The organism is Hyphomonadaceae bacterium ML37, assembly GCA_027627685.1.
GTDB lineage: Bacteria > Pseudomonadota > Alphaproteobacteria > Caulobacterales > Maricaulaceae > Oceanicaulis.
The window spans coordinates 1,351,291-1,407,543 of record CP091241.1 but is presented as its reverse complement, the minus strand read 5'-3'; the positions used below and the strand labels follow the sequence as shown (position 1 = coordinate 1,407,543).

Here is a 56,253-nt window from a genome sequence, read left to right as displayed (position 1 = left end):
CGGCCGCCAGCGCTGCCGCAAATCCCGCCAGCAGGCCGGCCGCCGCCATGGCGAAATCGCGCACGCGCCGGTCGGACGGGCGGCGGTCCTCGGCGGCGGCGAACACCACCGGGCCCTGGGCCTCGATCAGCACGGCGCGCACATGCAGGCGCAAGGGTTCAAGATTGGGTCCGCGGGTCTCGCCGATGATCGTGGCGCCCGGCTGGTCCAGCGCGGCGCGCACCAGCGGTCCGGCGGTGTCGAGGCGTTCATTGGCGAGCGAATCAGATCGCAGGACAGCCGGCTCCGCCTCGATGCCGGGCGTGAAGACCTGCCAGTAACGTCCTGACAGCGCTTGAAAATACCCCGGGTCAAGCGGGCGTTGGTCGAGCTCCAGCCCGCCCCCGGCGGCCGGCTCCACATGCGCCACCATGGAATCCACCACGCCGGCCAGCCGGTCGTCGAGATCGCGCAAGACGGTGGATTGAAACAGCAGAGTCAGCGCGCCCGCGCCGAACACGAGCAAAACCACCGCCCAGCCCAGGGCCGCCAGCACCAGCCGGCGCACCATGGAACCCTGTTCGATAAGGTCCGGTCGCCCGGTCTGGTCGTGTGTTTCGCTCACCCGGTCCTTGCGTCCATGCGGCCCGTGTCTGGATCGACCAGACGATAGCCCAGTCCGCGCACGGTTTCGATCCGGTCATTGCCGATTTTCTTGCGCAGCCGCCCGACAAACACCTCGATCGTATTGGAATCGCGGTCGAAATCCTGATCGTAGATATGCTCCACCAGCTCGGTGCGCGAGATGACGCGCTCCTTGTGGTGCATGAGATAGCTCAGGAGGCGGAATTCATGGCTGGTGAGTTTCACCAGCTGATCGCCCAGAAAGACCCGCGCGCCGCGCGTATCCAGCGTCAGCGTGCCGCTTTCCAGCATGGCGCTGGCGTGACCGGCGGCCCGGCGGGTCAGGGCGCGCAGGCGCGCCAGCAATTCTTCCGGGTGGAAGGGCTTGGTCAGGTAATCATCAGCGCCGGCGTCAAACCCGGCCACCTTCTCGCTCCAGCGGTCGCGGGCGGTCAGGATCAGGACGGGCGTGGTCACACCCGCCTTGCGCCAGCGCTCCAGCACGGACACGCCGTCCATCTTGGGCAGGCCGAGATCGAGCACGATGGCGTCATAGGGCTCGGTCTCGCCCAGATGCCATCCATCCTCGCCATCGGCGGCGGAATCCACTGCATATCCGGCATGCTGCAGCGTATCGGACAGCTGGCGGTTCAGATCGGCGTCGTCTTCCACGATGAGCGCGCGCATGGGCGTAGCTCCTTCCCTGTTAACCGATGACCCGGCCGGTGCGCGCGTCCACGCGCACGTCGCGGCGCTGACCCTCGCGGGTCACAATGCGGATGATGTAAAGCGGCTGCGCCCCGCTTTCGAAGCGGCCGGTGACGTATTGCGAGCCGGGATAGGCGCGCAGCGCCGCATCGATCGCCACACGCATCGGCACGACATCCGCCTGCGCGGACGTCTCATAGACGGCCGGCAGATCGGCGGCGCGCGCGGCTGCGCCCGGCAAAGAACCGGTCGCCGCGATCGCGGCCAGAGCGAGGAGAGAGACGAGGAGCGTTTTCATGCGGCCTGTTCTGACAAGTTGGGGCTGAACGCGCTGTGAACATGCATGAAGAGGGCCATTCATCTGCGCGGTCATGTGCAGCGGTGTCTGCAGGACGCGTATCACCCGCCGCGCCGCCGACGCGGATCATAACCTGCCGGCGGGGTCCACGTCTCCAGAAAGGCTTCCAACGCCGGATCGGCGGGCGGCACGTCGATGATCAGGCGGATGATCTGGTCGCCGCGCTTGCCGTCCGGCCCCGGCGCGCCCTTGCCGCGCAGGCGCAAGAGCGCCCCCGAAGTGGACCCTGCCGGCACGCGCACTTCCACCACGCCGTCCACCGTGGGCGCGCGCACAGCGCCGCCGAGGACCGCTTCCTTCAGGCTGATGGGCAGGTCAACGCGGATGTCGCGCCCCTCGCGCTGGAACATCGCGTGGGGGCGGATGCGCACCGTGATCAGGGCGTCGCCCGCTGGTCCGCCCTGGGGCGACGGCGCGCCCTGCCCGCGCAGGCGCAGCACCTGGCCGTCCTCCACGCCCGCAGGCACGCTGATCTCGATGGCGCGCCCGCCCTGAAAGCTCACGCGCTTCTTGGCGCCCAGCACCGATTCTTCAAAGCTGACATTGATCTCGCCGCGCATGTCCGGACCCGGACCGCCACGCCGCGCGCCGCCGGGGCCTGCGGCCGCCGTGCGGGCGCGCTCGGCGAACAAATCAGAGAACAGGTCGGAAATGTCTTCAAACCGGCCCGAGGGCCCGCGCTGTCCGGGGGGCGCATCGGGGTTGGAGCGGTAGTGGAAGGGCGCGCGCTCGCGGCCCTCGGCATCGATCTCGCCCCGGTCGAACTTGGCGCGGGTCTCGGCGTTGGACAGAAGCTTGAAGGCGCGCGTGACCTCCTTGAAGCGCTCTTCCGATTTGGCGTCATCGGGACGCGCATCCGGGTGCAGCTCCTTGGCCAGCGTGCGATAGGCGCGCCGGATTTCGTCGGCCGAAGCCGATTTGGGCACACCAAGAATCGCATAGGGGTCACGCATCACGGTTCAGCCTGTAGCAGGACTGCACTGTCCTTGCGAGCAGAGTGCACGGCAATTGGGCACGCCGCGCGCGCGCCACAAGGCGGACACGATCACCCCAGCAGCTTGCGGTTCAGGATCTCGTTGACGACCTGGGGATTGGCCTTGCCGCCCGTGGCTTTCATCACCTGACCGACGAACCAGCCCAGCGTCTGCGGCTTGGTTTTCACCTTCTCGGCCTGCTCAGGGTTCGCCGCGATCAGCTCATCCACCACCTTTTCAATCGCGCCGGTGTCGGTGACCTGTTTCAGGCCGCGCGATTCCACGATTGTCTCGGGATCGCCGCCTTCGGCCCAGACGATCTCGAACACGTCCTTGGCGATCTTGCCGGAGATGACGTTGGAGGTGATCAGGCTGACAAGCCCCGCCAGCTGGGCCGGGCTCACCGGGCTTTCGGTGATGCCAAGGCCTTCCTTGTTCAGACGCCCGAACAGCTCGTTATTGACCCAGTTGGCTGACAGCTTGGCGTCCGCGCCCTCGATCACGGCCTCGAAATAATCGGCCCGGTCCTTGTCGGCGGCCAGCACCGAGGCGTCGTATTCGCTCAGGCCCAGCACCTCGACGAAGCGCTTGCGCTTGTCGGCGGGCAGTTCGGGCAGATTGGCCTTGATGTCCGCGATCCACGCCGCGTCCAGCACCAGCGGGGTCAGGTCAGGATCGGGGAAATAGCGGTAGTCATGCGCCTCTTCTTTCGAGCGCATGGAGCGGGTCACGCCGGTATTGGCGTCGAACAGGCGGGTCTGCTGGATGATCTTGCCGCCCTCTTCCAGAATGTCGATCTGGCGGCGCGCCTCATACTCGATGGCCTGCATGATGAAGCGCAGCGAGTTGACGTTCTTGATCTCGCAGCGCGTGCCCAGATGCTTGAAATCCCCGCTGGCGGCGAATTTCTCGTACTGGCCGGGCCTGCACACCGACACGTTCACGTCGGCGCGCATCTGGCCCTTTTCCATGTCGCCGCCGCAGGTGTCGAGATAGCGCAGGATCGTGCGCAGTGTGCGCACATAGGCCGCCGCATCGCCGGGCGAGCGCACATGCGGGCGCGAGACGATCTCCATCAGCGCCACGCCGGAGCGGTTGAGGTCCACATAGGTGGCGGTGGGGTCGAGATCATGGATCGACTTGCCCGCGTCCTGTTCGAGATGCAGGCGCTCGATCCCAACAGTGAAGCGCGAGCCGTCATCGCGCTCGCACTCGATCTCGCCCTCGCCCACGATGGGGTGCGCGAACTGGCTGATCTGATAGCCCTGGGGCAGGTCAGGATAGAAGTAATTCTTCCGGTCAAAGCGCGAAAACGCGTTGATCTGCGCATTCAGGCCCAGCCCCGTGCGCACCGCCTGCTCGACGCAGAATTTGTTGAGGACCGGCAGCATGCCCGGCATGCCCGCATCCACGAGGCTGACCTGCGTATTGGGCTCGGACCCGAACTCGGTGGAGGCGCCGGAGAACAGCTTGGAGCGGCTCTTGACCTGGGCGTGGACCTCCAGGCCCACGACAATCTCCCACTCGCCCGTGGCGCCGGGCAGAACATAGCGATGGTCGTCAGCGTCAAGCGGCATGGCGGCAAGGCTTCCTGATCAGGGGGTGGTGCAGTTGCATCCCTGTTTCGGCCCGCCACGCCCCGCCGTCAAGCGCGCGGTGTGCGACACCCGCCCCCTCACCTTTGCGGCGTGGCAGGGCCGTAGGCGAACCAGTCCAACTGGATGAGGTCCAGCACCAGCACGGCGACGATCACCAGCCATATCCCGGCGGTGATCACCGTGGTCAGCCAAAGCTTGGCGCGGATCTGCGGGTCGACCGGCGCGCCAGGGTCGGAGCCGGGCACGATGTCGCCATCCTCATACTGGCCACGGATCTGGCGCGGCAGCACGGTAAAGAACACCATCCACCAGGCGCACAGAAACACCACCAGGCCCGACACCATCCCGATATTGGGCGAGGCGATGAAGGCCAGCGCGATCCACATCACGGCGGCGGCGATCACCAGAGCCTGGCTGAGGCGCTGACGCGTCATCAATGGCCGCCGCCAGCATAGAGCGCCGGGTCCTGCATCAGCTCGATCAGCACGCCGCCGGTGTCTTTTGGATGGACGAAGATCACCGGCACGCCGTGTGCGCCGATATAGGGCTCGCCCGTGCCCAGCACCGTGGCGCCGCGCATGCGCATGGCGTCGCGGGCGGCGATGATGTCAGGCACTTCAAAACACATATGGTGCTGGCCGCCCTTGGGGTTCTTCTCTAGGAATTTGCGGATCGCGCTCCCCTCGCCCAGTGGCTCGATCAGTTCGATCTGCATGTTGGGCACGCTCACAAACACCACCCGCACGCCCAGATGCGGAAAGTCTTTGGGCGCGGTGGCGTCGGTTGCGCCGTAAAGCTCGGCATAGACACGCGCCGCCGCTTCAACGTCCGGCGTGGCGACGCCCACATGGTTGAGCCGTCCCAGTTTCATCCCCGCCTCCCTCAGCCGGCCATCACGATGGCGTCCACCGCCGGCTTCTTGCCCCAGATGCGCGCGGCCTCGCGGCGCACGGCCTGACGCAGAACTTCCTCCACGGCGGCCTCGTCGCGGCGCTCGCGCTTGCCCATGCGCTTGAAGGCGGCCTCGGCCGCGTCCGCCAGATCGTCCAGCAGCGCATCAAGATCATAGCCTGTGTTGTCCGGCACGCCCATGGCGCGCAGATCGAGCCCGTTCTGAAGCGCGCCGTCGCGCAATATGGCGGCCACGGTGATGTGGCCGGCGACGGACAGCTTGCGGCGCTCGCGCATGGCCTCATGGCCGTCACTGATGATGAAATTGCCATCCACATAGAGCCGCCCCGCCGGCGCCTCGTCGACGATGCGGGCGCCCTGGCGGTCAATGCGGATCACCGCGCCGTTGAACGGCTCCAGAGAATGGGGCACGCCCAGCGTCTTGGCGTAGGCGGCGTGCTCTTTCAAATGGCGCAGCTCGCCATGGACCGGGATGGCCACATTGGGCCGGGCCCAGGCGTACATCTGGGCCAGCTCGTCGCGGCACGGGTGCCCGGAGACGTGGATATGCCGGTCGCGCTCGGTGATGAGATTGACGCCGCGCCCTGCCAGCCGGTTCATCAGCTCGAAAATCCCGCGTTCATTGCCCGGAATGATGCGCGAGGAAAAGATCACGCAGTCGCCCTGGCCCAGCGTCACATTGCGGTGGGCGCCTTCGGCAATGCGCGACAGCGCGGCACGCGGCTCGCCCTGGGACCCGGTGCACAGATAGAGGATTTTGTTGGCGGGGAAGTAGGCCGCCTCCTCCTCGTCGATGAAGTCCTGATACTGAGCCAGCAGCCCCACCGACTTGGCCGCGCCGGTGATGCGGTGCATGGACCGGCCGACGAGGCAGACCCGGCGGCCATTGGCTTCGGCGGCGTGAATGGCGGTGTCCAGGCGCGCCACGTTGGACGCGAAGGCCGCAATGGCGACCTTGCCTTTCTGCTCGCCCACCAGCTTGACCAGATTGTCGCGCACGCCCGCTTCGGAGCCGGATTCGCCCAGCGTGAAGACATTGGTGCTGTCGCACACCATGGCCATCACGCCTTCGCGCCCGACAGCCTCCAGCGCGGAGATGTCGGTGCTGGCGCCGATCACCGGATCGGGATCGATCTTCCAGTCGCCGGTATGCAGGATCAGGCCGGCAGGGGTGCGGATAATCAGCCCGTTGGGTTCGGGGATGGAGTGGGTGAGCGTGACGAGCTGCAAATCAAACGGGCCGATTTCAAAGCGGCTGCTCATGCCGACCACGTGCAGTTCGGCTTCGCCCAGAATGCCATGCTCAGCCAGGCGGTCGCGCATCAGATAGGCGGTGAAGGGCGTGGCGTAGATCGGGCAGCGCAGGCGGCGCCACAAATGGGCGACGGCGCCCATATGGTCCTCGTGGGCGTGAGTGAGCACGATGGCTTTGAGTTGATGGGCGCGCTCTTCGATGAAGCGGATATCGGGCATGATGATGTCGATGCCCGGCGTGGACAGGTCGCCGAAGGTCACGCCGCAATCGACGATGATCCATTCGCGGTCCTCTTCCGGCCCGTAGCCGTAGAGATTGAGATTCATCCCGATCTCGCCCGAGCCGCCCAGCGGCACGAAATACACGGCGTCGCCGGTGTTGGTTTTAGATTGTTTGGTCACTGAGTAACTTTCTCAAGGCGCATTGCGCCGCCACACTTCGAGCAATCCGCGGATGGTCACATCCGGGTCGAAGTGATCAATGGTTTCAGCCGCGCCCTCGAACAATGAGGCGACGCCGCCGGTTGCGATGACCGTCATCTCCTGGCCGAGCTCGGCTTTCAGCCGTCGCACCAGCCCGTCGATGAGGTCGATATATCCCCAGAAGACGCCCGACTGCATGGCGCCCACAGTGTCCTTGCCCAGCACCTGGGGCGGCCGCTCGATGGCGATGCGCGGCAGGCGCGCAGCGGCCTGGTGCAGGGCCTGCATGGACAGATTAATGCCCGGCGAGATGATCCCGCCTTCAAAATTGCCCTCCGCCGAGACCACGTCGAACGTGGTGGCGGTGCCGGAATCCGCGATGATCAGCGCGCCGGGATACTTCACCCGGCAGCCCAGCGCGTTCACCAGCCGGTCCGCGCCGGCGTCCTGGGGCCGTTGGAGGTTCACCCCCACGCCCAGATCGACCCCTGGATCGCCCACCACCACCGGCTCGGTTCCGATATAGCGCCGGGCCAGGTTGCGCAGGTTAAACAGCGATTGAGGCACCACGGTGGAGATGACGCAGGCTTTCAAATCCTTCAGCGCCAGCCCTTGCAGCTGCAGCAGCTGATTGAGCCAGACCGCGTATTCATCTGCGGTGCGGCCCGAATGGGTCGCTGTGCGCCACTGGGCGCGCCAGTCGGTCCCGTCATGAACCGCGAACAGAGTGTTGGTGTTCCCGCAATCAATGGCCAGCAGCATGTCAGGCTCCGTCAGGGCGCGCCGGCGCCGGGGAAGAACACGTCTCCCGCCGAGATAAGCCGTCTCGCCCCATCCTTCAAATCAAGGCGCAGTGACCCGTCTTCGGCCAGGTCTGCAAACACGCCTTCCACCGTCTCGCCATCCAGGCGCGCCGTGCAGCGCTCGCCCAGCCCATGAGCGCGCGACAGCCAGGCCGCACGCAGCGGCGCAAACCCGTCCGCCGCCCAGCGCTGGCGCCAGTGTTCAAACCGCGCGGCGAGCACATCCAGCGCCGCCTCCGGCGCCAGCTGGGCGCCATGGACGGTGAAATCGGTGGCGGGGCGCTCGCTATCATCGGGATGAAGGGCCAGATTGACCCCGATCCCTACGGCCAGCCAGAGCCCGCCAGCCGGATGGGCGCCGCTTTCCAGCAATATGCCCGCTGCCTTACGCCCGCCGATCAGAAGATCATTGGGCCATTTCAACTTCACCAGCGCCGGATCGATCACGCTGGCGGCGAGATCACCCACAGCCAGAGCTGCGGCGAAGGAGAGCTGGGCGGCACGGGCCGGGCCGGATTCCAGCCGGTAAAGCCCGGTGCAGAACAGATTGCCCGATGCGCTGGTCCAGGCCCGTCCGCGCCGGCCGCGCCCGGCGGTCTGGACGCGCGTCATGATCCAGACAGGCCCCGCCTCTCCGGCGAGCGCGCGGCGCTTGGCCTCCTCGTTGGTGGAATCCAGCTGGTCGAAAACCTCGATGCGCAAACCCGGGCCGCTCGCGCTTATGAGGACACGCTGATCGCTGTGGCCAGCACAATGCCCGCCACCGGCACCAGCGCCACCGTGGCCAGCGCGGCCGCCCGGCTGATGAAGGCGACGCCCGCCGGCGCCGGTTCGAACACGCCCACAGGCTCGTCAAACCAGATCACCTTCACCACGCGCAGATAGTACGCAATGGACACGGCCGAGAAGACCAGGCCGATCACCATCAGCCACCACAGCCCCGCCTCGGCGGCGGCGTAGAAGACGAAGAGCTTGCCGAAGAAGCCGACCAGGAAGGGCATGCCGCCGATGGAGAACATCAGCGCCGTCATCGACCAGCCCAGCGAGGGGTGACTTTTGGCCAGACCCTTGAGGTCGTCGACCTGCTCGACCATGCCCTCGGCGCGGCGCATGGACAGGATGACCGCAAACGCGCCCAGCACACCCACCACATAGAGCGTCATGTAGAACAGCACCGCCCACAGGCCCAGCGCGGTCCCGGCGGCCAGGCCCACCAGCGCGTAGCCCATATTGCCGATGGAGGAATACCCCATCAGGCGCTTGATATTGGACTGCATGAGCGCGCCCAGCGCGCCCACGCCCATGGACAGGACAGCCAGTACCACGATGATCTGGCGCCACTCATCGGTCATCGCGGCGAACGGCTCGTAGAGCACGCGCGCGATCAGGATCATGGCCGCGAGCTTGGGCGCAGTGGCGAAGAAAGCGGCCACCGGCGTCGGCGCGCCCTCATACACGTCCGGCGTCCACATGTGGAAGGGCGCGGCGGAGATCTTGAACGCCAGGCCCGAGACCAGGAAGACCAGGCCGAACAGCAAGCCGATCTTGGCGCCGTCTTCGCCCGCCGCCGAGGCGATGGCGTCAAACCCGGTGGCGCCGGCGAAGCCGTAGATCAGCGAGGCGCCGTACAGCAAGAGGCCGGACGACAGCGCGCCCAGCATGAAATATTTCAGGCCCGCTTCCGAGGCGCGCAGCGAATCCCGGTTGAAGGCCGCCAGGATGTACAGCGCCAGCGATTGGAGCTCGATGCCCAGATAGAGCGTGATAAGATCATTGGACGACACCATCACCGACATGCCGGTCACCGCCAGCAGGGCCAGCACCGGGTATTCGAATTTGGCCAGGCGCTCGGTCTCGAGATATTTCGAGGCCAGCACCAGCGCGCCGGCCGAGGCGAGATAGATCACCGTCTTGGCGTAGAGCGTGAAATCATCCAGCTTGAACGCGCCGTGGAAGGCGGTTCCCCCATCCTGTCCCGCCAGCCAGACCGCCGCCCCGGCGCACGCCACCAGCAGCGCGATGGACAGGCGCATGATCAGGCGCGCGGCGGCTTCCTCGCCCTTCCAGAACACGCCCAGCAGCAACAGCGCCATCGCGCCGATGGCGAGCATCAGCTCGGGCGTCAGCAGGCGCAGATCGGTCAGGAGCATCTCGACAGTCATGATCAGCCTTCGGACGGAGCCAGATCCGCCGCCTCCTGGGTCAGCGCGGACTGGTATTGGTCGATGAGCTGGTTCACCGAGGCGCGGGTGACATCGGTGACCGGCGTGGTGAAGAAGCCCAGCCAGATCACCCCGACGCCCAGGACGCCCAGATTGATCCATTCGCGCATATTGAGGTCCTGCGCGGCTTCAAGCTTGGGATTGGTCATCTCGCCGAACGCCACCTTCTTGTAGAGGGTCAGCATGTAGACTGCCGAGAAGATGACCCCCAGCGCCGCGCCGGCCGCCCAGATGGGCGCCACCATGAAGGCGCCGGTCATGGTCATCAGCTCGCCGACAAAGCCCGACGTGCCTGGCAGGCCCACATTGGCCATGGCGAACAGGGCAAAGAAGGCGGCGAACACCGGCATCTTGTGCACCAGCCCGCCATAGAAGGCGATGTCGCGGGTGTGGAAGCGGTCATAGATGACGCCGACGATCAGGAAGAGTGCGCCGGAGATCAGCCCGTGGGAAATCATCTGGAAGATGGCGCCCTGCACCCCGATCTCGTTCATCGAAAATATGCCCAGCGTCACAAAGCCCATATGCGCCACCGACGAGTAGGCGATCAGCTTCTTGATGTCGGTCTGCCGGAACGCGATCAGCGAGGTGTAGACGATGGCGATGATCGACAGCACGAACACCAGGGGCGCAAAGAAGGCGCTGGCGTCGGGGAACATGGGCAGTGAGAAGCGCAGGAAGCCGTAGCCGCCGAGCTTCAGCAAAATGCCCGCCAGGATCACCGAGCCGGCCGTGGGCGCTTGAACGTGCGCATCCGGCAGCCAGGTGTGCACCGGCCACATGGGCATCTTCACCGCAAAGCTGGCGAAGAAGGCCAGCCATAGCCAGGTCTGGATGTCGCGGGCGAACGGATGGGTCAGCAGGACCTCGATATCGGTGGTGCCCGCCGCGATGAACATCATGATCATCGCGCCCAGCATCAGCACCGAGCCGAAGAAGGTGTAGAGGAAGAATTTGAACGCCGCGTAGATGCGCTCGGCCCCGCCCCACACCCCGATGATCAGGAACATCGGGATCAGCGAGCCTTCGAAGAAGATGTAGAACAGCACCAGATCCAGCGCGCAGAACACGCCGGTGATCAGCGTCTGCAGGATCAGGAAGGCGGCCATGTAATCGGCCACGCGCCGCTCGATCTTCCAGCTGGCCAGGATGCAGATCGGCATCAGGAAGGCGGTCAGCAGGACGAACAGCACCGACAATCCGTCCACGCCCATCTTGTAACTGATGCCCACTTCAGTGAGCCAGGGAATGGTCTCGACGAACTGGAAGCCGGCCTGGGCGGTGTCGAACTCCACCACCAGCAGAACCGACAGGGCGAAGACGAACAGGGTGACGAACAGCGCCACGCCGCGCGCATTGCGCTCCAGCAGCGCCTGGTCCTCGGCGCGCATCAGGGCGCGCAGGATCAGGATCGCCACCGCGCCGACGGCGGGCAGGAAGGTGATCGCAGACAGGATAGGAAGCTGGCCGAGCATGATCGTTACACCCCCACCCCGGCGATGAGCCAGAGGCACAGCCCCACGACCCCGATCAGCATCACGAAGGCGTAGTGATACAGATACCCGCTCTGCCAGCTGGCGATGCGCCGCGCGCCGGCCATCACCGTGGCGGCCACGCCATTGGGGCCCAGCCCGTCAATGATACGCTTGTCGCCGCCCTTCCAGAACAGATCGCCCAGCCAGCGCGTGGAGCGCACGAACACGACGTCGTAGATCTCGTCGAAATACCATTTGTTCAGAAGGAAGCTGTGCAGCGGGCCGCGATTGGCCGCGATCTTGCCGGGCAGCTCGGGCTTGAGCATGTAGAAATATACCGCCGCCAGGAAGCCGGTCAGCGTCACCGCCACCGGCGCAACCAGCACCCAGGCCGGCGGATGATGGCCTGTGGCGTCCGGACCGTAATTGCCCTCGGCATAGGGTCCGGGCGGCAGCGAGCCGGCCCAGAAATCCATGGCGCCGCTTTTCACGAAGTCGGACACGAACACGCCGCCCGCGAACACCGCGCCAATGGCCAGCAGGATCAGCGGGATCAGCATGACCCAACCGCTTTCATGGGCGTGCTTGAGTGTTTCAGGATCGCCGCGGTGCTTGCCGTGGAAGGTCATGAAAATCAGGCGCCAGGAATAGAAGGAGGTCAGGCCAGCGGCCAGGATCGCGATCCAAAAGGCCAGGAGGCCGAACGGCACGCCGTCCATGCCCGCCATGAAGGCTTCCTCGATGATCATGTCCTTGGAGAAGAAGCCGGCGAAGCCCAGCCCGACAAAAGGAATGCCCACGCCGGTCAGAGCCAGCGTGCCGATGATCATCAGGATCCAGGTGGCCGGCAGCAGCTTGTAGATGCCGCCCATATTGCGCATGTCCTGCTCGTCATGCAGGCCGTGGATCACCGAGCCGGCGCCCAGGAACAAAAGCGCCTTGAAGAAGGCGTGGGTGAACAGGTGGAACATGGCCGCCGAATAGAGGCCGAGGCCTGCGGCGAAGAACATGTAGCCCAGCTGCGAGCAGGTCGAATACGCGATCACCCGCTTGATGTCGTTCTGCGCGAGGCCCACCGTCGCGGCGAAGATTGCCGTCACCGCGCCGATCACCGTGATGATGGCCGAGGTGGCGTCGGCGAGCTCGTAGATGGGATAAGACCGGCAGACCAGGAACACGCCCGCCGTCACCATGGTGGCGGCGTGGATCAGCGCAGAAACCGGCGTCGGGCCTTCCATCGCGTCGGGCAGCCAGACATGCAGGAAGAACTGCGCCGACTTGCCCATGGCGCCCACGAACAGGAGGAAGGCGATCAGCTCCAGCGCGGCGAAATTCATCCCGAACACGGTCAGCACCGTGTCGGCGTGATCGCCCACGGCGGCGAACACATCGTCAAACTTCAGCGTGCCGAACACCGCGAAGATCGCCGCGATGCCCAGCACCAGTCCGAAATCGCCCACGCGGTTGGTGACAAACGCCTTGATCGCCGCGTCATTGGCCGACTTCTTCTTGTACCAGAAGCCGATCAGCAGATAGGACGCCAGGCCCACGCCCTCCCAGCCAAAGAAGAGCTGGATGAAATTGTCTGCCGTAACCAGCGCCAGCATGGCGAAGGTGAACAGCGACAGATAGGCGAAGAAGCGCGCCCGGTGCGGATCATGGGACATGTAGCCCCACGAATAGACGTGCACCAGCGAGGACACTAACGTGATCACCACCAGCATGACCGCCGACAGCGTGTCGAGGCGGATCGCCCAGGCGATCTCGAACGAGCCCACGGCCATCCAGGTGGCCAGCTCGTAGGTGCGCGCATTGCCGCCCAGCGCCACGTCGACGAACAGCCAGGCCGAGCCCAGCGCCGCGGCGATGGTGGCGCCGGTGGTCACCAGCTGGGCCGCGCGGTCACCGATCTGCCGCTGGAACAATCCGGCGATGATGGCGGCGATGAGGGGGGCGAAGACGACGATAAATGCCATGGCGCGCGTCAGCCCTTCATCATGCTGGCGCCGTCAACCGCGATATCACCGTGATTGCGGAAGAAGACCACGAGGATGGCGAGGCCGACGGCCGCCTCTGCGGCGGCGACGGTGAGGATGAACATGGCGAAGACCTGACCGGCCAGATCGCCCATGTACGACGAGAAGGCCACCAGATTGATGTTGACCGACAAGAGGATAAGCTCGATCGACATCAAAAGGATGATGACGTTCTTGCGGTTGGCGAAAATCCCGAACACCCCGATGGTGAGGATCATCGCCGACAGGGCGAGATAATGGCCAAGCGTAATGTCGATCATCAGCCGATCCCCTCGCCGCTTTTCACATCGATGACGTCCACCGCTTCGGCGCGGGTGCGATTGACCTGGCGATGCATGTCCTGACGCTTGACGCCCTCGCGGTGGCGCAGGGTCAGCACGATGGCGCCCATCATCGCCACCAGCAGGACGAGGCCGGCGAGCTGGAAGAACAGGACGTAGCGGTCATAGATCAGCGCGCCCAGCGCCGCGATATTGTGGGTGTCGTCGGGCGTGGGCGCCTGGAAATATGCGCTGGCGCCGTCCGCATCGACCCAGGCGAAGCCCACCAGCGCCAGCTGCGCGGCCAGCACGATGGCGATCAGCCCGCCCAGCGGCAGATAGCTCGCCGACGCGGCTTTCAGCGTGGCGAAATCGATGTCGAGCATCATCACCACGAACAGGAACAGCACCGCCACCGCGCCGACATAGACGATGAGCAGGATCATCGCGAGGAACTCCGCGCCCAGCAGCACGAACAGCGCGGCGGCGGAAAAGAACGTGACGATCAGGAACAGCACCGCGCGCACAGGATTGCGCGACGTCACCACCATGAAGGCCGAGATCACCCCGGTGGCGGCCAGAATGTAGAATGCGGCGGCTGCCAGCATGGAAAACGCCCCCTTTGGCGTGCGGCGAGGCAGGGGCCTCGCCGGTCGGGATCGTCAGGCGGAGCCGGGCAGATTCGCCGGTCCGGAAATGAGATTGCGCAGCGTCATAACGCTAGCGGTAGCGCGCGTCGAGTTCGAGGTTCCGTGCGATCTCACGTTCCCAACGGTCGCCATTGTCCAGGAGCTTGGCCTTGTCGTAATACAGCTCCTCGCGGGTCTCGGCGGCGAATTCGAAATTCGGCCCCTCCACGATGGCGTCCACCGGGCAGGCCTCGGCGCAGAAGCCGCAATAGATGCATTTGACCATGTCGATGTCGTAGCGCGTGGTGCGCCGCGAGCCGTCCTCGCGCGGTTCGGCTTCGATGGTGATGGCCTGGGCCGGACACACCGCCTCGCACAGCTTGCACGCGATGCAGCGCTCTTCGCCATTGGGATAGCGGCGCAGCGCATGCTGGCCGCGGAAGCGCGGGCTGAGGCGCCCCTTCTCGAAGGGGTAGTTGATGGTCGGCTTCTTGCGGAAGAAATACTTCATGCCGAGGCCGAACGCCCCCCAGAAGTCCAGGAGGGCCGCGCCGCGCAGGGTTTGTGCAATCCGGCTCATGGGTGTCCTAACCAGCGTTCGAGTAAACGACGAACCCGCCCATCACGGCCACGGCCGCGAGCGAGGTGGGCAGGAAGATTTTCCAGCCCAGGCGCATCAGCTGGTCGTAGCGGTAACGCGGGACGAGAGCTTTCACCATGGCGAACATGAAGAAGCAGAGCACCACCTTGATCGCGAACCAGAACACCGGATGGATCCAGGTGAAGGGCGCGATGTCGAAGGGGGCATGCCAGCCGCCCAGGAACAACACCGTCATCAGCGCGCACATCAGCACGATGTTGAGGTATTCCCCGATCATGAACAGCAGGTAGGGCGTGGAGGAATACTCCACCTGATAGCCCGCCACGAGTTCGGATTCCGCTTCCGGCAGGTCAAAGGGCGGCCGATTGGTCTCGGCCAGCGCCGAGATGAAGAAGATCACGAACATCGGGATGGTGATCAGGAAGGCCGGCAGCGGGAGCATGCCCGCCGACAAGACATGCCAGTTCCAGAAGCCCCCGGCCTGGGCATTCACCACGTCTGTGAGGTTCATCGACCCCACCATCAACAACACCGTGACCAGCACAAAGCCGATGGAAACCTCGTAGGACACCATCTGCGCGGCGGACCGCAGCGAGCCGAGGAAGGGATATTTGGAGTTCGACGCCCAGCCGCCGATAATGATCCCGTACACGCCCAGCGACGAGATCGCGAACACGTACAAAATGCCCACATTGAGGTCGGAGATGACCCAGCCGGGCGCCACCGGGATCACCGCCCAGGTCACGAAGGCGTAGACGAAGGTCAGCAGCGGCGCGAGCAGGAACAGCGCCCGGTCGGCGCCCGCCGGCACGATGATTTCCTTCAGCACGAACTTGATGAAGTCGGCGAAGGACTGCAGCAGGCCGAACGCGCCCACCGTGTTGGGACCCTTGCGCATCTGCACCGCCGCCCAGACCTTGCGGTCCATCAAGAGCAGGAAGGCCAGCGAAAGCAGCAGCACGACCACGAAGCCCATGATCTGGCCGATCGACAGGACAGCCCCCCAGAACGGGCCGTGTTCTGTGACAAACTCGTTCATCAGCCCCTACTCCGCCGCCTGCAGCCGGACGCGCGCATCAGCCGCCATGGCCGAACATTCGCCCATGGTTTTCGATGACCGCGCGATGGCGTTGGTCAGGTAATAATCCTTGATCGGGCTGGCGAAAGCCTCGTTCGACACCTCGCCCGCCTCGCCCAGCGTGGTCGGATCGAAATCCGCCGCGCCATCGGCGCCCGGGGCATAGTCGATCTGGCCGAACACCGGATTGGCCTCGATCAGCGCTGCGCGCAGGGCGTTGAGATCGTCATAGGGCAGCGTCTTGCCCAGACGCGCCGACAGCGCGCGGAAGATCGCCCAGTCCTCTTTGGCCTCGCCCTTGGGGAACACCGCGCGCAGCGCCAGCTGGGCGCGCCCCTCGGTGTTCACATAGAGGCCCGGCTTCTCGGTATAGGCCGCGCCCGGCAGGATCAGATCGGCGCGCATGGCGCCCGCATCGCCGTGATGGCCCACATAGATGACGAAGGCCTTGCCCAGCCGGTCCATGTCCAGCTCATCGGCGCCCAGCAGCACCAGCGTATCCATCTCGCCCTTGCCCGCGGCGTCCAGCATGGCGTGCGTATCGCGCCCGCCCTCGCCCGGCAGGAAGCCGAGATCGAGCGCGCCAACACGGCTCGCTGCCGTGTGCAGCACGTTGAAGCCGTTCCAGTCTGCGCTCACTGCGCCCACGGCCTTGGCGAGCGCGCCGGCCGCGCGCAGCACCTGGGCCCCATCAGGCCGCGCCAGCGCGCCCATGCCCAGAATGATCATCGGGCGCTTGGCGTCCTTGAGGGTCTGGATGAAGCCCGAGCGCTTTTTGGCGAGCCCCGCCAGCACATCGGGGCCAGCGCCCAGATGCTCGTAGGGATAGGTCAGGTCGCCCGCCTCGCCGATCACCGCGATCTGGCAGTCGGCATTGAGCCAGCGCTGGCGGATGCGCGCATTGAGCACCGGCGCCTCAAGGCGCGGATTTGCGCCCACGATCAGGATGGCGTCGGCCTGGTCGATCCCGGCGATGGTGGAATTGAACAGGTAGGACTGGCGCGGCGCAGATCCATCGCGCGCGCCGAGCTTCGCCCCGTCCTGGCGGCAGTCGATGGACGCCACGCCGAGCGCGTCGAACAAATCCTTGGCCGCCTTCAGGCCCTCGACCTCATTGAGATCGCCTGCAATGGCGCCGATGCGCGCCGGGTCGCCGGAGAGTTTCTCGGCAGCCATGGCCAGCGCTTCATCCCAGGCAATCGGGACCAGCCGGCCATCCTTGCGCGCATAAGGGCGGTCGAGGCGCTGGCGGCCGAGCCCGTCCCACACAAAGCGGGTCTTGTCGCCGATCCACTCCTCGTTCACGTCGTCATGGATGCGCGGCAGGATGCGCAGCACGCCGCCCGAGCGGCTATCCACGCGGATATTGGCGCCCAGCGCGTCCATCACGTCGATGGTCTCGGTCTTGGTCAGTTCCCAGGGGCGCGCATTGAAGGCGTATGGCTTGGAGGTCAGCGCGCCCACCGGGCACAGATCAATGACATTGCCCGACAGCTCCGACGTCATGGACTGCTCGAGATAGGTGGTGATCTCCATGTCCTCGCCGCGCCCGGTGGCGCCCAGCTCGGGCACCCCCGCAATCTCGGTGGAGAAGCGCACACAGCGCGTGCACTGGATGCAGCGGGTCATGATCGTCTTGATCAGCGGGCCCATATACTTGTCTTCCACCGCGCGCTTGTTTTCCGCATAGCGCGAGCCCGAGCGGCCATAGGCCATGGACTGGTCCTGCAGGTCGCACTCGCCGCCCTGATCGCAGATCGGGCAGTCCAGCGGGTGGTTGATGAGCAGGAACTCCATCACCCCTTCGCGCGCCTTCTTCACCATGGGCGAGAGCGTGCGCATGGCCGGCGGCTCGCCATTGGGCCCGCCGCGCATGTCGCGCACCAGAAACGCGCACGACGCCACCGGCTTGGGCGCGCCCACCAGCTCCACCAGGCACATCCGGCAATTGCCCGCCACCGACAGGCGCTCGTGATAGCAGAAGCGCGGAATCTCCCCGCCCGCCGCCTCGACCGCCTGAAGCAGGTTGTAATCCTGCGGAACGGAGATTTCCTCGCCGTCGATGAGGATGGTGCGAAGGGTGTCAGTCATTGTTTGATCCGGTTCTCTTCAGGGCAGGCCAGTCGATAAAGGCGAGCACCCAGAGCAGTACCAGGTTCGCCACCGGTATGATCGCCAGCAGGCCCAACGCTCCGGGCAGTCCGGTCCGCGAGATGATCCGCCAGCATGGAAATACGACCAGTGCCCCAACGAGGAGCAGTGCAACGATCACCATGCCATCGATAGAAGCGCCCATAATGTTCCCCTACTTCGCCGCCACCGGCACAAACACCGGCTTGCCGGCGCGGTAATTATTGATGCGGTCTTCAATCTCGTGGCGGAAGTGGCGGATCAGGCCCTGGACCGGCCAGGCCGCAGCATCGCCCAGCGCGCAGATCGTGTGGCCTTCCACCTGGCTGGCCACGTCCAGCAGGCCGTCAATCTCGGCCATTTCCGCTTCGCCGCGCGCCATGCGTTCGAGCACGCGCCACATCCAGCCGGTGCCCTCACGGCACGGCGTGCACTGGCCGCAGCTTTCATGCTTGTAGAAATAGCTGATGCGCGCGATGGCCTTCACCACGTCGGTGGAGTTGTCCATGACGATGACCGCCGCCGTGCCCAGGCCCGACTTGTGCTCGCGCAGGGCGTCGAAATCCATCAGCACGTCGTCGCAAATATCCTTGGGCAGAAGCGGCACGGACGAGCCGCCCGGGATAACGGCTTTCAGATTGTCCCAGCCGCCGCGCACGCCGCCGGCATACTGGTCGATCAGGGTGCGCAGCGGGATGCTCATCGCCTCTTCGATATTGCACGGCGCGTTCACATGCCCGGAGATGGAGAAGACCTTGGTGCCGGCATTGCCGTCACGTCCGAAGCCGGAAAACCAGTCGGCGCCCCGGCGCAGAATGGTCGGGACCACGGCGATGGATTCCACATTGTTGACCGTGGTCGGGCAACCATAGAGGCCGGCGCCTGCCGGGAATGGGGGTTTGAGGCGCGGCTGGCCCTTCTTGCCTTCCAGGCTTTCCAGCAGCGCCGTCTCCTCGCCGCAGATATAGGCGCCGGCGCCGTGATGGACGTAGAGCTCGAAATCCCAGCCGTGGATATTGCCCGGGCCGATGAGCTTGGCCTCATAGGCCTCGGCGATGGCCGCCTCCAGGCGCTCGCGCTCCAGCACGTATTCGCCGCGGATATAGATGTAGCAGGCATGGGCCTGCATCGCGAAAGACGCGATGAGGCAGCCCTCGACGAGGTGATGGGGGTCGTTGCGCATCATCTCGCGGTCCTTGCACGTGCCCGGCTCGGACTCGTCGGCATTGACCACCAGATAATGCGGGCGCGCGCCCACGTCTTTGGGCATGAAGGACCATTTCAGACCGGTGGGGAAGCCCGCCCCGCCGCGTCCGCGCAGGCCCGATTTCTTGACCTGATCAATGATCCAGTCGCGGCCCTCTTGAAGAATGTCCGCCGTGCCATTCCAGCATCCGCGCTGGCGCGCCGCCTCCAGGCGCCAGTCATGGCGGCCATAGAGATTGGTGAAGATGCGGTCCTTGTCCTGAAGAAGCATGATCTATTCGTCCTTCTTCGCAGCGGGCTTTTTGGCGGCAGGCTTTTTCGCAGCGGGCTTGGCCGCAGCCGTCTTGGCGCCGGCGAGCTTTCTGGCCGGCTGCTTCTTCGCCGCTGGCGCCTCTGACTCCGCCTTGGCGTCAGCCGCCGTCTGGCGGTCTTTCTGCGGCGCTTGGACTGCCGCCTTGGCGCTGCCGGCTGCACCCGACGCCGGCTTGCTCTTGCGGTCGCCATCGGGTTTGGCCGCCGCGCGGGCAGAGTGCGGCAGCGTGATCGATTTCGCGCGCGAGCCGTCAAACAGGCTGGCGTCCTCGAGCACCTTCACCTTGGCCTTGGTCGGCTCCGAACAGTGACGGCGCGTCACCGGGCCGCTCTCCACCGTTTTGCCAGCGGCCAGATCGTCCAGAATGCCTTCCAGAGCCTCCGGCGTCAGGTCTTCGTAATAATAATCCCCGTCCGCGTTGGAAATCTGAACCATGGGCGCATTGGTGCAGGCGCCCAGACACTCCACCTCTTCCCAGGAAAACTTCCCGTCGGCGGACAGGTGGCCCCGGCCCTTGGGACCGATGCGCTTTTCGCACACGGCTTTCAGCCCGTCCGCCCCGCGCAGCCAGCACGGCGTGGTGCCGCACACCTGGATCAGGTGCTGGCCCACGGGCTCCAAATTGAACATGGTGTAGAAGGTCGCGACCTCATAAACGCGGATATAGGGCATGGCGCAGCGCGCCGCGATCTCGCGCATGGCGGGCTCTGACACCCAGCCATCCTGCTTCTGGGCGATCCAAAGGAGCGGGATCACCGCCGAGGCTTTGCGCTCTTCAGGGTATTTCTTCATCCAGAACGCGATCTTGGCTTCGCTGTCTTCGTTGAAGGCAAAGCTCTCGGGCTGGATTTTGGCCAGGCGGCGCACGCTCATCGGGGCGACCCTTCCTTGATGAAGTCCACGCGCGCGATCAGGCCGCCGCGCACGGTGTAAATGACGACAAGATCGACGGGCGCGCTCTTGCCCGGTCCGTCCAGCCAGACGCGCTCGTGATCGATGACGCGCTCGCCAATGACGGCGCGGTGCACCGCAATGGCGTGCAGGCCCTCGCTCTTGAAGCGCTCCACATAGCGGGCGCGGAACGCATCACGGCCCTGAACCACCAGCACGCCGGGGAAGTCATAGACCTCCACATCCGGCGCAAAGCAGGCGGCGAAGGCGTCCAGATCGCGCGCGTTATACGCGGCCAGCTGACGCTCGGCCAGAACAGCCGGGCTCAGCGCAGCCTGAGCGAGGGCGTGGGCGGCGAGCATCAATTGTCACCCCCGCTGAACACGGCGGCGAGCTCATCCTTGAGGACGACCAGGCGCACCGCGCCTTGGGCCGCGCACCAGGCGTGGCCCAGCGCGATGGCGCCGCGCACGCCCCCGATCGTATCGTCATGGCTGAAGTCCTGACGGCCCAGCGGCGCCGAAATCGCATTGCGCATGACGCCGGACTCATCACGGCGCAGCGTGTGCCGGTACAGCTCCGCATCGACGGCCAGATCATCGGCGGCGCCCAGCGCCATCACGGTGCAGGTCCGGCACAGCGTTTCGCCTTCAACCTCGCCTTCACCCTCACGGCAATCCATCGGGAAATTGGCCACATAATGCGGGCGCTCGAGCGGCGGGAAGGCGTTGAGCACAGCGTCATGCTCATGGGCGCGCTCTTCGCTCGCCCCGGTGCAGGCGGCAAGCGCCAGAAGGCCGGACAGGATGAGAAAACGGCGCATCACCGGTCAATCTCCCCGAACACGATGTCCAGAGAGCCCAGGATCGCCGACACGTCAGCCAGCATGTGACCCTTGTTGAGGTGATCCATAGCGGCCAGGTGGGCAAAGCCGGGCGCGCGGATCTTCACCCGGTAGGGCTTGTTGGTGCCATCGGCGATCAGATAGACGCCGAACTCGCCCTTGGGCGCCTCAACGGCGGCGTAGCAATGGCCCTCGGGCACATGGACGCCTTCGGTGTAGAGCTTGAAGTGATGGATCAGCGCTTCCATGGAGCGCTTCATCTCGGCCCGGCGCGGCGGCGCGAACTTGGTGTCAGTGGGCAGCACCTCGCCCTGGTTCTCCGGTTTGGAGAGCCATTCGCAGCACTGGCGCATGATCTTGGTCGACTCATACATCTCCTCCACGCGGCAGAGATACCGGTCGTAATTGTCGCCGTTCTTGCCCACGGGAATTTTGAAGTCGAGCTCGTCATAGACCTCATAGGGCTGGGCGCGGCGCAGATCCCACGCCATGCCTGAGCCGCGCACCATGACGCCGGAAAAGCCCCAGGCCAGCGCATCGTCTTTGGACACCACGCCGATATCGACATTGCGCGCCTTGAAGATGCGGTTATCGGTCAGCAGGGTCTCAATATCAGCCAGCGCCTGGGGGAAGGCGTCACACCAGGTCAGAATGTCGTCGATCAGCGCTTGGGGCAGGTCCTGATGCACGCCGCCCGGACGGAAGTAATGAGCGTGCAGGCGCGCGCCGGACGCGCGCTCGTAAAAGCCCATCAGCTTCTCGCGCTCTTCAAACCCCCACAGCGGCGGAGTGAGCGCGCCCACGTCCAGCGCCTGGGTGGTGATGTTGAGCAAATGGTTGAGGATGCGGCCGATTTCGCAATACAGCACCCGCACGTAGGAGCCGCGCTTGGGGACCGGAATATCCGCCAGCTTCTCGATGGCCAGGCAGAAGGCATGCTCCTGGTTCATCGGGGCGACGTAATCGAGCCGGTCAAAATAGCCGATGCCCTGAAGATAAGTCTTGTGCTCCAGCAGCTTCTCGGTGCCGCGATGAAGCAGGCCGATATGGGGATCGACGCGCTCGACCACCTCGCCATTGAGCTCCAGCACCAGGCGCAGCACGCCGTGGGCCGCCGGGTGAACGGGCCCGAAATTGATGGTGAAATTGCGGATGTCCGTTTCAGCCATCCGACATCTCCCCGGCAGCCTGGCCGTCCGCCTCGATCACGCTGCGGTCGGCGCGGCATTGCGCAAGCGCGCCGCCCACCCGCGCCTGCACGGCGCCGAGACCCTGGGACATGATGAGCTGGGCGCTGGTGAGCGCCGCGTCCGCCACGGCCAGATTGCGCAGGTCTGTGGCGCGCTGGGGCGTGTCGGCGAACAAGGCGAGGCGCGCATCCCAGAAGTCCAGATCACCCGTCAAGGATTCCAGGCTCTCTTCGGGCGCCAGCGTAGCGATGTTGCGGCCGCCACGATCGGTCAGAAACGCGAACTGACCGGCGCAGCCTTGTGCGTGCGCGATGTCATACACAGGCTCTTCAGCACCCTGCACGGCGACAAGCGCCAGCATCGAGATGACGACGTCAATCATGATTTTGCCCCGGCTTTTTCATCGCCGGGCAGGACGTATTGCGCGCCTTCCCAGGGCGAGAGGAAATCGAAATCGCGGTATTCCTGGACGAGCGAGACCGGCTCGGACACCACCCGCTTCTGCTCCTCGTCATATACGACCTGAGTGAAGCCGGTCAGCGGGAAGTCCTTGCGCAGCGGATGGCCGTGGAAGCCGTAATCAGTGAGGATGCGGCGCAAGTCGGGATGGTTGTTGAACAACACGCCATACATGTCGAACGCCTCGCGCTCGAACCAGTTGGCGGCGGGGAAGATGGCCACCAGCGAATCCACCGGCGTATCCTCGTCCGTGGTCAGCACCACGCGCACCCGGTGGTTATGGTGCATCGAGAGTAGGTGATAGACCACGTCGAACCGGTCGGCGCGCGCCGGCCAGTCCACGCCGCAGATATCGACCAGCGTGGTGAAGCGGCACGTCGCGTCATCGCGCAGGAAGCGCATCACCTTGGCGACGCGGTCGCGGTGAATGCTGACGGTCAGTTCGCCGCACGCGATCTCCCAGCCGCGCACATGCTCCTCGAGCGCCGCCTCGATATGCTCGGCCAGTTCGTTCAGCGTCTCGGTCGTGCTCACCACACCCTCGTTCAGGCCGGGCCGCGTGCCGGTCTCAAGCGCCTAGCGCTCGATCGACCCTTCGCGGCGGATTTTCTTCTGCAGTTGCAGGATGCCGTACACCAGCGCCTCGGCGGTGGGCGGGCAGCCGGGCACATAGATGTCCACCGGTACAATCCGGTCACATCCGCGCACCACGGAATACGAATAATGGTAGTACCCGCCGCCGTTTGCACACGATCCCATGGAGATGACGTAGCGCGGCTCGGGCATCTGGTCGTAGACCTTGCGCAGGGCCGGGGCCATCTTGTTGGTGAGCGTGCCCGCCACGATCATCACGTCGGACTGGCGCGGAGATCCGCGCGGCGCGGCGCCCAGGCGCTCGATGTCGTAGCGCGGCATGGACGCCTGCATCATCTCCACCGCGCAGCACGCCAGCCCGAACGTCATCCACATCAACGAGCCGGTGCGCGCCCAGGTGATCAGATCATCCGCGGCCGCGACGATGAAGCCCTTGTCGGCCAGCTGGTCGCTGACGCCGTCAAAGAACGGGTCGTGCTTCTGAGGGTCATAGCCGGGGGTCGCGGCGCGCGCGCCGGCTCCGGCCGGGGTGATGATCTGCGACATGGCCCTACTCCCAGTCCAGGGCGCCCTTGCGCCACTCGTACAGGAACCCGACCGTCAGGACGCCCAGGAACGCGATCATTGACCAGAACGCGAATATGTTCCCCTCGAACACCGGGAAGATCCACGGGAACAGGAAGGCCACCTCCAGATCGAAGATGATGAACAGAATGGCCACCAAATAGAATCGCACGTCGAATTTCATGCGCGCATCGTCGAATGCGTTGAAGCCGCATTCATAGGTCGACACCTTTTCCGGGTCGGGATCCGACGGCGCCAATACGAAGGCGGCCAGAATGAACGCGATGCCGAGCGCGGCCGCGATCCCTGTGAAAATAGCGATGGGCAGGTATTCCAAGAGCAGCGCGTTCATCCGCGACGCATCCCTTGCAGCGAAGGTTATGATCCGGGTTCCGGCCCGGCGCGCCAGCCCGGTCTCGATCGCGGCGGAAGCTAGTGCGGTGCGCCATGGGCCGCAAGACGAAACCACCGCTACGCACGGGTCATAACGCCGCTGAAACCGGCTTTATTTGCAAACGCCTCGCATCTGCAAACTTTTGGCTGTCCGTAAATTCACTTCTGCGACGGACCGCACCATGATAGCGCGTCTAACAGGGACGGCGTCCAGTCTGACGCCCCGATAATCTTGGAGAACGCGCGTGACACGCAAGCTTCTGGCGCTGGCCGCAATCGCGGTCCTCGCCGCGATCGCGGCATGGTTTGTGTTCCTGCGCGATTCCGGCGCGGATGCCGGCGGATTGCAGGTGGAGACCGCCGCGCTCGAGGAGCGCGACCTGTCGCGCGTGGTCTCGTCATCGGGCCGCATTGCACCACTTGTCACCGTGGAGGTCGGCTCCCAGCTGTCGGGCCAGATCGAAGCGCTGAACGTCGATTTCAACGACGAAGTCACAGCCGGCCAGGAACTCGCCCGCCTCGATCCGCAAACCTACGCGACGCGCGTGCGTGAAGCCGAAGCCAGCCTGGAAGTCGCCCGCGCTCAGGTCACGGTGTCTCAAGCCAATGTCCAGCGCGCCCGCGCCGAACTGACCGCCGCCGAGCGCGCTTTTGACCGCGCCGTGTCCTTGCGCGAGCGCGGCACGTTCTCCGAAGCCCAGTACGACAATGTCGAAACTACATTCCGCAGCGCGCAGGCCGGGGTGCTGGTCGCAGAGGCCAATCTGCGCAATGCACGCGCCGGGCTGCAGCAGCGCGAAGCCAGCCTGGAGAGCGCCGGGGTGGATCTGGAGCGGACCTTCATCCGCTCGCCCATCGATGGCGTGGTGATCGACCGCCGCATCGATGTCGGCCAGACCGTGGCCGCCAGCCTGAACGCGCCCATCCTCTTCCTGATCGCCCAGGATCTGTCGCGCGTGCAGATCGAGGCGCAGATCGACGAGGCCGATATCGGCGATATCACCAATGGCCAGACCGTGACCTTCGACGTCGACGCCTTCCCCGGCGTGCAGTTTGACGGCGTGGTGACGCAAGTCCGCCTGGCGGCGCTCGAAGAGCAGAATGTGGTCACCTACACCGTGGTGATCGAAGCCGATAACCCCCGCCAGCGCCTGCTGCCCGGGATGACCGCCAACGTCTCTATCGTCACCGGGACGGTCAGCGACGCCCTCGCCGCCCCCAACGCCGCCTTGCGCTTCACCCCGCGCGGGGCGGCCGAAGCTCTGGTGTCAGAGACGGCTGCAGCAGGTCCGGCCGGACGCGGCGCTGGCGGCGGCCGCGCGGGCGCGGGTGGCGGTGGCGGCCAGATGCTTGACCAGCTCGCTGAAGAGCTGGAACTCACCGACGAGCAGCGACGCGATGTCCAGCGCGTGATGCAGGAGGCGTTCGCCCGCATGCGCGCCCAGGCGCAGGCCCAGGGCGCAGGCGGCGGCGCGCCGGGCGGCGGCGCGGCGGCATTCCAGGCGCAGATGCGCTCGGCGCTGGCCCAGGTGCTGACGAGCGAACAGATGGCGCGCTATGACGCCCTGATCGCCGAGCGCGCCAATCGCCGTCAGGACGTGCGCCGCGGCACGCTGTGGGTCCAGACCGCCGATGGCCGTCTGGAAGCCCGCCAGGTGGGTCTGGGCCTGTCGGACGGTCAGTTCACGCAGGTTCTGGGCGGCGAGCTGGGCGAAGGCGAGCAAGTGGTCGTGCGCGTCCGTGAGGCGGGCTAGATGAGCGCACCGCTGATCCGCGCCCGCGGCCTGACCCGCGTCTACAAGCTGGGCGGCGGCGATGTGCACGCCCTGCGCGGGGTCGATCTCGATATCGAGCGCGGCGAGTATTGCGCGATCATGGGCGCGTCAGGCTCGGGCAAATCGACCTTCATGAACCTTCTGGGCGCGCTGGATCGTCCCAGCGGCGGGTCGTTGATCATTGATGGCGAGCCCCTGCAGGACAAGCGCCCGGACGAGCTGGCGCAGTTTCGCAACCGCGCCGTGGGTTTTGTGTTCCAGCAGTTCAATCTTCTGCCGCGCACCACCGCCCTCGATAATGTGGCCCTGCCCCTGCTCTATCGCGGCTGGAGCATGCGCAAGCGGCGCGAGCGGGCTGAGGAGTGCCTGCGCATGGTGGGGCTGGCCGAGCGCATGGATCACCACCCTTCCCAGCTGTCGGGCGGTCAGCAGCAGCGCGTGGCTATTGCCCGGGCGCTGGCGGGAAAGCCCGCCATATTGCTCGCCGATGAACCGACCGGCGCCCTCGACAGCCAGACGTCGGACGATGTGATGGACATTTTCGATCGGCTGAACGCCGACGGGATCACACTGATCATCGTGACCCACGAGGCCGATGTGGGCGCGCGGGCGCGCCGGCGCATCAGTTTCCGGGACGGGCTGATCGTGGAGGACGTGACATGAGCCTTCTCGCCGCTGTTCTGGTCGCGCTGACCGCGCTTCGGGTCAATGCGCTGCGCTCCTTCCTGGCGATCCTGGGCGTGATTTTCGGCGTGGCCGCCGTGATCACCACCGTCTCGCTGGCGCAGGGCGCGCGCGACGCTGTGGAGACGCGCATCGCCTCACTGGGCGCCAACACGCTGAGCATCACCGCGGGTTCGCGCTCGCGCGGCGGGCGCCAGGGCGGCGCCGGGTCCGGCACGCCCTTCTCGGACGCCGACGTCAATGCGCTGCGCACCGAGCTCGACTTCATCACCGCTGCCTCCGGCCTCGTTCAGGCCAACGTGACAGCGGTAGTGGACGGCCTGAACTGGCCCACCCAGATGATCGGCTCCAACGCCGACTATCTGGAGGTGCGCGACTGGACTTTGGCCGAGGGACGCATGTTCAACGAGCCCGAATCCCAGCGCGCCTCGCGCCTGGTGGTGATCGGCCAGACCACGGCGCGCGAGTTGTTTCCGTCCGGCGGCGCGCTGGGCGCGGCGGTGCGGATCAACAGCCAGCCGTTTGAAGTCATCGGCGTGCTGAGCGATCTGGGCGCGGGCGCCTTCGGGCAGGACCAGAATGACGTGATGCTGGCGCCGGTCAGCACCGTGCGCTCGCGCGTCACCGGCTTCTCGCGCGCCGGAGTGCGCGATCCGGTCCAACAGGTCTGGATCAAGGTGGCGCCGGGCGTGGACATGGCCACGGCGACGCTGGAACTGGAAGATTATCTGCGGGTGCGCCGCAATGTGGCGCCCGGCGCGGAAGACAATTTCTCGATCCGCAATTTCGCCGACCTGATCCGCGCCTTCAACGAAACCCAGCGCGTACTGGGCCTTTTGCTGGCGTCCGCAGGGATCATCACGCTCCTGGTGGGCGGGATCGGCATCATGAATGTGATGCTGGTCTCGGTGACCGAGCGCACGCGCGAAATCGGGCTGCGTCTGGCGGTCGGGGCCCGGCGGCGCGATATCCGCAACCAGTTCCTGATCGAATCGGTGGTGCTGTGTTCGGCCGGCGGCGTGATCGGGCTCGGCGTGGGCGTTGCGGTGGCCAGCGCGATACAATCTTTCGGCCCCGCGCTGGGCCTGACCGGGCTGGCGGTATCGGTGGACCCGTCCATCGCCGTCATCGCCATCGGCGCTGCGGCGGCGGTGGGCATCCTGTTCGGCTTCTACCCGGCCATGCGCGCCAGCCGCCTCGATCCCATCGAGGCGCTGCGCCACGAATAGGCCGGGAAAGAACCGCTAGCGCCGCGATGCGGCGGTGATGATCCGCCACACGATCCAGATCGGCACCACGATCACGGCGCCCAGCGCCAGATAGCGCAAGGCCCAGCCCAGCGTGGACCCGATGGAGTCAAAGAAGGTCGACCAGGCCCGGCCCACGGCGCCGAAGAAATCGACCCACAGCTCGGCCGGATCGACATTGAAGGCGGCCAGGATCAGACCCACCACCACGCACAGCACGACCAGCAGGACGATGTCGCTGGGTTTCACGGCGGCAAGGCGCTGCCAGAAGCTGCGCGATCGGCGCGGCGGCGGGGCGGCGTCCGGGGTCTGGTTCATGCGTCGCTCTCCTTGAATTGAGCTGGCGTCACCGATGCCAGCCGAATGCGGCGCAATCGCGGCGCGCCTCAGGTTTCCGAGCGCGGTTTGCGCGGCTGTTTGGGGCCCGAAGGCTTGCGCCCGGCGGCGGGAGCGCCTGTCGATTTACCTTTGTCAGCGGCGTTTTTGGCCGTAGCGCCGGTCTTGGCGGCGGCCGCCGCGCGCGGCTTGCGGGCGGTTTTGGCGGCAGCCGGCTCGGGCGCCGGCACGGGCGCGGGAACCGCCTCTTCCACCACTGCCTGTGTCAGGGCGGCGGCGGCGCTGACCGCCCGGGCGGCGGTCGCGACTACCGCCTTGCTGTGAGCTGTTGATGGCTTGGCGGGTGCGATATCAGCTTTGTCTAACGTGACCTGATGAGGGAAAGGAATTGAGATGCCCGCCGCGTCGAAGGCCAGTTTGATGCGCCGGTTGGCGTCGAAGTGGACATCCCAGTAGTCGCCCGCATTCACCCAGGCCCGCGCGAAGAAGTCGATGGAGGAATCGGCGAAATTGCCCAGCTCCACAAACACCGCCGGATCCGTGTGGATGCGCGCGTCCGCCTCCAGCACCTGGCGGATCACCTCGCGGGCCAACTCAAGATCCGTGTCGTAATCGACCGAGAAGGTGAAATCGACGCGCCGCGTGGGATAGCTGGAAAAATTGATGATGATATTGCCCCAGGCCTGGCCATTGGGAACGATGATCTGCTTATTGTCCGGCGTGCTGAGCTCGGTGAGGAACAGGTTGATATCCTTCACCGTCCCTGCCGTGCCGGAGATATCGACGAAATCACCGACCCTGTAAGGGCGGAAGAATACGATCATCACACCGGCCGCCACGTTGGCCAAGGTGCCCTGCAGGGCCAGGCCGATCGCCAGCGTCATGGCGCCCAGCGCCGCCACCAGCGATGTGGTCTCCACCCCGAACCGGGTGAGCACAGCGATGATGACCACCGCCATGATCACGTATTTCACAATGGACGAGAAAAACACCGCCAGCGTGCTGTCGATGCGTGGATGGGCGATACCCCAGGCGCGCACGCGCTTTGAAATGAAGCCGGCCGCATAAAGTCCGATGACCAGAATTGCGGCGGCCATCAGCACGCTGGTCAGCGCCTGCATGCCTGTCACGGCAAGCCAGTCCAGAAGTTGCGTCACCTCTGCATTCATCGCGGCAGTGTCCATGTGTCTCCCCTTGTAAGCCCGTGTGCTTAAATATTGCGGCGCCGCCTTTAGCAGGCCGCGCCGGCAATGCGAAGCGCGAAGTTTCGTGATTTACCGGAAAGGCGGCTCGTCGAAGCTTCTCAGCTTGCGCGAGTGCAGCGCGGCGGAGCCCTCGCGCTTGAGAATCTCGATGGCTTCGATGCCGGCGGCCAGGTGTTCAGAGACCGAGCGCTGGTAGAACCGGTTGGCGGCGCCGGGCAGTTTCAGCTCGCCATGCAGCGGTTTGTCCGACACGCACAGCAGCGTCCCGTAGGGCACGCGAAGGCGGAAGCCGTTGGCGGCGATGGTGGCGCTTTCCATGTCCACAGCGATGGAGCGCGACTGGTTGATGCGCCGCGCTTCCTGATAATAGCGCAGCTCCCAGTTCCGGTCGGCATAGGTCACCACCGTGCCGGTGCGCAGGCGGCGCTTGAGCGCCTCGCCCTTGTCGCCGCTCACCGTCTCCACCGCCTTGTGCAGGGCGACCTGAATCTCGGCGATGGGCGGGATGGGAATCTCCACCGGCAGGTCGCGGTCCAGCACGCTGTCATAGCGCAAGTAGGCGTGGGCCAGCACGTAATCGCCCAGGCGCTGGGAATGGCGCAGGCCCCCGCAATGGCCGACCATCAGCCAGCATTCGGGGCGCAGCACGGCCAGATGATCGGTGATGTTCTTGGCGTTGGACGGACCGACGCCGATATTGACCAGGGTGATGCCGCGCCCGTTCGGCGCCATCAGATGATAGGCCGGCATCTGGAAGCGCTGCCAGTGCGCGCTCATCACCTCGCCCAGCGCGTCGGGCGTGTCGGCGTCCACGCGCACCAGGCCCGCCGCCGAGAGAGCCGTGTAGTCATTGTCTTCCTTGAGCTGGCGCACCGCCCATTCCACGAAGGCGTCCACATAGCGGTGATAGTTCGTGAACAGGATGAAGTCCTGAACATCGCCAAACGGCGTGCCGGTATAGTGGCGCAGGCGCGACAGCGAGTAATCTGTACGGGCCGCATCAAACAGCGACAGCGGGCGCGGACGCCCGGGCTTTGAGGGCCGCTCGCCATTGGGCAGGGCGTCGTCGATGGTGGCCAGATCCGCATAGGGGAAATGGCGCACCAGCTCGGCGGGGCTGACCTCGTCCAGATCCAGCTCGCTGCCATCCAGTACATAGGAGAACGGGATTTCCTGAGTCGACAGCCCGGTCTCGATCACCACCGGGTATTCATCGGCGAGGATCTGTATCTGCTCGGTCAGATATCGCCGGAACATGGCCGGGTGGGTGACCGTGTTGGCGTAGACGCCCGCTTCGGAAAACTTGCCGAACGCCCGGCTGACCGGCGGCACCGGTCCTTCGGGCTGGTAGGTGATGCGCAGTTCGGGATAGGCGAACGCGCCCCCGGCCCGGCTGGCGGGCGAAGGCGGGCTACCGTCCGACAGGAAGGCCTTGAGCGCGGCGCGCAGATTGGCCACGGATGCTTCGTACAGCGCATTCAGGCGGTCGACCGCCGCATCGGCGTCATCGGCTTCCTTGAACGTCGCCAGAACCGCGTCCGGCGCCACGGCGCGCACGAGCGACAAGGCCCTAGTCCTCGCGCTTGACGAAGGTCACCGCGAACAGCGGCTCGCCGTCAAAAGCCGGCTTGGTCTTGCCGTCCTCGTCGATGATCTCGAACACGGTCGGTGCGATCCGCCCCTCCATCCGGTAGCCTTTTTCGGCCATGTGCCCGCGATGGAATTCCAGCGCGGCAGCGGAGAAGGTCTTGGCGAGATAGGTGATGCGGTGAGGATCTGCGGCCATGGGGCGCTCCCTTCAGATCAGACTGGCGTTGGCGTCACTCCTAGCCGCTTCGCCCGGGGGAACCAAGTCCCCCTGCGCTAAAGCTGTGCGCGACGGCAGTGCGCTAGAGACGGCTGCGCGCGCCCGCCGCCGCATCGATGCGCAGCGCGGTCTCAAGCGCGACGCGCCCGTCCTCGCCATCCGCAGCCGGATATCCGGTGCTGGCGCCGCGCACGGCGTCCAGAAACGCGCCCACATTGGCGCCCAAGCTGTCGCGGGCGGACGGGTCGTCAGCGAAGTCGGGATTGAGCGCCAGGCCCGTGGAGGCTTCAAACGTCTTGGCGATGAAATCCACCTGCACCGAGCGATCATCGGCGTAGCCGATCTCCATCACCCGGTCGCGCGCCTCGGCGACCCGGCTGGATTCCAGCTCGGCGGTCAGCCCTGAGGCAAATTCCAGCGTGCAGCGCACATGGTCGGCGAGGCCTGCGCGGCCCTCGACCATTTGCGCCTCGACCCGGTCAGGCGCTGCGCCGGCCAGCGCCAGCACCAGATCGATATCGTGGATCATCAGATCCAGCGTCACCGACACATCGAGATTGCGCGCGCTAGGCACGCCCATGCGCCGCGCCGAGAGGGTGCGTGCGCGCGGCAGATCGCCGAACAGGCCCATGGCGTGGAACACAAAGCGCTCCTGATGGCCGACGCGCAGCACCAGATTATGCGCCGCCGCCAACTCGGCCAGCTCGCGCGCCTCGTCCACTGTCGCGGCCAGCGGCTTTTCCACCAGCACCGCCCGGCCCGCCATCAGCGCGCGGCGCACCGAGTCGTGATGGAACACAGCCGGGCTGGCGACGGTGATCACGTCGCACGCCTCGATAAGGCTGCCCAGGCTCTCATAGGCCTCCACGCCGTGCGCCGCGCACAGAGCGCGGGCCCGGTCGCTCACCGGGTCGTAGACGCCGACGAAATCGACGCTGGCCGCCGCCGCATACTTGGAGGCGTGGTATCCGCCGAACACGCCCGCTCCCACGACGCCAGCCCGAAGCAGTTTTGTGTGATCTGTCATGGCGCGCAGGTAACCCAGCGCGGGCGCGCCTGCAACAGGCTTGCCGTGCGGCGTGTCGCGCCCTTGTCCGCAAGCGGCAACTGTTTAATCCTGAGTTCCAGACCCGCCGCAAGAAAGCACCCCATAAATGAAATCCCGTGAAATCCGCCTCGTCCGTCACTTCACCGGCCCGGTGAAGCCTGAGTATTTCGAGCTGGTCGAGACTGACGTCCCGCCCCCTGGCCCCGGCGAGGTTCAGGTTCGCAACGCCTTCATCTCGGTCGACCCCTATATGCGCGGGCGCATGATCGGGGTGAAAACCTATGTCGATCCGTTCGCGCCGGGTCAGGCCATGGATGGCGGCGCGGTGGGCCAGGTGACGCAATCCAACGCAGACGGCTTCGCGCCGGGCGACTGGGTCTTAAGCATGCATGGCTGGCGCGAGGCGTACACCGCCCCCGCCGCCGGGCTGATGAAGATTGACGCCAATCTCCTGCCCGCCCAGGCCTATCTGGGTCTGGCCGGCATGACCGGCCTCACCGCCTATGCCGGCCTCAAGCGGATGATTGATCTCAAAGCGGGCGAAACGCTGTGGATGAGCGCGGCGGCCGGGGCCGTCGGCTCGGCCGGGGTGCAGTTCGCCAAGGCCATGGGCGCGAACGTCGTCGCCACGGCCGGCGGGGCGGACAAGACAACGTTCTGCAAGGAGATCGGCGCCGACGCGGTGGTGGACTACAAGGCCGTGAGCGATCTGGCCGGCGCGGTGCGCGAGGCCGCCAAGCCGCTGGGCGGGGTGGACGCCTACTTCGAAAATGTCGGCGGCGACCATCTTCAGGCCGCGCTGGACGTGATCAAACCGTTCGGACGCATCGCGGCGTGCGGGATGATCGCGCGCTATAATGACGATACGCCCATGCCCGGCCCGTCCAACCTCACCCAGATCGTGGGCAAGAAGCTGACCATTCGCGGCTTCATCGTCACCGACCATTTCGACCTGCAGCGCGAATTCATCGCCGATCTGTCCAAATGGATGATGGCGGGCCAGGTGACGATGCGCGACACGGTCTATCACGGCATTGAGCGCGCGCCCGAGGCCTTCATGGGGCTCTTTACCGGCGCCAATACCGGCAAGATGCTGGTCAAGCTTTGATCAGGCCTGCGTCATGAGCGGCGGCGGGGTTTCAGCGGACGACCTCAATCGCATTGGCGCAGGCAAGCTGCCTGAGCTGATCGGGATTGAGGTGACCGCTGCCGGGGCGGGGCGCGCCGCCGGGCGCCTGCCCGTGCGCGAGGCCATGCTGGCGCCCAATGGCTTTCTGCATGCGGCCAGCGTCATCGCGCTCACCGACACGCTGGCGGGTTATGGCGTGATGGCCAGCCTGCCGGACGGCGCCAGCGGCTTCACTTCAGTGGAGCTGAAATCCAACTTCCTGGGCACGGCGCGCGACGGCGTGGTGCTGGGCGAGGCGGAGATGGTGCATGGCGGGCGCACGACCCAAGTCTGGGATGCGCGCGCGTGGCGTGAAGAGGATGGCCGGACCATCGCCCTGTTCCGCTGCACCCAGATGATCCTCTATCCGCGCTGAAGCGGACCGTGGCGCATCAGGCGCCCGAGCGCGAACCCGCCCACGCACGCCGCCACCAGGGCCGCCAGCAGCGGATTTTCGAACATGTGGACGAAGCCGGCATAGGCCAGGCACGCCGCCGCCACCGCGAATCCCGCCGCGCCGAGCCTGTTCAGCCATGAGACATGTGTGTGCTTCATGTTTCCCTACAGGCAAGGAGCGGGCCGTAAGTCGAGGTTTTGTTTACCATACGGATGAATTGCTGCACGTGCGGGCCAATTATATCAGCAAAATCGCCCGTATTGCCTTGCAAAGACCGGTCAGAATCGCGCTTGATGCCTCGCGTTCAGCACTGGTGCGCCAAGCGATCCCCGCTCTGGCGAACCCAAAACCAAAGGGGGGATCCCTCAATGAACAAGTCCGAACTCGCCAAAGCTGTCTCCGACAAGGCCGGTATCACCCGCGCTCAGGCCGGTGACGCCATCGACGCCTTCATCGACGCCGTGGTCGGCGCCGCCAAGGGCAAAGACACGGTCCAGCTGGCCGGCTTTGGAACCTTCCACGCCAAGCACCGCGAAGCGCGCGAAGTGCGCAACCCGCGTACGGGCGAGAAAATCAAGGCGAAAGCCAAGACCTCGCTGGCCTTCCGTCCGGCTTCGGCCCTGAAGGACCTCTAGGACGGCTCAGGGCCGGACGCGCTTGCGCACCGGCCCCGCCAACCAGACATGAAAACGCCGCCGGAACGTTCCGGCGGCGTTTTTGTATGCGGCGATCAGCGCAGCCCCGGCCCGTCCCGAATGCCTTGCACAGACCCGCTGATCCAGACTAAGCAGGTTTATGATCTGGCTCGCGCCCCTTCGCAGAATCCTCACCATGCTTGCCCTCGTGGGCGCGCTGACAGGCGGGCTGTGGCCATCGGGCTGGATGCCCCAGGCCAGCGCAGACGGCTTTACTCTGGTGATCTGCACCGGTCAGGGTCCGGTCAATATCCAGGTGGACGCGCACGGCGAGATCATTGAATCGGGTGATCCATCGTCCATGGCCGGCGAAGCGCCGTGCAGCTTCTGCTCCACCTCCGCCGCCATTCTAAGCGACGTCCAGCCCGCGCCTGAGCTGGTAGACCGCACTGTGGCGCGCGTCAGCGCCGTGGCGAAAACCGTTCTTATCGGGCCGGCGTCCGGTCCGCCCGGCCCGCGCGGCCCGCCCGCCGGTTTGAAACACCCCAGAGCCTTCGCCTGATCCCCGAGCCGGTGTGCGCAACGGGGCGACGGCCCCTGTTTCACACCTGTTTGCGGGATGCCCCCATGAAAACTCTGCTTGTATGCGGCGCTGCAGGCGCTGCCTTTGTGTCCGGCGTTAACGCCGCCGCCTTCGCCGGATCGGACACCGGCGAAGCGTCCGTCACCGACCGTGTGGTCATCACCGGATACCGGGTGAACGCGCCGGCCGAAGCCGCAGCCGCCCAGGCGGCCCGTCAGCCGGGCAATATCGCCGTGGTCGACGCCGAAAGCTTTGAGACGCGCTACGCCATAGGCTTTGCCGACACTCTCGCCTTCACCGCCGGCGTCATCGCGCAGCCGCGCTTTGGCGAGGACGGTCGCCTATCCGTCCGCGGTTCAGGCCTGGCCAACAACACGCATTTGCGCGGGGTGGAGCTGATCTTCAACGGCGTGCCCATGAACAACGCCGACGGCTTTGGTGATTATCAGGAGATCGACCCTCTCTTCATGTCCCACATGGCTGTGAACCGGGGCGCCAACGGGTTCCGGAGCGGCTCGTCCATGCTGGGCGGGTCCATAGAGATCGCCGGGCTCAGCGCCGCATCACTGGACGGCCGTTCCGCCCTTCGCCTCGAAGGCGGCTCGTTCGGAACCTCTCGTGCTCACGCCCGTACGGGCAGGAGAAGCGGTGCGCTTGACTACGCCCTGGCGGCCACCTGGCAGCGTCAGGACGGCTTCCGCCCCAATGGCGCCCAGTCCAATGGCCGTCTCTATACCGATCTAGGCTGGCGCTGGAATGATGCCGTGGAGACCCGCTTCGGCATTCTGGCCAGCGACATCAACCAGGACATTCCGGGGAACCTGACCCTGAACCAGCTTCGCCAGGATCCGCGCCAAGGCAATGCCGATGCGGTGGCTCGGCGGTTCGGTCGTGATATCAACGGCTGGCGGGGGTGGATGGTCACCCATGTGAATACGGGCGCGGGCACGGCGTCTGCGGGCGTCAGCGTCACACGCCGGTCGCTCTGGCATCCGGTGCCGGTCATCATCGCTCAGGACCTGAGCGATGACCGCCTCTTTGCCAGGTGGAGCCACGAGGGCCAAGTCTCGGGCCGCCCGGTGACATTGACCCTTGGCGGCGATCTGCGCCGCAGCGAAACCGATGCGCGGGTATTCGTCAATGCAGGGGGCAGTCCCGGCTTCCAGATTGGCGACAGCTTGCAAACTGCCGAAGGCGCCAAGGCCTTCGTGGATGTGCGCGTTGGCGTGACTGACCGGCTTGATGTGCTGGCGGGCCTGATCAACACCTCCACCCGGCGCGAGGTGGACAATTTCCGCATGCCATCAGCAGGCGGTGATGCCAGATTCTCCAACCTGTCGGCCCGTTTCGGAGCGCTTTACCGCGTGAGCGACGCGCTCACAGGCTTTGCAAATATCAGTCAGATTTTCGAACCGCCCACCTTCTCTGACGTGACGCAAGGCGGCGTAGCCGGCTTCACGCCGATACGCGCCATGGAGGGGGTGAGCTATGAGATTGGCTTGCGCGGATTCTATGCCCGCTACCGGTTTGAAGCGGCGCTCTACCGCATCGAGATGGAGCATGAGTTCACCGCCTTCACGGTGACGCCGGACATTCCCGCCGCGATTTTCAATGCCGACGACACGCTGCGTCATGGCTTCGAGCTGGGCGCCGAAGCGTTGCTCCATGAAGGCGATCTGGGCGTGTGGCGCACGCGCTTGGCTTATACATGGGGTGATTTCCGATTTGAGGGCGACCCGATTTATGGCGACAACCGCCTGCCCGGGCTTGGCCGCCATCGGATGGTGGCGGAGCTGCGCTATGATGTGGGACCGGTCGAAATCGCGCCCAGCGTGACGTGGCAAAGCGGGGACGGCTTCACAGATTACGCCAATTCCGAGCGCCTGCCGGGCCAAACCCTGATCGGACTGTCAGCGCGTTATGACATCAATGACCGGGTCGGGCTCTATCTGGAAGGGCGCAATCTGACCGACCGGCGCTACGTCGCGGCGATTTCAACCGTGGCGAATGCCGCCACGGCGGCGCCCGCGCGCTTCACCCCGGGAGAGACACGAGCACTCTATGCCGGGATCACACTGGCCTTCGGGGGTGGTCAATGATCGCCCGGCTGCGCGCCTGGCACCGGACCGGTCCGGTGCTCGCCGCTGCGGTGGCGGTGATCTGGGGCGCATCGGGCATTCTGCACCCCGTGATGAGCTGGACAGCGCCACGCCCCGCTCTTCAGGCGCCACCGGCGCTGATCGTGGAAACGGCAGGGGCGCTCGCCCCTGCCGCCGTCCCGGCGCCAGAGGGGGAGGTCCACCAGCTGCGTCTGGCGCCCTCACCCCTGGGCGCTTACTGGAATGTGTTGCCCGGCGAGGGCGGGGCGCGCATGGCTCTGGAGACCCGATCAAGGCAGGACGCCCATGCGGCGATGGAGGCGCACGCCATCGCGCTGGCGCGCCATTACGCCAGCCTGCCGGAGACGCCGGTGTTCTCGGTGAGCCAGATCACCCGCTTCTCGATGGACTATCCGCCCGTGAACCGGCTCCTGCCTGTGACCGAAGTGGTGTTTGATACCTCCGACCGGCTGACCATCTACGTCGATACCGGGTCGGACCGGTTGGCGGCTGTGTCCAACACGCCGCGGCGCTGGATGCTGCGCGCATTCCAGACGCTGCACACCCTCGCGCCACTCAAGGCTGTCGAGCCAGTGCGACTGGTCGTGCTGAGCATCCTGACCCTGGCCTTCATGGCGACGGTGATTGCGGGCCTGTCCATGCTGTCAGCCGCCCGGGGGCGCAAGATGCGCCGCTGGCACCGCTGGGCAGGCGCCGCGCTTGCCCTGCCTGCCCTTGCCTTCCCGGCTTCGGGCCTGTTGCACGCCTGGACCGGATCATCCCTGTTCACAGGCCCGGCCCCTCAGGCCATCGTGTTCAGCACCGAGAGGCTGGGCGCGATTCCTGTGGGCCGCTTCACCCACCTGGCCGCCAGCGCGGACGAACACGGACCGGTCTGGCGCGGGGCCAGCGGCATGGACGCGCGCTACTGGAGCGCGGAAGGCGAGGCGCTGGAGACCGATGACGCCGGTCGCGCCCGGGCGCTGGCCGGCGCCGGCCCCCTGGCCGAGACCAGGCTTCAGGCCCGGTTCGACGCTGATTACGGCTTTGCCAACAAGCGCCTGCCGGTCTGGCGTGTGGAGCTGGAGCATGGCCCGGTCTTTGTTGATCCGGTGGACGCCCTGATCGCGGGCCAGCCTGTCGGTCTGGTGGGGCAGGTGGAGCGATGGAGCTTCGACCACCTGCACAAATGGCATTTTGCCAACCCGCTCGGGCGCAATCTGCGCGACTCCCTCATGATGTTCACCGCAGCCGCCATCATGGTGCTGGCCCTGACCGGACTCAGCCTCCAACGCCGTCGCAGGCGGCGCGCCAAGGACACGCCCTGACATGAAAACGCCGCCGGAGCGATCCGGCGGCGTTTTTTGTTTGGGCTATGCGGCGCCGGCTTGGACACGCACTCCAACGTGAGAAGGCGGCTCAATCGCTCTCAATGATCGCCTGCAGTTGCGGCAGCAGCTCAATCGAGATGCGGTCGCCGATACGCGCCCCGATCGCCTGACCTTCCTGCATGATCTGCGACTGTAGCGCGATGAAGCGGGCGCCGGCAGGGGAGCGAAGGAAATCGGCCAGCGCCTCCAGCTCGGCCTGGGTGAAGCTGCGCATGTAAAGCGCTGCCGTTTCGTCGATGAACTCGGGCGCCGACGCGATCAATGCAGACCCCAGCAAATCCATCGCCTGCTGGATTGTCTTATCGCTGGCGCCTGGCCAGCTTTGCCGGAAGCTGGGCTCAAGCAAGGGGATCGTCACCGTGATCATGTCGCTGTAGAGCTGTTCGGCGCCCATCAGTTCGACCACCTCGCGCGCCTGTTGGAGATGGGAGGCCGGCTCCTGCGCGGACGAAGTGTGCGAGAGCGCGCCGGGCGCCAGCATCAGGACGCCCGCGAAAGCGATTCTCACCCGTTTCAGCATGGAAATTCCCCTCAACAGCATGACTAAACGCAATCATAAATATTGAAAGGCGAACAGGAAAGCCGAAACCGACCTACTCCGCCGCGCGGCTGAGCTTCTGGGCGGGTTTGAGCGCCTCGGCGATCTGGAAGGCCATTTCCAGCGCCTGGTCGGCATTGAGGCGCGGATCGCAATGGGTGTGGTAGCGGCTCGACAGGTCCGCTTCTGACAGATGCCCAGCCCCGCCGACGCATTCGGTCACGTCCTGGCCGGTCATTTCAAAATGCACCCCGCCCGGCTCGGCGCCCTCGGCGTGGACGATCTCGATGAAGCTTCTGAGCTCGCCCAGCACCCGCTCGAAGGGGCGCGTCTTGTAACCATTGGCGGCCTTGATCGTGTTGCCGTGCATGGGATCGCAGGCCCAGACCACATTGCGCCCTTCGGCGCGCACCTTGCGCACCAGCGGCGGCAGGCCCTCGCCTACCTTGTCCGATCCCATGCGCACATAGAGCACCAGCCGCCCGGCCTCATCGCGCGGATTGAGGATATCGATCAGGCGGATCAGCTCGTCCGGGTCCAGGCTGGGGCCGCATTTGAGGCCCACCGGGTTCTCGATCCCGCGCATGTATTCCACATGGGCGCCGTCGGGCTGGCGGGTGCGGTCGCCGATCCACATCATGTGGGCCGAAGTGGCGTACCAGCGCCCGGTGGTGTGCTCCATCCGGGTCAGCGCCTCTTCAAACGGCAGATGCAGGCCTTCGTGGCTGGTGAAGAAATCCACGCCCTCCAGAGACGGCGCGGCATCCGGCGTCACGCCGCAGGCGCGCATGAAGGCCAGCGCCTCGGTGATGCGCTGGGCATAGGCGGCATAGCGCTCGCCCGCCGGGCTGCCGTCCAGGAAATCCAGCGTCCACTGGTGCACATTGTGCAGGTCAGCATAGCCGCCCGACGCCAGCGCGCGCAGCAGGTTCAGCGTCGCCGCCGACTGGTCATAGGCGCGCAGGAGGCGCTCGGGGTCCGGCACCCGGCCTTCTGGCGTGAACGCCATGTCATTGATGGAATCGCCGCGATAGCTGGGCAGCTCCACCCCGTCGATCACTTCAGTATCGGCCGAGCGCGGCTTGGCGAACTGGCCGGCGATGCGCCCCACCTTCACCACCGGCTTGGCGCTGGCGAAGGTCATCACCACCGCCATCTGCAACAGCACGCGGAAGGTGTCGCGCACCGTCTCGGCGGAAAATTCCTTGAAGCTCTCGGCGCAATCGCCGCCCTGAAGCAGGAAGGACTGACCCGAGGCCACATTGGCCAGCTGGCGCTTCAGGCGCTTGACCTCGCCGGCGAACACCAGGGGCGGGCGCCGGGTCAGCTCGGCTTCCACACGCTTGAGGGCCACGGCATCGGGATAGCCCGGCAATTGCTTGGCGGGCTTGGCTCTCCAGCTGTCCGGGCTCCAGGCGGTCATGGCGGCGTCTTCCTTGTATGTTTCAGTCTATAGAATGGCGTTCGTGCTGCGGCGCGGCAAGGGCGGGTGTGCGCCTAGCCCAGCTTCACCGCTGTGCGCACGAACACCTTGCGCATGGCGATGTTGGAGATCAGGCGCGCCACACCGGGCAGTCCCGACAGGCGCTCACGGTGCACGCGCTCATAATCGCGCGCATCGCGCACCATCAGTCGCAAGAGGTAATCCTCCGCCCCGGTGGTGAGATAGCACTCCATCACCTCGTCCACTTCGGCCACGGCGCGCTCAAAGCGCTCCAGCGTCTCGCGCTTCTGGTTTTCCAGCGTCACCAGCACGATCACGGTCAGACCGCGCCCCACCGCCTCGGCGTTCAGGATCGCCACATAGCCCTCAACGACGCCGGCCGTCTCCAAAGCCTTGACCCGGCGGTGACAGGCCGAGGCCGACAGCCCGGCCCGCTCGGCCAGGTCCGCATTGGATATCCGCCCCTCGCGCTGGAGCGTCTCGAGCAGAATCCAGTCCACGCCATCAAATCGCATCGCGTCACATCGCATAGCGGTCTATCCCCGCAATCATCTGCCGCTCCGGGCAGGCCGGACGCACTTCATGAAGCGCATTGATCGCAAATTTGCCCAATAACGCAAGCTTCTTCGAACAACACGGTTTCACTTGCAGCAGGTAGGGCGCGAGGGGTAATTTGCACGCAATTTCACACCAGAGCGCAAGCCCCTCCGACCGGGCGCGCGCGCAGCGGGAGACAGGTTCATGCGTATTGGCGTACCCAGCGAGATCAAGGTTCACGAATACCGCGTCGGCCTCACGCCCAATGGCGCGCGCGAGCTGACCGCCCACGGCCATGAGGTGTTCGTGCAGGCCGGCGCCGGGCTCGGCGCGGGCTTCACTGACGCCGAGTATGTGGCGGCGGGCGCCGCCATGCTCCCCGACGCCAAATCCGTGTTCGAGGCGGGCGAGCTGATCGTGAAGGTCAAGGAGCCCCAGCCGTCGGAAACCGCCATGCTGACCCCGGGCCACGTGCTATTCACCTATCTGCACCTGGCGCCCGATCCCAAACAGGCCGAGGGCCTGCGCAAATCGGGCTGCATCGCCATCGCCTATGAAACAGTCACCGACGCGCAAGGGCGCCTGCCCCTGCTGCGTCCGATGTCCGAAGTTGCAGGCCGCATGAGTGTCCAGGTCGGCGCCGCCGCGCTTCAGAAATCCAATGGCGGGCGCGGCGTATTGCTGGGCGGCGTGCCGGGCGTGACCCCGGCCAAAGTGGTGATCCTGGGCGCCGGCGTCTCCGGCAGCCATGCCGCCGAGATGGCGCTGGGTCTGCGCGCCGACGTGACGGTGATGGACCGCGCCATCCCGAAGCTCGCCGAGATCGACCAGTTCTTCCGCGGCGCGGTGAAGACCCGCTTCTCCACCCAGGGCGCTGTCGCCGAGGAAATCGCCGAAGCCGATCTGGTGATCGGCGCCGTGCTGGTGCCGGGCGCCGCGGCSCCCNGCCTGATCACCCGCGCGATGCTCAAGACCATGAAAGAGGGTGCGGTACTGGTGGATATCGCCATCGACCAGGGCGGCTGTTTCGAGACCTCCAAGGCCACCACCCACCAGGACCCCACTTATATCGTGGACGGCATCGTGCATTATTGCGTCGCCAACATGCCCGGCGCTGTGGCGCGCACCTCCACCCTGGCGCTGACCAACGCCACCCTGCCCTTCACCCTGGCCCTGGCCGGCAAGGGCGCCAAACAGGCGCTCAATGACGACATCCACCTCGCCCGCGGCCTCAACGTCGCCGGCGGGGAGATCGCCTATGAGCCCGTGGCGAAGGATCTGGGCGTGCCGTATGTGAAGCCGGACTGGCTGACGGTGCTTTAAGCGCAATCTTCTGTCCTCCCCCGTTTACGGGGGAGGTGTCAGCGTAGCTGACGGAGGGGGGATGCGGCAGAGCGTCCAGGCGAATGCTTTTGAAGCGTTGCACTCCCCCCTCCGTCTGACGCTTCGCGTCATCCACCTCCCCCGCAAGCGGGGGAGGAAAACGGGCTGCAGGCTCAGATCAAATTTCTTTGGCTTCTAACACCTTGAGCCAGTCCCGCCCTTGACCCCTTGCCGAGTCTCGCGCGGGCGGTCTGGCGTGCGTCAAGGCCGCGCCCTTTGGGCGCGCCGCGGAGTGGTTCCAGCCTTGACCCGCGCCAGCCGCCGCGACAATCGGCCATCCATGGCTTAAGGGCATTTTGGCCTGCGCGCTTGCGGCGCCGCTCCCCCGCACCGCAACATATCTCTGGCGACGCGCGGCGGGCCTGCTAGGCTCGCCGCTGGCGTGTTCAGGAGGGGTGCATGATCGAGCCGGTGTCCATCAGCGCAGTGCAGGCGCTGGCCGAACGCGAGCCCATATTCGTGGACGCCACCTGGTTCATGCCGGGCGCGGACCAGACCGGGGCGCAAGCCTTCGCCGCGCGCCGCCTGCCCGATGCGGTCTTCTTAGACATCGACGCGGTGTGCGACCCCACCAGCGCCCTGCCCCACATGGCGCCGGGCTCGGCGGTGTTTGCGCGCTGGCTGGCCAGAAGCGGACTGAATGGCGACGGGCGTTTCATCGTCTATGACCAGAACGGCTATGCCGCCTCGGCGCGGGTGTGGTGGACGCTGCGCCGGTTCGGCTGCGATGTGCGCATTCTCGATGGCGGGCTGGAGGCCTGGCGCAAGGCGGGCGGCGCGATAGGGGCCGGCCTCATCCCGCCGCGCGCCCCGGCGCGCGAGCGCATGCCGCGCCTGATCCGCGATGATTCGGTCTCTTGGGCTGACGTGCTCCATCATGTGGAGGCCAAAGACGCCCTGATCGTGGATGCACGCTCGCCCGGCCGCTTCGCCGGGACCGAGCCGGAACCGCGCCATGGCCTGCGCCCGGGCCGCATCCCCGGATCGGTCAACCTGCCCTTCCAGAGCGTCATCGGCGCCGACGGCAAGCTTCTGAAAGAAGACGCGCTCAAACGCGTGCTGACCGATGTCAGCCGCGAGCGGCGCATCATCACCACGTGCGGCTCGGGCGTCACGGCGGCAATCCTCTACGCCGCCTTCATCACCGGCGGTTTCCGCGATGTGCGCCTGTATGACGGCAGCTGGGCCGACTGGGGCGCGCGCAGCGATCTGCCGGTGGAAACGGGCTGAGCGGCGCCCGGCTTCAAAACGGGGCTTCCCCTCCTCTCAAACCACGCTAGCTTGGCGGCGAACACTGTTCACTGTTGTTGCAAGGGGAGGCCGGCATGGCTGGACTGGATATTCTCAAGGGCCGGCTGAGCGTGCCGGTGATCGCGGCGCCGCTCTTCATCATCTCCAACCCCAAGCTGGTCATCGCCCAGTGCAAGGCCGGCGTGGTGGGCTCCTTCCCCGCGCTGAACGCCCGCCCGCAAAGCCAGCTGGATGAGTGGCTGGACGAGATCACGTCGGAACTCGACAGCTATAACCGCGCCAATCCCGACAAGCCGGCTGCGCCCTACGCGGTGAACCAGATCGTCCACCGGTCCAATGACCGGCTGGAGGCCGATCTGATGACCTGCGCCAAGTACAAGGTCCCCCTCGTGATCACCTCGCTGGGCGCGCGCGTGGAGCTCAATGACGCCGTCCACAGCTGGGGCGGCAAGACCATGCACGACATCATCAACATCAAATTCGCCCACAAGGCGCTGGAGAAGGGCGCTGACGGCCTCATCCCGGTGTGCACCGGCGCGGGCGGGCATGCCGGTGTGATGTCGCCGTTTGCCCTGATGAGCGAGATCCGGGAATTCTTCGACGGCCCGGTGGCGCTGTCAGGCTCCATCTCCACCGGTGCGGGCGTATTGGCCGCACAGGCCATGGGCGCGGACTACGCCTATATCGGCTCGGCCTTCATCGCCACGGACGAAGCGCGCTGCGGCGAGGACTACAAGCAGGGCATTGTGGACGGCACGGCCGAGGACATCGTCTACACCAGCCTGTTCACCGGCGTGCACGGCAACTACCTGCGCCGCTCCATCGAGCAGGCCGGGCTCGATCCCGACAATCTGCCCGAAAGCGATCCGTCCGCGATGAATTTCGGCTCGGGCGGCGGCAGCGCGGCCAAAGCCTGGAAAGACATCTGGGGCTCGGGCCAGGGCATCGGCGCGGTCAAGAAAATCCAGAGCGCCGGCGGCTATGTGAGCCAGCTGCAGGCGGAATATGAGGCGGCAAAGGCGCGGATTATGGGATGAGGCAACTCAACTTCTTGAGCGAAAACGCTGTCCCGGAATTGGCGGAGCTCTCAGCTACCGAAAGCCAAGGCGGTCAGGACGACCTCATTCCACTCAATGTAGAGCTGCTGTTTGGCCCAGCGCAGATAATTACAGAGCGTTCTGTGTTCCGAATAGCGCTCAAAAAGGCATATATACGCATTATATCTGCTGGCGGCACCATAGTGAGCAGCTCTCGATACGCGAACGACCAGAAACAACAGGTTGTCGAAGTTGAAACAACGGATACCGCCGCGTTACAAAAAGGAAGCGACTTTTCTGTTCAAGGCACACTTGCACTTCCTGCTCCTGCGCAGCCCTTACCTGCCTCAATTTCAAGCAACTTCGGAAGCAAGCGCATAGCGCGTCGTCAAACCGAAGAAAACTATCGAAAAATTATTGAGCGTGTCAGAGCCCTTCCAGGAAGCCGATGGATCATACAGGAAACTCGTGGTGGATTCTTAGAGGGTAGATACTTGGGCGTAGACAACATTTGCGACATTAAGTGTGACCGAGACCTAGTTGACTTGGAAATAACACTATTTTTTGATGTAAAAGATATTACGATAATAGGATGCCACAAAGTTACCGGCTCCACCCCTAAGCCCATTAACGACAAGAGCATCATTGCGGTATCTGAGGCGCTCATCAAACAGGCTTTGGCACGAAATGGAGCGGAAATTACAATCTCGGAGGCGCGCATTGATAAAGGGGCTTGATATTGATGCAGCCTCCCTCTCGCGCATCGACCAAATAATTGGTCTGGAAGAGGAGCGGTTTGATAATTTAGTTAGAGTATCCGGGCTGCGTCCCGAAAGAGACTTCATTGGGTGCGATCTAGGTGGTGTGAATTTCTTAGATTCTGATCTGTCAAACTTTAATTTCTCGGGTTGCAATTTGGAAAAGGCCAACCTTTCAAATGCTAATATTGACACGCTTTTGGTTGACGACGCCTACGTTAGAGGTGCTACATGGCCGCCGACACACGACGATTTAGACATAGATGATTTTATTTACAACTTCACGAACGCAAAATTGAATAACAAGATAAATTATAAAGACAATAGGGATATTTTGTTTCAATTTATAGAAATTACTTTACATGGTTCAGATTTCAATGAAGATCCTGATTCAATAATTTATCTCAAATCACATCTCAATTTTTCACCGGAAATGCTTATTGACATGGGTCTGGCATTTTATCCAGCATTATTTGAACGAGTTTTTTCCGCACGGCACTATAGTCCAATCGCATATTCTAGGATCACCAGTAAAAAACGCTACGTAAAGATATTTAATACAAAACCAACGATTGCGAATGGAAGATCAATGGCTTTGACGCTCGGTGAGTTTGCTTTTTTATTAAAGAAGCCGATTTTTAGAAACCTGAGCGTCTCGAGAGCGAGAATAATAGATAGGATCGACGAATGGATCGATTTGGAATTAAATGATGCAAAGTGTGACTGGAAGCTCGATACAAACACATTGAGATTAGTCCCCAATATTAAATGACGCGATTAGCAGGGCGGGCTAAACGCCTCTTCCCTCGCGAATAAAAAAAGCCCCGGCGCACCCGCCGGGGCTTTTTCATGTCAGGCGACCGCCCCTACTCCCACAGCTCGCGGCGCCAGTAGCGCGGCGGACGCTCGTCGCGCACCTCCACCGTCACGGTGTCGGTGAAGACCAGCCCGTTGCGGTCGGTGCTGGTCACCTCGATGCGGTGCACGCCATCGGGCAGCTGAGGCAGGGCCGCGCGCCACAAATGCATGTTGCGGTCGGCGATGGCGCGCTGGGGCTGGGGCGCGGCCGGGCCGAAGCGCGAGCCCTGGAACAATTCCACGCCCTGCGCGCGCTCATTGCCCGAGCGGCTTTGCAGGGCGATGCGCGCCACGGACAGCTGGCGCTGGGCAGCGAAGGGGTCGGCCCATTCGGCGCCGATGCGCGAGGCTTCGCCAGCGCCCTCCTGGGTGCGTGTGAGCTCCAGCACGCTTCCGTCCGGCAGGCGGGCGCTGACGCGGGTTTCGGCCGAGCCGGCCCAGACATTGGCGGTCAGCCACACGCCGCCTTCAAAGTCCTGCGGCGTCAGGATGCGTGTGTCGGGCAGATCATTGATCGACAGCGGCGGGACGGGGTCGCGCTCGCGCCAGTTTTCGTTGGACCAGGCGTAGATCGCCTCGAACCAGTCGCGGAAATCGGGCGTGCTCAGGCCCACCCACTGGCCGCGGGCGGCGTCAATGCGCGCGCCGATATAGCGCTCCACATACTCAGGGCCTTCAAAGTCCAGGCGCAGATAGCCCATGGGCGCGCCCATGCGCTGCAGCGACATCGGCACGCCGTCCACATTGAAATCGCCCTGGAACCAGGCGCCCGAAGCCGCACCGGCGATGATGTGGCGGAAGGGCAGCGGGCCGATACCCGTCTGCTCGGCCCAGCCTTCGAAAATCTGGCCTGGAGCGTGGTTTTCGGTGGTGTGAGTGTGGCCCGACAAAGACAGCGCCTCGCGCCCCTCCAGCAAGGCATGGATCACGCCGGCATTATCAGTCTGGTGGCGATCGCTGGTGGCGTCCACGAAGGAGACGAACGGAATGTGGTGGGACAGAACGATCAGCCGGTCTTCCGGCGTCGCCGCAATCAGGCCCTCCAGCCACATCATCTGGGTGTCGTCCACAATGCCGTTATAGGCGGGACGCTCGGGGTCGCCGCACCAGCTGCGCCCCTCCTGGCAAGGGTAGTCCACATTGTCGAGCACCATGAAGAGCACATCGCCCTGCTCGAACGCGTAATAGGTCGGGCCGACAATCCGGCGCCAGCTATCGCCCTTGTCGGCGTTGGAGCGCGCGTCGAAATCATAATCGTGGTTGCCGATGGTCAGGTATTGCGGCGCACCGGCCATGGCGCCGATCTCCAGCAGCCGGTCCAGCAAGCCCAGATCATCGCCCACCACGTCGCCCACATAGAGCACGCAATCGCCCTCATTCAGGCCGGCCTGGGAGAGGTCATGGCCGACGGAGTCGCGAAACCAGCTGACCTGCTCGTTGGAATAGGTCTGGCTGTCGCCGATGATGGCGCAGGTGAAGGCCTCGCCCGCCGCGCCGTCACGGACCAGCGGGAAATTGACCTGCTCCGGCGCCGGGCCGGTGTCCGGCAGGCCGCCATAGCGCATCTCGTATCCCGTGCCGCCGGGCTTGTGGATGTAGAAGAACTGCGGAACGAAGCGGTGATCGGTGGGCGTGCGCCAACCGCTGGGCTGGACGATGGTCAGGTCCATGTCGTCGCGCACCGCGATCTCATAGGCGCCGTTTTCATCGGTGCGCACCCAGTCGCGCCCGTTGGAGACCAGAACGCCCGGCACGCCTGCCTCGCCCCGGCTGCGCACCCCGTCGCGGTCCGAATCTTCGAACACCACGCCGCGAATGGTCTGCCCGCCCGCGCCCGGATTGATGATTTCCGGCGACGCCTCCCAGCGGTCGGCATAGGCGGCGCCCGGCAGGGCGAGGCCCAGGGCGAGGACACAAACAAGACGCATCGTGAATCTCCCGTGATCTGTGGTCTTTGGGCTAACAGCGCAGATTGACATCTGCGTGACAAGCGGGGGCCGGGCCGCAGCGCGCCTTGGCGCGGGCGGCGCGAATAGGCGAGGATGACCGCTCACCGCGAATCGGATCGTGCGCCTTGGCCAAGTTCAACTTCTCCCGCCTGCCCTTTCTCGACCGGATCGAGGGCGCCGCGCTGAAAGCCATCGAAGCCGAGGTGGAATGGTTCTGCCTGCCCGCCGGGGCCACCCTGTTTAATGAGGGCGACGAGGCGGACGCCTTCTATCTGGTGCGCTCGGGCGCGCTGGCCGCCTTTCGCACCGCCGCCGACGGGCGCGCCGAGCTGATCGGCCATATCCGCCAGGGCGAGCCCATTGGCGAGATGGCGCTAGTGGAGGAGCGCCGCCATTCGGCGAGCGTCTACGCCCTGCGCGACAGCGAGCTGGTGCGCCTACCCAAGCCCGCCTTCGAGACCCTGACGCGCAAGCACCCGTCCCTGATGCGCGAGCTGGCGCGGATGATGATGTTCCGCCTGCGCGGCGGATCGCTGCGCCAGCGCTCCGACCCCAAAATTTTCGCCCTGATCGCCACCTCGCCCACCATCGATCTGGACTACCGCGCGCGCGAGCTGGAAAAGGCGCTGGGCGCCATGGGGCTGACCACCGCGGTTCTGGGCGAGGACGCCGCCGGCCTGTCGGCCCAGCGCTTTGACGTGATCGAGGCGCGCCATGATATCGTGCTGCTGTGCGCGCGCATGGCCGAATTTGACTGGACCCAGCGCGCCATGGCGCGTGCCGACCGGATCTGGCTTCTGGCCCGCGCCGACGCGCGCCCGTCCACGCCGCTTCTGCCCGAATCCCCCTCCCCGGCGGCGCGCCTGAAGCTCATCGACGTGGTGATGGTCCATCATGGCGGCGACCGCGCCGCGGCCCGGCCGCAGGAATGGGTGGAGGCCGCCGAGGCCGCGCGCTGCTTCCACTGGCGCCAGGGCCGGCGCGAGGATGTGTGCACGCTCGCGCGCACCCTCACCGGGCGCTCGGTGGGACTGGTGCTGTCAGGCGGCGGCTCGCGCGCCTACGCCCATGTGGGCGCGGTGCGGGCCTTGCGCGACGCCAAGATCAGCTTTGATTTCTATTGCGGCGCCTCCATGGGCGCCATCGTGGCGGCCGGTGTCGCCCTGGGCTGGGAGGATGGCGAGCTGGAGGACCGCATGCGCGCCGCCTTCGTCACCTCCAACCCGCTCAGCGACTGGACCCTGCCCGTGGTCAGCCTGATCAAGGGACGCCGGGTGGACAAGCGCCTGGAAGAGCATTTCGGCGACCGTGACATCGCCGACATGCCCCGGCCCTTCTTCTGCGTCTCGTCAGACCTCACTCTTGGCGCCGTGCGCGTGCACCGGTCGGGGCGCCTGCGCGACGCCCTGCGCGCCTCGCTGGCCATTCCCGGCCTGTTGCCGCCCGTGGTGGATGGCCAGTCGGTGCTGGTGGACGGGGCGGTGTTCAACAATTTCCCGGTCAATGAGCTCAAAAGCTTTCATCGCGGGCTCAATATCGGCTCGGACGTGACGCGCACCAACTCGATCTGCGCCGATGATTTCGTGGACCCGCCGGGTTTTTTCGGCTGGGCGATGCGCCATGGACTGAGCGATCCGCCGCCCATTGCTTCGCTGCTGCTGCGCGCGGCCACAGCCGGCACGCTGGACCAGCACGCGGCGACGCGCGACGCAGCGGACCTGCTGATCCTGCCCGAGCTGGATATGGATTTGCGCGAATGGCGCCGCTTCGACGATGCGGTCGAGGCCGGCTACGAGGCCGCCACGCGCATGATCAAGGCGATGGAGCCTGAGGATCTGGCGCGGTTTCAGGCGGGAGTGGCCTGACGCCAGACCAAGCCCTGCCCCGGACAGGCGAGGCCGCTCCGGCTGGATGCGCCCCAGGCGCAGTGCTAGCCTTCCTGAAAGCATGAAACAGAAGGCTTGTGCCATGACACTCACACGCAGACTGGCGACGCTGGGACTGGCCGCCGGTGCGGGCGCGCTGGCCACGGGCGCGGGCTTTGCCGCCCGGCGTGAGGACGATGCGCGCTGGGGCCGGGCGCCGGACCTGCCCTTCCCGGTGCAGGAAATCTATCCCGCCCTGCTGGACGGCACGCTGTATGTGGTGGGCGGCTTCGCCACCGGGATTTCCGACCGTCCGCTGGACATTTCAGACCGGGTGCTGGCCCTGACCCCCGGCGTGGATGAGAGCTGGCGCGAGCTGCCCCGCCTGCCCATCCCCACCCATCATCCGCAATGCGTCGGCCTGGACGGGACGCTCTACGCCATCGGCGGCTACACGGCGGAAAACGGCGGAGCGTGGTCGAACACGCCGCGCGTCTGGACCCTGCGCCCCGGCGAGGACAGCGCGTGGCAAGAAGGCCCGGCCCTGCCCGGACCCTGGTCGGAGAACGTGGCCGTGGCGCTGGACGGCCGCATCCATGTGCTGACCGGGCGCCGGCCCGCGGGCGCAGAAAACGCCGAATGGAACCACCAGGCGGACGTCACCGCCCACCTCATGCTGGACCCCGCCAGCGGCGACTGGACCACGCGTGCACCGGCTCCCAGCGCCCGAAACTCCGCTTCCGCCGCCGTGCTGAACGGGCGCATCCATGTGGTGGCCGGGCGCACGGTCTCGGGCGGCAACACGCCGGTGCACGAGGTCTATGATCCGGCCAGCAATAGCTGGAGCATCGCCGCACCCCTGCCCCGGCCTGCGCGCGGCCCGCACGGCTCGGGCGGGCTGGCCGCCGCCAGCGTGGGCGAGACGCTCTACGTGTTTGGCGGCGAGTGGTTTGAAGATGGCGGCGGAGTGTATGACGAGGTCTGGGCCTGGCGCGCTGGCGCAGACGCCTGGGAAGCCGCCGGCACCATGCCCACCCCGCGCCACGGCCTGGGCGCCCACGCCATTGACGGCGCCATCTACACGATTGGCGGCGCCGCCCAGCGCGGCGCAGTGGATACCAGCGCCGTGGTGGAGGTGTTCAGGCCGTAGGGGGGGCAATCACCTGCGGAATTGGTTGGCCCGTTCACCGGTCTGAGCGAGCCGCGCGGTTTCTTCGATGCGGCGCGCCCGGGTCTGCGGGGTTTTTGCCTGTTTGATCCATTCAAGGATTCCGCGCCGTGCAGATTTTGGAAAGGCGGCGAACTCGGTTTGCGCTGGCGGACGCCTGTTCAATGCTGCCGCGAGGTCAGCCGGAACAATCCCGGCCTCCACATCGTCGAGAAAGCTCCAGCTCCCATCGGCCTTGGCTGCAGCTACAGCGGCAAGCCCCGCCTCAGCCATCAGGCCGGCGTGATTCATCGCGTCGACTCTCGCCTTGTTCAGGGCCGACCAGGCGGAACCTGATTTGCGCGGCGACAGGCGCAGCATCGTCCGATCCTCATCCAGTTTGCGCGGCAGGCTGTCGATCCAGCCGAAGCACAAGGCCTCTTCGACCACCGCATCATAGGATACGTGCCTATCCGGCACGGCCTTCTTCCATGTAATCAACCAGATGGAACCTGATATGGCGTGATTGGCCTGCAGCCACGCACGCAGCCCGGCCCGGCTTGTCACCTCCACCCACGGATGATCAGCATTCATCGCCAATGCCGTGTTTCAGTTGCGGGCGCGCCCGCCAAGATGCCGGCCAACCCCCTAAAACGGAATATCGTCATCCAGCGTGTCCGACGAGAAGTCCTCGCGGGGCTTGTCCATCTGGCGCTGGCCGCCGCTGCCGCCGCCGGAGCGGTCGTCCATCTGGTCATAGCCGCCGCTGCGGCCGCCGCCATCGCCCTTGGAGTCGAGCATCTGGAGCTCGCCGCGGAATTTCTGCAGCACCACTTCGGTCATGTAGCGGTCCTGGCCGTTCTGGTCCTGCCATTTGCGGGTCTGGAGCGCGCCTTCGATATAGACCTTCATGCCCTTGCGCAGATAATTCTCGGCCACCTTCGTGAGGTTGTCGTTGAAGATCACTACATTGTGCCACTCGGTCTTTTCGCGCTTCTCGCCCGACTGGCGATCGCGCCAGTTTTCCGAGGTGGCGACCGGGAATTTGGCCATCTTGTCGCCGGACGGCATGGCCTTGATTTCCGGGTCCGCGCCCAGATTGCCCACCAGAATGACCTTGTTCACACTGCCCGCCATCACATCCACTCCCTATTGCCGTTTGCCGGCATTTTGTTCACACAATGTTCCGCGCGTCAATTCCAGCGCGCGAGTCGCGGCTCAGCGAACACGAGGCGGGCGCGTAAGTCCACCTTGCAGACCTGCGCCGCACTGAACTTCACGGGGCGCAGCGGTGTTGTGGCGAAGCCGGGCCCGCCGGTCTAGTTAGGGCGTGTTTGCTGGAGAATTTTATGAGAGAGCCGCTCAAGACCATCTCCGTGCGCGGCGCGCGCGAGCACAATCTGAAAAACGTGTCGGTGGATTTGCCGCGCGACCAGCTGATTGTGTTCACCGGGCTGTCCGGCTCGGGCAAGTCCTCGCTGGCGTTCGACACAATCTACGCCGAGGGCCAGCGGCGCTATGTGGAGAGCCTGTCTGCTTATGCGCGCCAGTTCCTGGAGCTGATGAGCAAGCCGGACGTGGACTCCATCGAGGGCCTGTCGCCGGCCATCTCCATCGAGCAGAAGACCACGTCGAAAAACCCGCGCTCCACCGTGGGCACGGTGACAGAGATTTATGACTATATGCGCCTGCTCTGGGCGCGGGTGGGCGTGCCCTACTCGCCCGCCACCGGCGAGCCGATCTCGGCGATGATCGTGTCCCAGATGGTGGACCGGCTGATGGCGCTGGAGGACGGCGCGAAGCTCTACCTGCTGGCCCCCATCGTGCGCGGGCGCAAGGGCGAATACCGCAAGGAATTCGCCGAGCTGATGAAGCAGGGCTTTCAGCGGGTGAAGGTGGACGGCGCCTTCTACACGCTGGAAGAAGTTCCCGAGCTCGACAAGAAATTCAAGCACGACATTGACGTGGTGGTGGACCGCATCGTCATCAAGCCGGGCCTGGAACAGCGCCTGGCGGACTCGCTGGAAACCGCCCTGCGGCTGGCCGACGGGATTGCGGTGGCGGAGTTTGCGGCGGCATCCTCGTCAGAGGGTAAGGCTAACGAGACCGGCGAGCGGATGATCTTCTCGCAGAAATTCGCCTGCCCAGTCTCCGGCTTCACGATCGCCGAGATCGAGCCGCGCCTGTTCTCGTTCAACAATCCGTTCGGCGCCTGCCCGGCCTGCGACGGGCTGGGCCAGAGCCTGAAGTTTGACGAACACATGGTGGTGCCCGACCGCGACAAGTCGCTCTATGACGGGGCCGTTGCGCCGTGGAGCCGCGCCACGTCCAAGCTCTATCAGCAGACCCTGCAATCGATCGCCGACCACTATGGCGCGTCCATGTTCGCGCCCTGGCGCGACCTGCCGGACACATTCCGCAAGACGGTGCTGCAGGGCACGTCGGAAAAGATCAAATTCACTTACGAAGACGGGCTGCGCCAGTTCTCCACCACCAAGACGTTTGAAGGCGTCATCCCCAATCTGGAGCGGCGCTGGCGCGAGACCGACTCCACCTGGGTGCGCGAGGACCTGGGCCGCTTCCAGTCCGCCCAGCCGTGCGAAACCTGTGGCGGCAAGCGCCTGAAACCCGAAGCGCTGGCGGTGAAGATCGACCGCACCGACATATCCCAAGCCGGCGACCGCTCCATCCGCGAGGCGCTGGACTGGTTCACACGTGTTGAGGAGACGCTGTCGCCCAAGGATCAGGAGATCGCCCGGCGAATCCTGAAGGAAATCCGCGACCGGCTGCGCTTCCTGGTGGATGTGGGGCTGGATTATCTCTCTCTCAGCCGGGCGTCGGGCACGCTGTCGGGCGGGGAAAGCCAGCGCATTCGCCTGGCCTCCCAGATCGGGTCGGGCCTGACCGGCGTGCTCTACGTGCTCGACGAGCCGTCCATCGGCCTGCACCAGCGCGACAATACGCGCCTTCTGGAAAGCCTGCGTGGCCTGCGCGATCTGGGCAATACCGTCATCGTGGTGGAGCACGACGAGGAAGCCATCGAGACGGCTGACTATGTTGTCGACCTGGGTCCGGCAGCGGGCGTGCATGGCGGCCAGATCATTGCCCAGGGCAAACCGGCCGACATCGCCGCCAATCCGGCCAGCGTGACCGGCCAGTACATGTCCGGCGCGCGGATGGTGCCGGTGCCCGAAAAGCGGCGCAAGACCAGCGCCAAGCGCCAGATCACCGTGCGCGGCGCGCGCGGCAATAATCTCAAGGGCGTGGACGCCAGCTTTCCGCTGGGCGTGTTCACCTGCGTCACCGGCGTGTCGGGGGGCGGCAAGTCCACCCTGACCATCGAGACGCTCTACAAGGCCGCCGCCCGGCGCCTGAACGGCGCGTCGGACGTGCCCGCCGACCATGACGGCGTGGACGGGCTGGAGCAGCTGGACAAGATCATCGATATCGACCAGTCGCCCATCGGCCGCACGCCGCGCTCCAACCCGGCCACCTATACCGGCGCCTTTACGCCCATCCGCGACTGGTTCGCCGGCCTGCCCGAATCCCAGACGCGCGGCTACAAGCCGGGCCGCTTCTCCTTCAACGTGAAGGGCGGGCGCTGCGAGGCGTGCCAGGGCGACGGGGTGGTGAAGATCGAGATGCACTTCCTGCCCGACGTCTATGTCGAGTGCGATGTCTGCCACGGCAAACGCTTCAACCGCGAAACGCTGGAGGTCACCTTCAAGGGCAAGTCCATCGCCGACGTGCTGGACATGACCGTAGAAGAGGCCGCCGAGTTCTTCAAGGCCGTGCCCGCCGTGCGCGACAAGATGGAAACGCTCACGCGCGTGGGCCTGAGCTATGTGAAGGTTGGCCAGCCCGCCACCACGCTCTCAGGCGGCGAGGCCCAGCGGGTGAAGCTGTCCAAGGAGCTCGCCAAGCGGTCCACCGGCAAGACGCTCTACATTCTCGACGAGCCCACCACGGGTCTGCATTTCGAAGACGTGCGCAAACTCCTGGAAGTGCTTCACGAGCTGGTGGATCAGGGCAATACGGTGGTGGTGATCGAGCACAATCTCGATGTCATCAAAACCGCCGACTGGGTCATCGATCTCGGCCCCGAAGGCGGCGATGGCGGCGGCGAGCTGGTGGCCGCGGGGACGCCCGAGGACGTCGCCGCAGTGGAGGCCAGCTGGACCGGCCGCTACCTCAAACCCGTGCTGGAACGCGACCGGGCGCGGCAGAAGAAGCTGGCGGGTTAGGCGTCGGCGCACCTGACTGGGCGTCCCTTGCCGCCTTGCGCTCCCGGGTCAGGTGGACCATGGCGGCCTCTGCGCTGACGCTGCGTTGAAGCACGTAGAACACCAGCATGATCGCGAAATAGGCCGCGAGGCCGGCCCTGAATAGGGTGGTGTCGCGATCAACGGGTAGGGTGTCGAGCCAGGCATGGACGGGCGGAGCGGCGAGATGCGCAACGCCGGCGACAATGAGCACAAAGCTCATAAGGAGCACAATGTGCGTGGCGAGCAGGCGCCAGACCATGCCCCGCGTCGCTCGCCACCCGGAGAAAATGCGGATCTTGCGGTCAACGACAGAGACCGGCACGCCCAC

General features: G+C 65.4%; 58 protein-coding genes (2 of these 58 cut by a window edge). 17 read left to right on the top strand and 41 right to left on the bottom strand.

All coding sequences use genetic code 11. The features are described 5' to 3' along the window. From L2D01_06940 to L2D01_06805, 28 genes are all read right to left on the bottom strand, one after another. Window positions 1-604, bottom strand: partial view of an ATP-binding protein gene (locus tag L2D01_06940; GenBank protein ID WBQ11511.1) — the 5' portion only. Its footprint begins 815 nt before the window's first position; only the first 604 of its 1,419 coding nucleotides appear in the window; the start codon lies at window positions 602-604; its stop codon lies off the left edge, out of view. After that, complete coding sequence (locus tag L2D01_06935; protein ID WBQ11510.1) at window positions 601-1,290, bottom strand: response regulator transcription factor; 690 nt, start codon at window positions 1,288-1,290, stop codon at window positions 601-603. Before L2D01_06935 ends, L2D01_06940 begins: the two co-directional genes overlap by 4 nt. A gap of 19 nt (window positions 1,291-1,309) precedes the next feature. Continuing rightward, window positions 1,310-1,609, bottom strand: a complete 300-nt coding sequence (locus tag L2D01_06930; GenBank protein WBQ11509.1) for a PepSY domain-containing protein — start codon at window positions 1,607-1,609, stop codon at window positions 1,310-1,312. 101 nt (window positions 1,610-1,710) lie between these two features. Beyond that, on the bottom strand, window positions 1,711-2,622 hold the full coding sequence (locus tag L2D01_06925) for a DnaJ domain-containing protein (GenBank protein ID WBQ11508.1): 912 nt from the start codon (window positions 2,620-2,622) through the stop codon (window positions 1,711-1,713). 92 nt (window positions 2,623-2,714) lie between these two features. Then, on the bottom strand, window positions 2,715-4,220 hold the full coding sequence (gene gatB, locus L2D01_06920) for an Asp-tRNA(Asn)/Glu-tRNA(Gln) amidotransferase subunit GatB (GenBank protein WBQ11507.1): 1,506 nt from the start codon (window positions 4,218-4,220) through the stop codon (window positions 2,715-2,717). A 98-nt stretch (window positions 4,221-4,318) separates the two neighbouring features. After that, window positions 4,319-4,675 (bottom strand): DUF1467 family protein, encoded by a 357-nt coding sequence (locus L2D01_06915; GenBank protein WBQ11506.1) that lies wholly within the window; start codon window positions 4,673-4,675, stop codon window positions 4,319-4,321. Further along, window positions 4,675-5,112, bottom strand: coding sequence for a methylmalonyl-CoA epimerase (gene mce, locus L2D01_06910; protein ID WBQ11505.1), 438 nt, complete (start codon window positions 5,110-5,112; stop codon window positions 4,675-4,677). Before mce ends, L2D01_06915 begins: the two co-directional genes overlap by 1 nt. A gap of 11 nt (window positions 5,113-5,123) precedes the next feature. Continuing rightward, the gene (locus tag L2D01_06905) at window positions 5,124-6,809 is read right to left on the bottom strand and encodes a ribonuclease J (GenBank protein WBQ11504.1); all 1,686 of its coding nucleotides are present in this window, start codon (window positions 6,807-6,809) and stop codon (window positions 5,124-5,126) included. A 12-nt stretch (window positions 6,810-6,821) separates the two neighbouring features. Next, a complete protein-coding gene (locus L2D01_06900; GenBank protein WBQ11503.1) occupies window positions 6,822-7,592 on the bottom strand; it encodes a type III pantothenate kinase in 771 nt (256 codons plus the stop codon). 11 nt (window positions 7,593-7,603) lie between these two features. Further along, entirely contained in the window at window positions 7,604-8,335 is a 732-nt protein-coding gene (locus L2D01_06895; protein WBQ11502.1) for a biotin--[acetyl-CoA-carboxylase] ligase, read from the bottom strand. Window positions 8,336-8,352: 17 nt separating this feature from the next. Further along, window positions 8,353-9,795, bottom strand: a complete 1,443-nt coding sequence (gene nuoN, locus L2D01_06890; GenBank protein ID WBQ11501.1) for an NADH-quinone oxidoreductase subunit NuoN — start codon at window positions 9,793-9,795, stop codon at window positions 8,353-8,355. 2 nt (window positions 9,796-9,797) lie between these two features. Continuing rightward, the gene (locus L2D01_06885; GenBank protein WBQ11500.1) at window positions 9,798-11,330 is read right to left on the bottom strand and encodes an NADH-quinone oxidoreductase subunit M; all 1,533 of its coding nucleotides are present in this window, start codon (window positions 11,328-11,330) and stop codon (window positions 9,798-9,800) included. Window positions 11,331-11,335: 5 nt separating this feature from the next. Then, the gene (gene nuoL / locus L2D01_06880; protein ID WBQ11499.1) at window positions 11,336-13,306 is read right to left on the bottom strand and encodes an NADH-quinone oxidoreductase subunit L; all 1,971 of its coding nucleotides are present in this window, start codon (window positions 13,304-13,306) and stop codon (window positions 11,336-11,338) included. Between the two features lie 8 nt (window positions 13,307-13,314). Beyond that, the gene (nuoK, locus tag L2D01_06875) at window positions 13,315-13,626 is read right to left on the bottom strand and encodes an NADH-quinone oxidoreductase subunit NuoK (protein WBQ11498.1); all 312 of its coding nucleotides are present in this window, start codon (window positions 13,624-13,626) and stop codon (window positions 13,315-13,317) included. After that, entirely contained in the window at window positions 13,626-14,234 is a 609-nt protein-coding gene (locus L2D01_06870) for an NADH-quinone oxidoreductase subunit J (GenBank protein ID WBQ11497.1), read from the bottom strand. Before L2D01_06870 ends, nuoK begins: the two co-directional genes overlap by 1 nt. Before the next feature lie 112 nt (window positions 14,235-14,346). Next, window positions 14,347-14,835: an NADH-quinone oxidoreductase subunit NuoI gene (gene nuoI / locus L2D01_06865; protein WBQ11496.1), complete on the bottom strand. Its 489-nt coding sequence runs from the start codon at window positions 14,833-14,835 to the stop codon at window positions 14,347-14,349. 7 nt (window positions 14,836-14,842) lie between these two features. Beyond that, the gene (gene nuoH / locus L2D01_06860) at window positions 14,843-15,895 is read right to left on the bottom strand and encodes an NADH-quinone oxidoreductase subunit NuoH (GenBank protein ID WBQ11495.1); all 1,053 of its coding nucleotides are present in this window, start codon (window positions 15,893-15,895) and stop codon (window positions 14,843-14,845) included. 6 nt (window positions 15,896-15,901) lie between these two features. Continuing rightward, the gene (gene nuoG / locus L2D01_06855) at window positions 15,902-18,025 is read right to left on the bottom strand and encodes an NADH-quinone oxidoreductase subunit NuoG (GenBank protein WBQ11494.1); all 2,124 of its coding nucleotides are present in this window, start codon (window positions 18,023-18,025) and stop codon (window positions 15,902-15,904) included. Continuing rightward, the gene (locus L2D01_06850) at window positions 18,018-18,230 is read right to left on the bottom strand and encodes a hypothetical protein (protein WBQ11493.1); all 213 of its coding nucleotides are present in this window, start codon (window positions 18,228-18,230) and stop codon (window positions 18,018-18,020) included. The genes nuoG and L2D01_06850 overlap by 8 nt, the downstream gene beginning before the upstream one ends. Before the next feature lie 9 nt (window positions 18,231-18,239). Further along, window positions 18,240-19,541, bottom strand: a complete 1,302-nt coding sequence (gene nuoF / locus L2D01_06845) for an NADH-quinone oxidoreductase subunit NuoF (protein WBQ11492.1) — start codon at window positions 19,539-19,541, stop codon at window positions 18,240-18,242. Window positions 19,542-19,544: 3 nt separating this feature from the next. Further along, window positions 19,545-20,456 carry an NADH-quinone oxidoreductase subunit NuoE gene (nuoE, locus tag L2D01_06840; GenBank protein ID WBQ11491.1) on the bottom strand — a complete coding sequence of 304 codons (912 nt, stop codon included), beginning with the start codon at window positions 20,454-20,456 and terminating at the stop codon, window positions 19,545-19,547. Next, entirely contained in the window at window positions 20,453-20,836 is a 384-nt protein-coding gene (locus L2D01_06835) for a nuclear transport factor 2 family protein (protein WBQ11490.1), read from the bottom strand. The genes nuoE and L2D01_06835 overlap by 4 nt, the downstream gene beginning before the upstream one ends. Beyond that, a complete protein-coding gene (locus tag L2D01_06830) occupies window positions 20,836-21,297 on the bottom strand; it encodes a hypothetical protein (GenBank protein ID WBQ11489.1) in 462 nt (153 codons plus the stop codon). Before L2D01_06830 ends, L2D01_06835 begins: the two co-directional genes overlap by 1 nt. Continuing rightward, a complete protein-coding gene (locus L2D01_06825) occupies window positions 21,297-22,487 on the bottom strand; it encodes an NADH-quinone oxidoreductase subunit D (GenBank protein WBQ11488.1) in 1,191 nt (396 codons plus the stop codon). Before L2D01_06825 ends, L2D01_06830 begins: the two co-directional genes overlap by 1 nt. Then, window positions 22,480-22,890, bottom strand: a complete 411-nt coding sequence (locus L2D01_06820; protein WBQ11487.1) for a hypothetical protein — start codon at window positions 22,888-22,890, stop codon at window positions 22,480-22,482. Before L2D01_06820 ends, L2D01_06825 begins: the two co-directional genes overlap by 8 nt. Further along, the gene (locus tag L2D01_06815) at window positions 22,887-23,501 is read right to left on the bottom strand and encodes an NADH-quinone oxidoreductase subunit C (GenBank protein WBQ11486.1); all 615 of its coding nucleotides are present in this window, start codon (window positions 23,499-23,501) and stop codon (window positions 22,887-22,889) included. The genes L2D01_06820 and L2D01_06815 overlap by 4 nt, the downstream gene beginning before the upstream one ends. 42 nt (window positions 23,502-23,543) lie before the next feature. Beyond that, entirely contained in the window at window positions 23,544-24,107 is a 564-nt protein-coding gene (locus tag L2D01_06810; GenBank protein ID WBQ11485.1) for an NADH-quinone oxidoreductase subunit B, read from the bottom strand. Between the two features lie 4 nt (window positions 24,108-24,111). Continuing rightward, window positions 24,112-24,477, bottom strand: coding sequence for an NADH-quinone oxidoreductase subunit A (locus tag L2D01_06805; protein ID WBQ11484.1), 366 nt, complete (start codon window positions 24,475-24,477; stop codon window positions 24,112-24,114). Between the two features lie 286 nt (window positions 24,478-24,763). On the opposite strand from L2D01_06805, the gene L2D01_06800 reads away from it, so the two are divergent. The 3 genes from L2D01_06800 to L2D01_06790 are packed head-to-tail and all read left to right on the top strand — an operon-like array spanning window position 24,764 to window position 28,206. After that, on the top strand, window positions 24,764-26,272 hold the full coding sequence (locus tag L2D01_06800) for an efflux RND transporter periplasmic adaptor subunit (GenBank protein ID WBQ11483.1): 1,509 nt from the start codon (window positions 24,764-24,766) through the stop codon (window positions 26,270-26,272). Continuing rightward, complete coding sequence (locus L2D01_06795; protein WBQ11482.1) at window positions 26,273-26,956, top strand: ABC transporter ATP-binding protein; 684 nt, start codon at window positions 26,273-26,275, stop codon at window positions 26,954-26,956. Then, entirely contained in the window at window positions 26,953-28,206 is a 1,254-nt protein-coding gene (locus L2D01_06790) for an ABC transporter permease (protein ID WBQ11481.1), read from the top strand. The genes L2D01_06795 and L2D01_06790 overlap by 4 nt, the downstream gene beginning before the upstream one ends. 15 nt (window positions 28,207-28,221) lie before the next feature. On the opposite strand, the gene L2D01_06785 is transcribed toward L2D01_06790, so the two are convergent. The 5 genes from L2D01_06785 to L2D01_06765 all read right to left on the bottom strand — a co-directional run bounded on the left by L2D01_06785 (window position 28,222) and on the right by L2D01_06765 (window position 32,599). After that, a complete protein-coding gene (locus L2D01_06785) occupies window positions 28,222-28,542 on the bottom strand; it encodes a DUF6460 domain-containing protein (protein ID WBQ11480.1) in 321 nt (106 codons plus the stop codon). A 68-nt stretch (window positions 28,543-28,610) separates the two neighbouring features. Then, window positions 28,611-29,744, bottom strand: a complete 1,134-nt coding sequence (locus tag L2D01_06780; GenBank protein WBQ11479.1) for a mechanosensitive ion channel — start codon at window positions 29,742-29,744, stop codon at window positions 28,611-28,613. A 90-nt stretch (window positions 29,745-29,834) separates the two neighbouring features. Next, window positions 29,835-31,295 carry an AMP nucleosidase gene (locus L2D01_06775; GenBank protein WBQ11625.1) on the bottom strand — a complete coding sequence of 487 codons (1,461 nt, stop codon included), beginning with the start codon at window positions 31,293-31,295 and terminating at the stop codon, window positions 29,835-29,837. Window positions 31,296-31,335: 40 nt separating this feature from the next. Then, a complete protein-coding gene (locus L2D01_06770) occupies window positions 31,336-31,551 on the bottom strand; it encodes a hypothetical protein (protein WBQ11478.1) in 216 nt (71 codons plus the stop codon). Window positions 31,552-31,654: 103 nt separating this feature from the next. Beyond that, on the bottom strand, window positions 31,655-32,599 hold the full coding sequence (locus L2D01_06765; GenBank protein ID WBQ11477.1) for a Gfo/Idh/MocA family oxidoreductase: 945 nt from the start codon (window positions 32,597-32,599) through the stop codon (window positions 31,655-31,657). A 127-nt stretch (window positions 32,600-32,726) separates the two neighbouring features. Between L2D01_06765 and L2D01_06760 the strand changes: the two genes are divergently transcribed. Further along, window positions 32,727-33,728: an NADP-dependent oxidoreductase gene (locus L2D01_06760; protein WBQ11476.1), complete on the top strand. Its 1,002-nt coding sequence runs from the start codon at window positions 32,727-32,729 to the stop codon at window positions 33,726-33,728. A gap of 13 nt (window positions 33,729-33,741) precedes the next feature. Further along, window positions 33,742-34,164, top strand: a complete 423-nt coding sequence (locus tag L2D01_06755) for a PaaI family thioesterase (protein ID WBQ11475.1) — start codon at window positions 33,742-33,744, stop codon at window positions 34,162-34,164. Here L2D01_06755 and L2D01_06750 read toward each other — a convergent pair. Continuing rightward, window positions 34,152-34,343, bottom strand: a complete 192-nt coding sequence (locus tag L2D01_06750) for a hypothetical protein (protein ID WBQ11474.1) — start codon at window positions 34,341-34,343, stop codon at window positions 34,152-34,154. The genes L2D01_06755 and L2D01_06750 overlap by 13 nt on opposite strands. A 210-nt stretch (window positions 34,344-34,553) precedes the next feature. On the opposite strand from L2D01_06750, the gene L2D01_06745 reads away from it, so the two are divergent. The 4 genes from L2D01_06745 to L2D01_06730 all read left to right on the top strand — a co-directional run bounded on the left by L2D01_06745 (window position 34,554) and on the right by L2D01_06730 (window position 38,830). Next, window positions 34,554-34,820, top strand: a complete 267-nt coding sequence (locus L2D01_06745) for an HU family DNA-binding protein (protein WBQ11473.1) — start codon at window positions 34,554-34,556, stop codon at window positions 34,818-34,820. Window positions 34,821-35,016: 196 nt separating this feature from the next. Beyond that, complete coding sequence (locus L2D01_06740) at window positions 35,017-35,382, top strand: hypothetical protein (GenBank protein ID WBQ11472.1); 366 nt, start codon at window positions 35,017-35,019, stop codon at window positions 35,380-35,382. A gap of 65 nt (window positions 35,383-35,447) precedes the next feature. Continuing rightward, window positions 35,448-37,502: a TonB-dependent receptor gene (locus L2D01_06735; protein WBQ11471.1), complete on the top strand. Its 2,055-nt coding sequence runs from the start codon at window positions 35,448-35,450 to the stop codon at window positions 37,500-37,502. After that, on the top strand, window positions 37,499-38,830 hold the full coding sequence (locus L2D01_06730; protein ID WBQ11470.1) for a hypothetical protein: 1,332 nt from the start codon (window positions 37,499-37,501) through the stop codon (window positions 38,828-38,830). The genes L2D01_06735 and L2D01_06730 overlap by 4 nt, the downstream gene beginning before the upstream one ends. Window positions 38,831-38,921: 91 nt before the next feature. Here the strand turns inward: L2D01_06730 and L2D01_06725 are convergent, their stop codons facing one another. The 3 genes from L2D01_06725 to L2D01_06715 all read right to left on the bottom strand — a co-directional run bounded on the left by L2D01_06725 (window position 38,922) and on the right by L2D01_06715 (window position 41,390). Further along, on the bottom strand, window positions 38,922-39,413 hold the full coding sequence (locus L2D01_06725) for a DUF2059 domain-containing protein (protein ID WBQ11469.1): 492 nt from the start codon (window positions 39,411-39,413) through the stop codon (window positions 38,922-38,924). 73 nt (window positions 39,414-39,486) lie between these two features. Further along, window positions 39,487-40,854 (bottom strand): 3-deoxy-7-phosphoheptulonate synthase class II, encoded by a 1,368-nt coding sequence (locus L2D01_06720; GenBank protein ID WBQ11468.1) that lies wholly within the window; start codon window positions 40,852-40,854, stop codon window positions 39,487-39,489. A gap of 74 nt (window positions 40,855-40,928) precedes the next feature. Continuing rightward, on the bottom strand, window positions 40,929-41,390 hold the full coding sequence (locus tag L2D01_06715) for an Lrp/AsnC family transcriptional regulator (protein WBQ11467.1): 462 nt from the start codon (window positions 41,388-41,390) through the stop codon (window positions 40,929-40,931). A gap of 226 nt (window positions 41,391-41,616) precedes the next feature. Here L2D01_06715 and ald point away from each other — a divergent pair, with 226 nt between their 5' ends. The 5 genes from ald (at window position 41,617) to L2D01_06690 (ending at window position 46,613) form a co-directional block, all read left to right on the top strand. Beyond that, on the top strand, window positions 41,617-42,735 hold the full coding sequence (ald, locus tag L2D01_06710; protein WBQ11466.1) for an alanine dehydrogenase: 1,119 nt from the start codon (window positions 41,617-41,619) through the stop codon (window positions 42,733-42,735). A 459-nt stretch (window positions 42,736-43,194) separates the two neighbouring features. Beyond that, complete coding sequence (locus L2D01_06705; GenBank protein ID WBQ11465.1) at window positions 43,195-44,025, top strand: sulfurtransferase; 831 nt, start codon at window positions 43,195-43,197, stop codon at window positions 44,023-44,025. A 95-nt stretch (window positions 44,026-44,120) separates the two neighbouring features. Then, window positions 44,121-45,083, top strand: coding sequence for a nitronate monooxygenase family protein (locus L2D01_06700; GenBank protein ID WBQ11464.1), 963 nt, complete (start codon window positions 44,121-44,123; stop codon window positions 45,081-45,083). Beyond that, window positions 45,080-45,820, top strand: coding sequence for a hypothetical protein (locus L2D01_06695; protein ID WBQ11463.1), 741 nt, complete (start codon window positions 45,080-45,082; stop codon window positions 45,818-45,820). Before L2D01_06700 ends, L2D01_06695 begins: the two co-directional genes overlap by 4 nt. Then, window positions 45,804-46,613 carry a pentapeptide repeat-containing protein gene (locus L2D01_06690; GenBank protein ID WBQ11462.1) on the top strand — a complete coding sequence of 270 codons (810 nt, stop codon included), beginning with the start codon at window positions 45,804-45,806 and terminating at the stop codon, window positions 46,611-46,613. Before L2D01_06695 ends, L2D01_06690 begins: the two co-directional genes overlap by 17 nt. A 94-nt stretch (window positions 46,614-46,707) precedes the next feature. On the opposite strand, the gene L2D01_06685 is transcribed toward L2D01_06690, so the two are convergent. Then, window positions 46,708-48,627, bottom strand: coding sequence for a calcineurin-like phosphoesterase family protein (locus L2D01_06685; GenBank protein WBQ11461.1), 1,920 nt, complete (start codon window positions 48,625-48,627; stop codon window positions 46,708-46,710). 146 nt (window positions 48,628-48,773) lie between these two features. On the opposite strand from L2D01_06685, the gene L2D01_06680 reads away from it, so the two are divergent. Further along, window positions 48,774-50,513, top strand: coding sequence for a patatin-like phospholipase family protein (locus L2D01_06680; GenBank protein WBQ11460.1), 1,740 nt, complete (start codon window positions 48,774-48,776; stop codon window positions 50,511-50,513). Between the two features lie 103 nt (window positions 50,514-50,616). Further along, entirely contained in the window at window positions 50,617-51,663 is a 1,047-nt protein-coding gene (locus L2D01_06675; protein ID WBQ11459.1) for a galactose oxidase, read from the top strand. Window positions 51,664-51,672: 9 nt separating this feature from the next. On the opposite strand, the gene L2D01_06670 is transcribed toward L2D01_06675, so the two are convergent. Together L2D01_06670 and ssb are read right to left on the bottom strand one after the other, a co-directional pair. After that, entirely contained in the window at window positions 51,673-52,254 is a 582-nt protein-coding gene (locus L2D01_06670; GenBank protein ID WBQ11458.1) for a YdeI/OmpD-associated family protein, read from the bottom strand. A gap of 54 nt (window positions 52,255-52,308) precedes the next feature. Continuing rightward, a complete protein-coding gene (ssb, locus tag L2D01_06665) occupies window positions 52,309-52,797 on the bottom strand; it encodes a single-stranded DNA-binding protein (protein ID WBQ11457.1) in 489 nt (162 codons plus the stop codon). 212 nt (window positions 52,798-53,009) lie between these two features. Between ssb and uvrA the strand changes: the two genes are divergently transcribed. Continuing rightward, window positions 53,010-55,904, top strand: a complete 2,895-nt coding sequence (uvrA, locus tag L2D01_06660; protein WBQ11456.1) for an excinuclease ABC subunit UvrA — start codon at window positions 53,010-53,012, stop codon at window positions 55,902-55,904. Here the strand turns inward: uvrA and L2D01_06655 are convergent. Beyond that, window positions 55,852-56,253, bottom strand: partial view of a hypothetical protein gene (locus L2D01_06655; GenBank protein ID WBQ11455.1) — the 3' portion only. It continues 570 nt past the right edge of the window; 402 of the gene's 972 nt are visible here — the last part of the coding sequence; its start codon lies off the right edge, out of view; it ends in the stop codon at window positions 55,852-55,854. The genes uvrA and L2D01_06655 overlap by 53 nt on opposite strands.

Bases quoted from the DNA above. Each gene is read 5' to 3' on its own strand.
- L2D01_06935 (WBQ11510.1), bottom strand. From the start codon at position 1,290: ATGCGCGCGCTCATCGTGGAAGACGACGCCGATCTGAACCGCCAGCTG.
- L2D01_06930 (WBQ11509.1), bottom strand. From the start codon at position 1,609: ATGAAAACGCTCCTCGTCTCTCTCCTCGCTCTGGCCGCGATCGCGGCG.
- L2D01_06925 (WBQ11508.1), bottom strand. From the start codon at position 2,622: ATGCGTGACCCCTATGCGATTCTTGGTGTGCCCAAATCGGCTTCGGCC.
- gatB (WBQ11507.1), bottom strand. From the start codon at position 4,220: ATGCCGCTTGACGCTGACGACCATCGCTATGTTCTGCCCGGCGCCACG.
- L2D01_06915 (WBQ11506.1), bottom strand. From the start codon at position 4,675: ATGACGCGTCAGCGCCTCAGCCAGGCTCTGGTGATCGCCGCCGCCGTG.
- mce (WBQ11505.1), bottom strand. From the start codon at position 5,112: ATGAAACTGGGACGGCTCAACCATGTGGGCGTCGCCACGCCGGACGTT.
- L2D01_06900 (WBQ11503.1), bottom strand. From the start codon at position 7,592: ATGCTGCTGGCCATTGATTGCGGGAACACCAACACTCTGTTCGCGGTT.
- nuoN (WBQ11501.1), bottom strand. From the start codon at position 9,795: ATGACTGTCGAGATGCTCCTGACCGATCTGCGCCTGCTGACGCCCGAG.
- L2D01_06885 (WBQ11500.1), bottom strand. From the start codon at position 11,330: ATGCTCGGCCAGCTTCCTATCCTGTCTGCGATCACCTTCCTGCCCGCC.
- nuoL (WBQ11499.1), bottom strand. From the start codon at position 13,306: ATGGCATTTATCGTCGTCTTCGCCCCCCTCATCGCCGCCATCATCGCC.
- nuoK (WBQ11498.1), bottom strand. From the start codon at position 13,626: ATGATCGACATTACGCTTGGCCATTATCTCGCCCTGTCGGCGATGATC.
- L2D01_06870 (WBQ11497.1), bottom strand. From the start codon at position 14,234: ATGCTGGCAGCCGCCGCATTCTACATTCTGGCCGCCACCGGGGTGATC.
- nuoI (WBQ11496.1), bottom strand. From the start codon at position 14,835: ATGAGCCGGATTGCACAAACCCTGCGCGGCGCGGCCCTCCTGGACTTC.
- nuoH (WBQ11495.1), bottom strand. From the start codon at position 15,895: ATGAACGAGTTTGTCACAGAACACGGCCCGTTCTGGGGGGCTGTCCTG.
- nuoG (WBQ11494.1), bottom strand. From the start codon at position 18,025: ATGACTGACACCCTTCGCACCATCCTCATCGACGGCGAGGAAATCTCC.
- L2D01_06850 (WBQ11493.1), bottom strand. From the start codon at position 18,230: ATGGGCGCTTCTATCGATGGCATGGTGATCGTTGCACTGCTCCTCGTT.
- nuoF (WBQ11492.1), bottom strand. From the start codon at position 19,541: ATGCTTCTTCAGGACAAGGACCGCATCTTCACCAATCTCTATGGCCGC.
- nuoE (WBQ11491.1), bottom strand. From the start codon at position 20,456: ATGAGCGTGCGCCGCCTGGCCAAAATCCAGCCCGAGAGCTTTGCCTTC.
- L2D01_06835 (WBQ11490.1), bottom strand. From the start codon at position 20,836: ATGCTCGCCGCCCACGCCCTCGCTCAGGCTGCGCTGAGCCCGGCTGTT.
- L2D01_06830 (WBQ11489.1), bottom strand. From the start codon at position 21,297: ATGCGCCGTTTTCTCATCCTGTCCGGCCTTCTGGCGCTTGCCGCCTGC.
- L2D01_06825 (WBQ11488.1), bottom strand. From the start codon at position 22,487: ATGGCTGAAACGGACATCCGCAATTTCACCATCAATTTCGGGCCCGTT.
- L2D01_06820 (WBQ11487.1), bottom strand. From the start codon at position 22,890: ATGATTGACGTCGTCATCTCGATGCTGGCGCTTGTCGCCGTGCAGGGT.
- L2D01_06810 (WBQ11485.1), bottom strand. From the start codon at position 24,107: ATGTCGCAGATCATCACCCCGGCCGGAGCCGGCGCGCGCGCCGCGACC.
- L2D01_06805 (WBQ11484.1), bottom strand. From the start codon at position 24,477: ATGAACGCGCTGCTCTTGGAATACCTGCCCATCGCTATTTTCACAGGG.
- L2D01_06795 (WBQ11482.1), top strand. From the start codon at position 26,273: ATGAGCGCACCGCTGATCCGCGCCCGCGGCCTGACCCGCGTCTACAAG.
- L2D01_06790 (WBQ11481.1), top strand. From the start codon at position 26,953: ATGAGCCTTCTCGCCGCTGTTCTGGTCGCGCTGACCGCGCTTCGGGTC.
- L2D01_06785 (WBQ11480.1), bottom strand. From the start codon at position 28,542: ATGAACCAGACCCCGGACGCCGCCCCGCCGCCGCGCCGATCGCGCAGC.
- L2D01_06780 (WBQ11479.1), bottom strand. From the start codon at position 29,744: ATGGACACTGCCGCGATGAATGCAGAGGTGACGCAACTTCTGGACTGG.
- L2D01_06770 (WBQ11478.1), bottom strand. From the start codon at position 31,551: ATGGCCGCAGATCCTCACCGCATCACCTATCTCGCCAAGACCTTCTCC.
- L2D01_06765 (WBQ11477.1), bottom strand. From the start codon at position 32,599: ATGACAGATCACACAAAACTGCTTCGGGCTGGCGTCGTGGGAGCGGGC.
- L2D01_06760 (WBQ11476.1), top strand. From the start codon at position 32,727: ATGAAATCCCGTGAAATCCGCCTCGTCCGTCACTTCACCGGCCCGGTG.
- L2D01_06755 (WBQ11475.1), top strand. From the start codon at position 33,742: ATGAGCGGCGGCGGGGTTTCAGCGGACGACCTCAATCGCATTGGCGCA.
- L2D01_06750 (WBQ11474.1), bottom strand. From the start codon at position 34,343: ATGAAGCACACACATGTCTCATGGCTGAACAGGCTCGGCGCGGCGGGA.
- L2D01_06745 (WBQ11473.1), top strand. From the start codon at position 34,554: ATGAACAAGTCCGAACTCGCCAAAGCTGTCTCCGACAAGGCCGGTATC.
- L2D01_06740 (WBQ11472.1), top strand. From the start codon at position 35,017: ATGCTTGCCCTCGTGGGCGCGCTGACAGGCGGGCTGTGGCCATCGGGC.
- L2D01_06735 (WBQ11471.1), top strand. From the start codon at position 35,448: ATGAAAACTCTGCTTGTATGCGGCGCTGCAGGCGCTGCCTTTGTGTCC.
- L2D01_06730 (WBQ11470.1), top strand. From the start codon at position 37,499: ATGATCGCCCGGCTGCGCGCCTGGCACCGGACCGGTCCGGTGCTCGCC.
- L2D01_06725 (WBQ11469.1), bottom strand. From the start codon at position 39,413: ATGCTGAAACGGGTGAGAATCGCTTTCGCGGGCGTCCTGATGCTGGCG.
- L2D01_06720 (WBQ11468.1), bottom strand. From the start codon at position 40,854: ATGACCGCCTGGAGCCCGGACAGCTGGAGAGCCAAGCCCGCCAAGCAA.
- L2D01_06715 (WBQ11467.1), bottom strand. From the start codon at position 41,390: ATGCGATTTGATGGCGTGGACTGGATTCTGCTCGAGACGCTCCAGCGC.
- L2D01_06705 (WBQ11465.1), top strand. From the start codon at position 43,195: ATGATCGAGCCGGTGTCCATCAGCGCAGTGCAGGCGCTGGCCGAACGC.
- L2D01_06700 (WBQ11464.1), top strand. From the start codon at position 44,121: ATGGCTGGACTGGATATTCTCAAGGGCCGGCTGAGCGTGCCGGTGATC.
- L2D01_06695 (WBQ11463.1), top strand. From the start codon at position 45,080: ATGAGGCAACTCAACTTCTTGAGCGAAAACGCTGTCCCGGAATTGGCG.
- L2D01_06685 (WBQ11461.1), bottom strand. From the start codon at position 48,627: ATGCGTCTTGTTTGTGTCCTCGCCCTGGGCCTCGCCCTGCCGGGCGCC.
- L2D01_06675 (WBQ11459.1), top strand. From the start codon at position 50,617: ATGACACTCACACGCAGACTGGCGACGCTGGGACTGGCCGCCGGTGCG.
- L2D01_06670 (WBQ11458.1), bottom strand. From the start codon at position 52,254: ATGAATGCTGATCATCCGTGGGTGGAGGTGACAAGCCGGGCCGGGCTG.
- ssb (WBQ11457.1), bottom strand. From the start codon at position 52,797: ATGGCGGGCAGTGTGAACAAGGTCATTCTGGTGGGCAATCTGGGCGCG.
- uvrA (WBQ11456.1), top strand. From the start codon at position 53,010: ATGAGAGAGCCGCTCAAGACCATCTCCGTGCGCGGCGCGCGCGAGCAC.